Source organism: Marinoscillum sp. 108, assembly GCF_902506655.1.
Lineage (GTDB): Bacteria > Bacteroidota > Bacteroidia > Cytophagales > Cyclobacteriaceae > Marinoscillum > Marinoscillum luteum.
The window spans coordinates 1-57,671 of sequence record NZ_LR734815.1; the positions used below are offsets into that span (position 1 = coordinate 1).

Genomic DNA, 57,671 nt, shown 5'->3' on the forward strand with positions numbered 1-57,671 from the left:
TCCATTGGCTACATCTACTTCACCAATCACAAAACCGGTTACTACCTCACCAAAGTCTACGGTAACATTGTAAGGGGTCGTACTGTTGACTGCTGCTGGTTGTCCACTGATCACTACACCAGGGGCAACAAGATCTTCTGTGATTATTTGCTGCGCTGTAGTTGTACAACCATTATCAGGATCAGTGATAGTCACCGTATAAGTGCCTGGATCACTTACAGTGGCTGTTGCAGTCGCCGCTCCTGAATCGATCGTGCCATCACCTGTCGTCCACGCATAAGTCAAATTAGTGGTTCCACTGTTGTCTGTGGCACTCGCTGTAAGGTCAGCAGTGGTTGTCGTAGTGGATAATATAGTAGTAGTAGTGGTAATATCTGCGCCGCTAGGCGCTGAAGTATTGGCCAAATTAATTGGTCCGGCTACTACATTAGATTCACATCCCGTTGTTGGGTTAGTTATGCTCAAATTAGTATAAGCCCCATTATTCAAGCCGGAAATAGATATTCCTGAAGCTGTTGCAGTTATCGACCTGGTCGATTGGGCTACACCATTAAAAGAAAAGTCTACATCATAAGTACCGGATGTTACACCAGTCAAAACAATAGCCCCATTCGGGGAAACGCAATCCGTAGGTTGTGTATGCGTTCCTTCTGCAATTGTTGCTGTTGTCGGGTCACTTAAGGTCACATCAATGTTTTCGACTGAAGTTTTTGAATTAACCGTAATGGTAATGTCATTATAGGTTCCTGCAGACAGTCCACTTATGGTAGCATTTCCAGATCCATCGACCACCACACCACTAAAACTTGCAGTACCTACCCCATCGTGATAGTCTAGTGAGTAAGTTCCAGCCGCAACATCAGTAAAAGTCAAAGCGATTGACCCGTCTGTACCTCCACAAGTAGACGGATTGGAGGGTGTACTACTCGTAATAGATGGAGTAGGTATTACCGGATCGGTCAATACCACATCAATATCAGCTACCGAAGTACAACTGTTATGGGTGATCGAAATGTTGTTATAAGTACCTTCAGTCAATCCGGAAATAGTAGCAGATCCTGAAGTAATAGTCACACCAGTGAACGTCTGCGCACTTGGAGCTCCATCTTCATAGTCTAATGTATACGAACCATTCGGAACACCAGTAATTGTCAGGATTATTTGACCATCTGCTCCTCCAGGGGTTGTTGGATTGGATGAAGAGATAAGTGAAACGGTTGGTTTAGTCGGATTTGTTAAAATAACGTCTGGAAACTCCGCACTCAAACAGCCCAGATATGTTAGACTCAGGTTATTATAGGTGCCTGCCCCAGTATTAATTGTTGCCAAATTAGATGAAATGGCAACATTTGAAAAGCTTCCGCCATCGTAATCAATGGCATAATTTCCATTAGCCACTCCAGTAAATGTCAGATTTATAGAGCCGTTACCTCCGCACGCAGTTGGGTTGGTTTTTGTCGCTGCAATAGTATGTGTCGACGGATCCGAAAGCGTAACATCCGGATTTTCGTCTGTAGTACACCCAGTGGTCGCATCCGTAATATTTAAATTGAGATAGTTACCCGCAGATGCCGGTACTGATGCGGTATTAGAATTTACCACGACAGGAGAAAAACTCCCGCCATCATAATTGATCGCATAGGTGGTACCATCCGCGACTCCTGTAAAAGTGAAATTAATAGTGCCTGTCCCCCCACATGCCGATGGATTGGCGCTACCAGAAACAGCTATCGTCGGATTAGGGTCACTAATGGTGACTGGTCCGATACTATTGGATTTACATTCTGTTACCGTGGGTGTAATGGTGATATTTGTGTAAAGTCCGGCATCCAGCCCCGTTAGTAAAATCTCACCAGTAAAAATATCGCCATCTGCAGTTTTGGTGGTAAATACGCCATCATCTAGGTAATTGATATCGTACGTAACTACAGAACCTGTAATCGAACTAGTCAATACCATATTTCCTGTAGATGCACCACAAGTAGCTGGCATAGTCACTGAACCTAAGGTCAACACCGGTGAAGCTGCATTGGTCAGCACAACAGGACCTGCTATTACATTTCCACAGGTCAAGGTAATTGCTGTTCCCGTAATCGAAATATCAGAGTATTCCCCCGGGCCTAAACCACCAATAGCAATTTCTCCGGATCCATTTGCCGTAGGGGTAGTTGTCGCGGCGGCAATCCCATCTACCTTGTAATCCAAAGTGTAGGTTTGCCCATTGCTTAACCCTGAAAGCGTGATGATTCCATCAGGTGAAGGACAATTTGACGGTTGTTGAGTAATGACATGGGTTAAATTGATTTCTTCTGGAGATACTGCGATGGTTCCAACCGTCACCTTACAGGTACCAGCCCCAATTCTCGAAGCGATCAAACTAATAGAGGTCACACTTGCGTCAATGGCATAGGTGGTAAGGCTAAGGGCAGTACCATCGCCCAATGAAGCTGGGCCGACACCATTCTCATTCTGATCCTGCAATTCGTAAATGATCAAATTTTCGGTAGTACTTACCGAAAAATCAATTGTTTCTCCTGCACAAATAGTGGTGGCCGAGGTGGCTGCAAAGGTCATGGTGTTATCCGGTAATTGACAAAGTACCACTTCCCCCGCAGAATGGGCGCTTTCACAAAGTGAACCGGATTGGGACGTCACTGTAACTGTGGCCCCGGCATACAATACATCGTAACCTGTGACACTTGCAGCATTTAAATCAGTAATGGTCCATGCATTTGAACTCACCGTACCCGTAAATCCATCTACAATATCTCCATCCAGATATAGATAAATTGTAGCTCCATCAGCTAGAGAACTCGTCCCTGAAATGCTTGCATCTCCTCTTCTGATTTCATTCGGTGTGGCTGGGTTTGTGATCGCCAATGACGCATCCACCGTTTGACTTTGAATCTGAATTTCGGTGGAATAAGCACTCACTGTTTCCCCAGACCCTGTTGCTGTAGCTACTACATAATCACCCTCATTTATCGTAATACTACTTAATGTCCAGGATGAACCTGTAGTACTTGGTATGCTCCCTACGAGCGTATAACCACTTCCTGAAGTAGTACTGGAATAAACATCTATTTTTGTGCCAGCACCTGATGCTGTCACTCCCGAAATTTCTGAAATAGATCCACCCGAGGGTGCACAGTAATCCCCCACAAATGTTGGAACAGCTGATTGGACAGGGGCAGCTGTTACCACTACATCACCCGATTCGGCTGGGCATAAAGAGGTCTGAGTTGCGTAAACCGAAACTACCTGACCTGCAGTAAGTGTGGGTAATGCGAGAGAATAGGAGGTTGTTCCTGTAGTAGTAAAGGTAGTTCCCGTTGCAGCTCCATCAATATACAACTCGACTGTTGCGTTACTTGCTTTTGTACCAGTGATTGAAGTTGTTGTGGTGAGTATTGTCGTTTGTGTTATTGTAGGAGTTGTTGTCGCACCTACACCCTGACATACGTAAGCTCGGGTTGATGCACATCCACTTCCCTGAACAACTATATAGTAAACTCCATTGGGAACTGCAGAACCCTGATTAGCATCAACAGCTCCGGTATAGGTTCCGGACGCAGTTGTTACTACAGTAATAGGATTTTCATTAGCAGCCCATTTTGATCCTGCAATCAAACTTCCCGTTGCATCATCGTATAATGACACGGTAAATGATGTGTTGGCAGCATCAGTAAGGGAAAAATTAACCCCGCTTCCATTACCTGTAACAGATAATGTGTGTGCCGGATTGGCACAAGTAGCCCCGACAGTGGTGGGGTCGCAATTAGAATAAGAGGTTGATTTCTGTTTACTTGAAGTGGCCGCTGCCGCTGTGGCACTCACTTTCGCTGTGGCAGTAAATACTTCATTGGCTGCTGTTGCAGTTATCCCAGAGAGGGTCCAGATCCCCCCCGAGGCTAAAGTGGTTCCTTGCGAAAGACCACCTCTAAATACCTCTATCGTTGCTCCATCTACTTCGGCAGTGGTTCCCGAAATAGAAGTCACACCCACTCCGATTGGTCCGTCTATCAGTGGACAAGCTGCTCTTGGATTAATCTTTGTCCCGCCGCTTATGTCGTCCCCTGAGGTAGGAGGAAAAACATCTATTAAATCTTGAAATAAGTCATCAGTTACACCTAAATCGTCATCAATACCACCCAAATCCGCCATTTTGAATCCGGTAGAATTTTTAGGTGCGATGGTGGTCCCTCCCACCATCCGTACTGGTGTGGAGCTACTGAAAGGCAAGTCAGCATAAGGCACATAGAAATCATAGAAATAGTCTGTCCCGCAGATTTCCGATCCCGCTATGGCCTTTTGGGCAAAATCAGCATAAGGTCTATCCACAGTACCATCTCCAATTTCAGTACTTGTGAGCGTGTTATTATTAATGTCATAGATGCTCACTCCAAAATTAGTTCGCAAGGTGATTTCGTACTCAAACCCTGGATTACCCGAGACATAATGCGGATCAGATCCATTCCCAAAAAGCTGATCAGTATCCACCAGGATGGTATATCCTTTTGAATTTTCTGCTGTACCGCCTAATCTGAACCTAAAGAAGAGATTTGTACCATCTGAATAGGTGTAAATTGTTTCGTCATCTTCCGACCTGACCAAATCGACGAACCCGCAGCTAGGACCCGCAGAGTTGTCACTTGACGGCTCTCCCGCTCCTACTACCGGTAGTGGCACATAAGGAATTTCACTCTCTGTTTCATCATCGACCATGAAGCCCTGGTCTGTTTCAGAAACATATCCGTCCAGGTTTGGATCGAGAACGGATTTACCAGCATTAGCAGGTTTATAGATCAAGCCCTTGGTCTGAGCACTGGCCTGAAACATCACAAAAATGAGTAGCAAAAGGATAATTATTCTTTTCATAGTTGGTGTGTATCTCTGGTAAAGATGCTTTCTTTGAAGCGCTCTTACAGATGGTTTTCGCTGGAATGCCATTTTTTAGAGTTCGAATTATCAGAACGCACTGTAAAACTCTCGCAGCCTACAGAATCTTAATCTCTGTTCTGCGGTTTTCCTGATGTTCCTCGGCTGAACAGTTCACACCATTTACGCAACGATTGACCGGTTTGGATTCCCCATAACCTTTCGGAGTGATCCTTGTTTTGTCGATTCCCTGATTGATCAGGTACTGAGTAGCAGACTCTGCCCGCTTCTGAGAGAGTCGCAGATTATAAGCATCCGATCCTCGTGAGTCAGTGTGCGAACCGAGCTCGATTTTGAGGTGGGGATTGTCAGTCATGAAGCCTACCACTTTGTCCAGCTCCACCTCAGATTCCGCCCTCAAATCAGCACTGTTTACATCATAATAGATATGATCCAAGCGAATACTCTCCCCTACCACCACTTTCTTTAGACGCACCACATGTTCACCCTGCCCTTTGTAGTCACCAGATACCTGAAAGGTGTCACGCTTGGAGTAAAATCCATCTGCGGCAGCAAACAATTCATAAGTTTCTCCGGGTGTGACTTCATAAACATGCTCACTTTTCGAAGGCTGAAGCGTCTTATGAGCGTCAATCGATTTTAAGTAATACACAGCCTGGGCGATTTCCTGGCCCGACTCATCCAATATTTTGATCTCCAAATCAGGTACAAAAAGGAATAATTCTATTTTCTTGGTGCCTTTAAAATCAGGGTCGATATGAATCCTGAGGCTATCCTGAACCAGTAACCCACTTTTAACCGGAAAAGCTATTAACGTACCTGTATAGGTTGAATTGATAGAGAAGGTATTGGACATTCCGGTATTCACAGACTCAAAAACCCTACCCAGAGAGTCTAGAAATATAACATTTGATCCATCCACAGGCGCACCGCTGATAAGATCCTTAACCACTCCCGAAAGTGTATAAAACTGAGACTGAAATGAATAAATATCATCATTTCCCATACGATCCGATGAAAAATATCCACTACTTAATGTTTCATCGGTGATTAGTCCAAAATCATCCTGGCTACTGTTAATTGGTGCTCCCAGGTTTACCGGTTTCCCGGAATCACCCCAGGGATTGATAACAAACACATCCAATCCACCAAGCCCAGGCCAAAAATCGCTGGCAAAATAAAGTCTCTCCCCCTCAAGGAACGGGAACATTTCGTTTCCTTGTGTATTAATCCTTTCACCAAGATTGGCAGGCACTGACCAACCAGAATCCTGAGCTACAGAAAAGTATAAGTCAGTGCCACCATAACCTCCAGGTATGTCAGAAGCGAAAATGAGTGTGTTTCCGCTAGGATTTATCGTCGGGTGACCAAAAGAATAACTCGTGATATTGTGTTCGAAGGGTTGTATATCAAGCCAAGACTCATCCTCGGAACGAGTGGCAAAATAAAGCTGGAGTTTAGAAATCCCATCCTCCTGTCTGCCAAGCTTGTTCTTGATCACATGATTTCTGGTGAATACGATCTTTTGGTCATTATCATAGAGTTGACCGGGACCTTCATGATACGCACCGTTTAAGTCAGCAATGGGCTTAACATCATCCAAAGAATCACCAGGACTAAAGCTATAGAAATTCAGAAACTCAGTGGCGTCCCAGCTAAAATTGAAATCGATCCATCTATTCTTTTGCCTTGCCGATAAATAAGCTATACGATCACCATAATACATGGGACCAAAATCGCTCCTCTTGCTATTTATGTCTAAGCTGGTCACTTTATACAGCATACTGCTTGCAAAAAACTCGTCTAACCTGGCTAAAGACTCGGCTCTGAAATCCCGTGCCTTTCCCTCATTTAACTTTCTAAGTACCTCGGCTGTCTCTTCATATTTGGCATTTTTGCTGAGCTGCTGAGCCAGAGCATAGTAAATATCGTCTGATTGAGCACTGTCAGTCTCCACCAACTTCTTGAGCCAACGCTCTGCTTCCACAGAATTATTTAGCTTCAAATAACACCTGGCAATCTGGCTAATTATCTCTATCTGTGTGGAATCCTGTAAGAATGACTCCATGTATAAGTTCTTGGCATTGACATAGCTAAACTTGTCAAATTCCAAACCTGCTCTTCTGTTGACATTGAGAATAGGAAGATTCTGAGCCTGAGCAAAATCATTGAGAATAAATAAGACAAGAATAAATAATAATCTGCGGGTTCCCTGGTTGGATATTGAACTCATGGCTGAAAGATATGAGTTAATGCTATGATTAAAAACACTGCGAACCGGTTATTCATCGGACTGCTCCCTACCAATGGGCTTACATAGTAACAAACAGTGGTAGGCCATGAAAAGAGCGCACAGCCAATGATAACCGAGCCATCATTACCAAACGGCTGTCAGGAAGCGCGAAGAATTTTTTCCATTTTCTTACCCTTTGCCAACTCATCTACCAGCTTGTCTAAGTAGCGCACCTGCTGGGTAAGAGTATTCTCAATTTCCTCCACCCTATAGCCACAGATCACCCCTTTGATGAGGTGGGCGTTGGGGTTCAAAGTGGCCGTCTGAAAGAATGTTTCAAAGGTTACCTTTTCCTCAATGAGTGCGTTCAGCTTGGCTTCATCATAGCCAGTTAGCCATTCAATCACCTGATGCAATTCATCCTTGGTTCGACCCTTTTTCTCCACCTTGGTGATGTAATGAGGATAAACTGAAGCGAAGGTCATTTTTGCTATGCGTTCATCGTGATGTGCTGTACTACTCATAACATTATACTTTAAGTTGAATAAATGTATCCATCAACCAGCTTTACTCCCACTTCAGGTATTTCTGCCAGTGATGTTGTTCTTTGAATCCTAGTACCTCCCGGATTTTTCGATTGGAAAACAAGGCCTCATGCCCCACCAATTCCCGTGTAACCGGCACTCCAGGAAAAAACCTTTCTGCCAACTCTTTACTAGGAATAATGGCGCCATTGTGATCGTTTCCGGCATTGAAAACCTGATAACCCAGGCCGTCCTTTTTCAGACATAAATCCACAATCTGTCCCAGATCACGGGCATCAATATAGCAGAACGCATTCCTGCGCCGCACTTCGGGTTTTTTTAAATACGCAGGAAAAAGTTCAGCGTATTCGTGAGGTTCAATCACATTGCCGATGCGTAGGGCATAAATATCAAAGCCTGACCGGCGCTGGAAGGCACGGGCAGTCTTCTCATTGACCACCTTGGATAAGCCATAGCTATCCATGGGGTCCACATCATAGTCCTCATCCAGCGGTAGTGAATGAGGGTTAGTCTGACCGTCAGAAAAACAAACACCATAAGTCGTCTCTGACGAAGCAATCACAATCTTCTCTATACCAAGCTTTACAGCGGCTTCTATCACATGGTAAGTACCCATGGTGTTCACCCTGAAAGTTTCATTGTCTGGATGGATGAGAATACGCGGTACCGCAGCAAAATGTACCACAGCATCAAACTTAGGAACACCACCGCCCGGCTCCAGTTCATCCAGCCCGGCATACGAACTCATGGCGTTAAACATTTGCCCGGAATCTGTAATGTCAGCAATCAGATTGTCCACCCCGGGGTGGTCCAATGGCCTGAGGTCTACATTCAACACCCGGTGTCCCTGATCCAGTAAATATGGTATCACATGCTTTCCGGCTTTACCCGATCCTCCGGTGAAAAATATACGTTTCTTAGTCATGCATCTCCTGAATTAATAGAGAAGCAACTTACTCACCAGTAAAAATAAAGCCAAGGTTATCAGGAAATAAAGCGAAACATGGGTTCCGTCGGTTATGGGCACACCAAAGATATAATTGCGCATACTTCACAAACCGACAGGCCTTGGTAATGAGTCAGATAACGATCACTCAATCCCAATGATCAAAAATTCTGTTCTTCTATTCATCTGATGCTCCGCCTCAGAGCACTCTCTTCCAGTGCAATCAACCACGGGTCGGGTAGCGCCATACCCCTGAGGAATGAGTTGCTTATCAGCTACCCCTTGTGAGATCAGGTAATCAAATGCGGCATTCACACGCATCTGAGACAGATTGAGATTATACTCATCACCTGCGCGACTATCCGTGTGTGAACTCATCTCCACTACCACCCTAGGGTGGTCCAGTAAAAAGCCTTTGAGTTTGTCGAGTTCTGTCACAGCCTCTGGTCTCAGGCCATACTTATCCAGGTCGTAGTAGATTGGTTGAACCCTAAAATCCATACCCATATAGTCTTCATGCACATTGAGGCCTATATCCGCACCAGGCAAATTGGCCAGAGAATCATACATGCGTAGCAATGCATCTATGGCAATTGGAAACTTCATTTTCACAGATGGCTCCTGGTGCAGCCTGATGATGACATCAGCTTTATAATCAGAACCCACCAATACCTCTTCCGACAACAAATAGCCAAATTTCCCGGATTTCACCGCCCACACCACACCAGAAAGTATGGGCATTTCAAAAGCTCCATCCGAATCCGATCTGGTGTATATTTCGGTCTGGCTGACGGTATCCAGCAAGAAAACATCTGCCTGAACAATGGGCTGCCCTGTTCGGGCATCCAGTACAAAGCCTCTCCTTTCACCCTCACTTCTTGTAAATGAAAACTCATAGACGTCATCTCTATAGGCATCTATTCTGGCTGAGGTAAAATACCCATGACTGAAATCATCATTGGCCACCAGGCCAAAGTCATCACGTGAGCTATTGATAGGATACCCAACGTTGACAGCCTCACCCGTTGGTTCGTAATCTGAGCTAAGATCAATTGAAAAGATATCCAGGCCGCCAAGGCCGCCCATTCCATCTGAGGCAAAGAAGAGCCTTTGACCCACAAGGGTAGGAAACATCTCCCGCCCTTCAGAATTCACTGACAATCCAAGATTCTTAGGAGTCATCCACTTACCCTCTTCTTTATACGAAATATAGAGGTCAGTCTCGCCAGCTCCGCCGGGCATGTCTGAGGTAAAAATCATTATACTCCCTTCATCATTCAGTGCTGGATGCCCTACGGAGTAGCTGTCCGAATTGTGCTCATACGGGGTTATGCTTTCCCATTGTTGCTTCTGCTCGTTATAGGTCGAAAAGTAAATTTTGAGCCGAGTCACTCCCTCATCATCCCGCTTGATTCGCTTGCCACTGAAGTTGTTTCGGGTAAAGGCTATTCGGGTATCTCCATCGTAAAAATCAGCAGGTCCTTCGTGGTATTTGCTCTTCAGACTCTCATGAAAGTAGGTAACCTCACCTGTAGCATTATTTAAATAAAACAAGTCCAAAAATCGGGATTCATCCCAATTGAAATCTACTTTCACCCACTCCCTATCCAGCGTTCGGGAAGAAACAAACAGTAATCCTCCTCCATACATGACCGGGCTAAAATCAAGTCCCGGAGTATTGCAATCGAGTCTTCTGATGGTATAGTTGGCTGAGTCTGTAAAAAAAGACGAAAGATGCTGTAGGGCATCAAGCTTAAGGGGTGTGCGCGCATCATCACTGAGTGCATTCTTATAGTTTTCGTACCAATACTCGGCTTCCCGATAGTTGTTATTGCTCAAAAGAGCTTCAGCAAAATAGTAATGGTAAATAGGGTCGATGTGGGGCTGATCGGCTACAGTCCTCAAGTAGCGCTCCACGCTATCGGGCAGGTTCAAGTAGCGATAGCAGTCGGCTATTCGCAAGGTGAGGCGCAGGCTATCTTTGGTGTCTTTAAGTGTTTCCCGGTATAAATCCGCTGCTTTGGCATAAGAAAACTGCTCAAACGCCCTATCTGCTGCTCGCTCTGTACGAATGGTAATCGTCTGTCCGGTTACCAGGATCGACATCACGCAAATAAAGGATAATGTTAAGATTGGTTTCATGCTTCAACTTGATTTGTCGTTGAGAGTTCTTTTTTGGCCTCCACCGCCTGTGCTCTTAGTTTGAGGTAATGTGTTAATCTTATTTCGATAGGTAGCAAGCACAGCGCCAGCACGAGGTTGACTGCCACCTGGAAAATAGGGGTCTCTCCAGACACAGTAGTGAGATATGGCTCCAGTTCTGTATGCACATACTCAAATGCGATAAAGACACTTATGTAAACCATCAGTCGGATGGCAAACTGATTTTGTAGCCTTCCTGAAAGAAAATATGTGAGCCAGACGATCAAGGTAATTGCTGCAATCTGGAGGAGGTAAAACCACCACATTTCCCAGTAGGGGTAATTCACGTTGAAGGTAATAGCTGTGTATTCATCATCCCATAGGGCCTCATGATCAGACTCCCGCACCCGAAAAGTGTAAGTACCAGGATCCAGATTGGTATACGTAGCATAATTACTCTTCTCCACGGGTGACCAGCCTTTATCAAACCCAACGAGCATATACTGATAATAAATAGCCTCAGGATTTCGTAGGTTGATAGATACGAAATCAAAGGTAATGTGATTTTCATCGTAGGGAAAGGTCAAATCGGAGGGTAGGATATCGTCCAGCTTGGCCTTACCACTATAGTTAAGGAGATCAGTCGCGTTATAGAACAGACGAAGGTCTTTTATATGCGTATGTCGTTTGGCTATTTTAAAATTAAAATGGGGCAGGTTCACTTTTGTCACTCCGTAAGGATTCCCGAAAAAGATATTGCCATGTCTGTCTTTACAAACCGAATTGAGCTCAGCTTCGGTTTCTCCCAGTTCGCCGGGATGGTGAAAGGTTCTGATGAGGTCATACCCTGGTTGAATGAGACTAATACCAAGCCTATGCCCCACCCAAATCTGGCCGATATCATCTACCACCGCAGCGTTGCAGTAGTTGGAGAGTAATCCATCCTTTGCTGTAAACTGTTTAAAGTTCTCACCATCAAACCGATAAATTCCTGACCCCTCTGTGGTGATCCATATATTCCCATCGGCGGACTGTGTGATGGTATTGATATCAAATGCAGGAAAAATCTCATCTTTGGAAAGAAATTGCATTTCACCGCCTTTTGGCAAAAGCGCCAGCCCGGTGGCGTGGCTCCCAAACCATACGTTGCCCGCCTGATCCGGGAATATTGCAAAAATTTCATTGTGATAGAAACCTAATCGGGTATTATACAAATTGATAAGCTCTCCCGATGGCTTGATGTGGTAAACACCGTTTCCAGCTGCTGATATCCACAGATTACCATCGTTGTCCTTTACTATTTCCCTTATCAAATGATGCTCCATCACATCCTTGGGTGCCAAACCTATTCTTTCAATTGTTTTTTGTAAAAGGTTGACCTTGATGACCCCATCTCTGGTCCCGGCCCAAACCACTTCTCCATCCACCAAAATAGAGGTAAATGAATAGTCTTGCGTGTATTTGAGGGGCTCAAAGATCAGGCTATCCCGCATGGCTTTATGATACGCATGCACGAGCCCCTGCTCGGTGGCCAGGATCAGCTCATCCTCTCGATAGTTGGCAATGCTATGGATTCCCTGCACTGCGAGTGGCTTGTAAAGTTCATAGTGATGAAAGTAGGCCCTGTTTAGCTGTACCAGCCCCCTTCCGAATGTACCTACCCAGATCTCATTTTCATGGTCTACATACACCTCCCCTACCTGATTACTCTCAAATCCATTTTGCTTGTTAAAAAACGTGATGGCCGTTACTTCTATTCCATTGAGGTCTACTTCAACCAAACCGTGATTTTTAGTGCCCACCCAGAGGGTATTGAGGTCATCCTTGGCTATAGAACTCACTTGCACGTGAGCCGGAAACCCTTCCACAGGTTTGATGTCCCTGGACTCCAAAAAGTGTGAGTAGAGCCCATCATTGGTCCCCAACCACACCAAATTTTTCACATGATCATCCTGAAAAATAGAGTTGATTTGTAATCCCTTGGTACTTTCCAGAAATCCAAGCGAGGTTAATTGATCTCCTTCGACTTTAAGTTCTAAAAAACCCTCATTGGTAGCTACATAAATGAAGTCTTGGTAGACCATAAAATCATAGCTTATTAACTGATCAAAAATCGAGTGGCTGAAGTGGGTCACTGAATCCTCTTGTACCCGGATCAACCCTTTGTTTTGTGTAAGGCCCCAGATGGTTTTCTCTCCATGAGACCTAAGCCTGTTCACCTTATTGGGCAGATCCTCTTTGGACACAATCTTCCTGTACCTGCCGTGCTCCACAATACTAATCCCACCCTCATAATAGCCCATAAAGAGGTGACCATCTGACGAAACCACAGAAGCAGTCACCAAGTTGTTGATAGCGCTATCTTTAGCATTGAGATTGAGCATTTGTTTGCCGTCAAACCTGTACAGGCCGTCATCCCCACCAACCCACAAAAAACCATCCTCATCCTGGATGATGGTATAGATAAAAACACCATTGAAATCCCGATCAGCATTGTACACCAGCATCGAAAAATCTCTGGGTCCTGAATAGAGTGTGGTGAGTATCGTTACAAATCCTAAAACGAATAAAGTAAATTTTTTAGTTATCATCTTCTTCACTTTTATACCTCACGTCTACCTTGTATTTAAATTTGGGCGGCCCTCCTACAGGCACTGAAAAGAAGGCAATGGCTTCCTCATATTGATTGGTAATGTAGCACACCATGTCATTCCTTGAGGTTCTCCCTTTTACTATTTGTAAGTCTACGGTCGTGTTTTTTTCTTCATCGTCTATGAAGTGCATGCTCCTTCCCCACTTTTTATTGGCCGAAGCGACAGCCCGATGCCTGTTTTTAGAAATGGAATAAATCAGAACCGAACCTTCGTTATCAAAATCGAAATTATTCTGGGTAATGGAGACTACTCTCTTGTCTATGAATGGATAGAGATGCGCCACTGAACCTTTCGCCTCTGGAAGCCTAAAAGAATATTCATAAGTAAAGGCATTAGCGCCCTCCACTTCCTTGTTTTCATAAGGCTGTGTGCTCAAAAAATATTTATAAAGATTACCATCATCGCCGCTAATGCCCTCCGTCACTACCTTAAAGACCCTGCCACCAAGCTCCGGCGCATCCTCTCCTTCTAATGGATTAAACGGCCCAAAAGAATACCAGTCCTCGTCATACCTGGACTCATTTCCGAAAGTCTTGGTCGCCAGCATGCTCCCACTTTTATAATTTCCAACCGGATTAATCTGTTTGGCATCTTTGTCACTGTGGGTGCCTTGCCCCCCATAAACCGAGAATTTCGTCCGGCTATTCCACTCTCCATTCTTCTCATCGAGCTGGCCACCTACTTCAGGGTCATATACCCTGATGTACACTGGTTTTGTGAATGTTTCAGGTACAATAAAAAAGAATACTTGACTAAAGTCATCATCTCCCCATCCAGGGTTACTCTCCTGACCAAAAGTGACGAGATAGGTAATTTGCTCAAACTCACTGGGAACCATCTGACCATACCCCATGAGGCAAGATGTTGCCAGAAATAGATTCAATATCACTCTTAATATTTTTCTCATCTGATCACTGTTTTAGATAACTGGACAACCTCTCCACGATAGGTGAATATGGCAAGCAATCTGATTTGGATGGCTCCCTTAATAAAATCTCCTTCAATTTGGTCTCCCATGTAGTACTGACCATCTATATCCCAATAAAACCTGGCCGCTTCAATTTCGGAGGCAGCCCTGAGTTCCGCAGATAGCATTTGTGCTGACTCCTCCACGATATCCAACTCCACGGATGGTCTGATCTCCACGTCCACATAATACTCATCCCGAAAATGTGTCCCAGAATAAGGATCGGTCACTGAGAGTATGGCTTCATAATCGCCGATTTCATCGTAGCAATGCTCCGAAACGATGCCCAGTTTCCTTTGGCCATCACCAAAATCCCAGGAATAGATCAAATTCTTGTTTTCTGACTGCACCGAAGGCCCCAGGTCGAGAATCACACAATTTTGTAATGACAGATAAGACGGATAATCTCCTCCTTGCTGAACGGTATCAGCCACCGGACTCATCAATTGAAAAAATAGCAGCAGGGTCTTCATTTCTTGAGGTCTAATTTTGCTACAAGTTATCCTTAGAAAAGAAGCCCTCAGACATTACTCGTTGAGCTAGCTCATTTATCAGGTGAAGTCAAAAAAAATACCGATGGTGCCCCATCGGTATTCAAATCTATTGAAGTGTAATTTAGTATATCAAAGGTCAAATATCCCTGGCAGCCACAGGCTGAGCTCAGGAATGTAGGTCACCAGCATCAGCACCAGGATCATCACGGCAAATAGTGGAATCAGTGGCTTCAGCACCTTCTGCAAGCTGACTCCAGCCACACTGCATCCCACGAACAACACGGAGCCCACGGGTGGTGTGCACAATCCTATGCAGAGGTTGAGCACCATCACAATCCCAAAATGAATGGGGTCCATACCCAGGGCCGTCACTACTGGCAAGAAGATGGGAGTGAATATGAGTACGGCAGGTGTCATATCCATAAAAACACCAACGAAAAGTAAAATCAAATTGATAATCAGCAGGATTACTATCGGGTTGTCACTCAACGTTACCAGGAAATTACTCACCTCCTGAGGAATGTTCTCATAAGCCATCACCCACGACATCCCCATAGAAGTACCAATCAAAAGCATGATAATGGCAGTGGTTTTCACCGTATCCAGTAGTACTGAGGGAAGTTCTTTTACCTTTAATTCTTTATAGATGAGGGTCAGCACAATGGTGTACAGCACCGCAATGGCGGAAGCTTCTGTGGCTGTAAAAAAACCAGCGACGATACCTCCAATCACAATCACCAGCAAAAACAAACTAGGAACAGCATCCAGCAATTTTCTGGCCCCTACCTTAAATCCTACCCATTCGCCGGTTTTGTATTTTCTTTTGAAGGCAATGGCTCCGGAAACCATCATCAGTCCTACACCCAGGATGACACCAGGTACATAGCCAGCCAAAAACAAAGCTGCAATGCTCACCCCACCGCTGGCCAGAGAGTACACAATGAGGATATTACTTGGCGGGATCACCAAACCAATGGTAGCACTGGTGAGGTTCACTGCTGCTCCAAAACCTTTGTCGTAGCCTTCTTTTTCCATACGGGGTGTCATAAACCCCCCTATGGCTGAAGCGGCCGCCGCGGCTGACCCGGAAATGGCCCCAAAAAACATACAGGCGATGATGTTGACAAACGCCAAACCACCTGGAAGGCTGCCCACCAATACCTTAGCAAAATCCACCAGTCTTCTGGCTATCCCTCCCCTGTTCATCAGCTGTCCGGAAAGAATAAAAAAAGGAATGGCCAGTAGTGCGAAGCTATCAAGGCCGGTAGCCATACGCTGCGCAATAGTAGTGAGCGCCGGCATGGCGGGTATACTCACCATTAGCGTGAGTGCGGTAGACAGACCGATGCTCACGGCTATCGGCACACCTAAGGCCAACAACAATAAAAAGCTTGCTACAAGGAGTAATATCTCAGTTATTGCCATTGGACTCTGTGTATATAAGGTAATAAATGCTATAATAAATCATCAATGCTCCACTAAGTGGAACCGCCAGGTACACGTATCCCATAGGCAGCTGCAATGCGGAAGAAAGCTGCTCCAGCTCCAGCGTCACATAGACCAGATTGCTCCCGCCTATGATCATGACGAGCAGTGCAAAGAGTGCGACCGAAAAATGAATAAATCGCATCACCCAAATAAATCTGGCACCCTCGAGGGATTTTGGAAGTATATCTATGGCCATGTGTAGCCCCTGGCCAGTGGCATAGCCCGAGCCAATAAGCCCTACCCAGATCAGGAGGAATCCGGCCAGCTCGTCCGTAAACCCACTGGGAGCATTCAGTAAAAACCTGGAAGCTACCTGCCACAGTACGTTGAGCACCATCACAGCCATCAGGAGTACCAATATTTTCTCTAAAAACCTGTCAATCTTATTTTTCATCTGCCAATGCTCTAACCCTCATGATAAGTTCAAATTTTTCCACATCGTCTTTGTAAGCTTCATAGATCGGATTCACTACGGACGAAAAATCCTCCTTCTCGGGAATAATAATTTCCACTCCGGCAGCCTTCACCGCGGCCAGTGATTCCTTTACCGACTCAGCCCATACCACACGCTGGTAACTCACCGACTCAGTAGCGGCCTGCTTCAGCCATTTCTGTTCTTGCTCACTGAGTCTATTCCACCATACCATACTTACAAGCAGTACGTCCGGCACACTGGTGTGCTCATCGAGGGTATAGTATTTGCAAACTTCATAGTGCCTGCTGGAATAAAAACTGGGGGGATTGTTTTCGGCTCCATCCACCACTCCCTGCTGCAAGGCCGTATAGAGCTCACCAAAAGAAATGGGCGTGGGTGACCCACCCAGTTGATTCACCATGTTTACCGCAGTGTTACTTTTCATCACCCTTATTTTCAATCCTTTGAGGTCTTCTGGCGTGTATACTGGTCGGTCTTTAGTGTAAAAACTCCTGGAACCAGCATCGTAGTAGCATAGCCCACGAAACCTGTACTGCTCTCCCTGTCCCAATAGTTCTTCGCCTATCTCGCCATCCAACACCCGATACATGTGCTCCTCACTTTCGAAAATATAGGGCAAACCAAGCACCCTGAAATTAGGAGCAAAATTCTCCAAAACAGCAGCTGACACCTTGGTCATAGCCAGACTTCCTATCTGCAGAAGTTCCAGTGTCTCACGCTCATTGCCCAGCTGACCAGACGGGTAAATGGTCATTTTCATCTTTCCTCCGGAGATTTCTTCCAGCCGCTCGGCCATAAAGACCATGCCCGTATGCACCGGGTGACTCACCGCCAGACTATGTCCGAGTTTAAGCTCTCGGGTCTCAGAAGAAGTGGCGCAGGCAGACACCAGTGCTGCGCAGATTAGAATCAGTAAGTACCTCATTAAGCTCTTATTTCTTTTACTAGGGAGACGGCCACTTTTGTCATATTTTATATTATCTAATAATCTTACCGGAAGTATTCCCTTCCATCAAATCAACCACATTTTCACGAGAGACCATATTCACATCTCCCTCCACGGTGTGCTTAAGCGCACAAGCTGCTGTAGCAAATTTTAATGCCTGAAAATCATCCTGATACGAAAGCAATCCATAGATCAGGCCTGCTGCAAAAGCATCGCCCGTACCTACCCTGTCCACGATATGCGTCACATCCAGGGTATCAGTCTTCAGATACCGCTTCCCGTTCCAGACTTTCCCCTGAATACTATTGTGAGAAGCACTGATCGTCTCCCGTTTTTTATCAAAAATCTTTTTTACCCGGGGGCATTTGTCCATCAACGCCTGGGCTGCCGACTGAAACTTCCCGTCTTTCTCAGCTTCCACATCGATCCCGAAAATTTCAGCTATGTCCTGCCGACTGGCCAACACTATGTCACATCCGGCCACTAGTTCCGGCATTACTTCCTGCTGGGTCTTGCCGTAGTTCCAAAGATTTTTTCTTGAATGAATATCTGCGGAGACCATGATTCCCATTTCATTAGCCGTTTTGATCGCTTCTGCACAGCAAGCCAATGCTCCTTCTGAGATGGCCGGTGTGATCCCCGTCCAGTGAAACCAGTCGGCATCCTTGAATACCGCCTTCCAATCAATCATCTCCGATTGGATTTTGGCAAATGCCGAGCCATCGCGCTCATACACCACCTGACTAGATCGATGAACAGCTCCCTTCTCCAGAAAGTACTTGCCCATCAACTCACCTCCATAAAGCACCCATGAGGTGTCCAACCAGTGCTGCCTCAGAAACTGTGTCGCAGACCTGCCAATGATATTATCTGGAAACCTCGTAACATGAGCGGCTTGCATGCCCAGATAAGCCAATGACATAGCTACATTAGCTTCACCACCTCCGTATGCCAGCTCCAGATTTGTCGCCTGGGAAAATTTGGCAAAACCCGGTGGAGATAAGCGCATCATCACTTCTCCAAATGTGATTACTCTGCCTTGTTTCATATGTCTTGCTGTCCTTTCATTTAATTTAATGATTCGACGCTTACCGCTCAAATATCATTTCGCAGGATACTCCCACCCTTTGTTTATTTTCAAACCCCAAAGGCTAGAAATTAAAATAATTTTTAGCATTGTGATAACAGATATTCTGAACCTGAGCACCCAGCCATTCCATATCGCCAGGCAACTCCCCATTCTCCACATCCTTTCCGATCATATTGCAGAGTATCCGTCTGAAATACTCATGCCTCGGAAAGGAAAGAAAGCTCCGACTGTCCGTAAGCATGCCCACAAATCGACTGAGCAGACCCATGTTGGACAGGGCATTGATCTGCCTCTCCATCCCATCTTTCTGATCCAGAAACCACCAGCCAGAACCATACTGCAGCTTACCTGCAACGGAACCATCATTGAAGTTTCCAATCATAGTGGCCATGGCTTCATTGTCCGCCGGATTGAGGTTATACAGTATTGTTTTCGCCAGTTGATCGGTATTATCCAATCTATCCAGAAAACGACTAATGGCTTTGACCTGTGAAAAATCACCAATGGAGTCAAATCCGGTATCGGGCCCCAGGGTCCGCATCATCCGGGTGTTGTTATTGCGAATGGCTCCTAAATGAAACTGCTGAGTCCATCCTTTGGCATGGTACATCTTACTCAATTCTACCAGAAGCGCCATTTTAAACTGCTGAACCTGATAACCGGAGAGGGTATCGCCCTTGAGTATCAACTCGAAAAGTTCAGACGGATCTGCCGCCCCCAACTCATAGAGCTGCTCCAACCCGTGATCAGACAAACGCCCCCCCACTTCATGAAAAAAATCAATTCGCTGTTGTGAGGCTTTTAACAAATCTTCAAATGAAGCAATCCCAAATCCAACCAGTTCTTCCAGTTTTCTCAGATAACTTTTGTAAGCCTTTGGGTTCTCCACCGCATAGAGGTTGTCCGGTCTGAAAGTGGGCAACACCTTAATCGGGAACCCCTCCTGCTGAAGTTGCAAATGATATTCCAGATTTGAAATGGGATCATCAGTGGTACAGACAACTGTTACGTTCATCTTAGCCATGAGGCTCCGCACCGAAAATTCCGGAGTATTGAGTTTGGAAGATGCCTCCTGATAAATCTGCTTGCCTGAAGCTGGCTTCAGAATGTCTTTAATGCCAAAATAGCGCTGGAGCTCCAGGTGTGTCCAGTGATACAAAGGATTTCTGAGGGTATCGGGCACTGTGGCCGCCCACTGCTCAAATTTCTCTTCAGGAGATTTGTTTCCGGTCACAAAGGACTCATCCACACCGTTGGTACGCATGGCGCGCCATTTGTAATGATCCCCTTCCAGCCAGGCCTCAGTGATATTATTGAATATCCGGTCTTCCGCTATGTCTTTTGGAGACAGGTGACAGTGGTAATCGATAATGGGCATTTGCGCCGCATAGTCGTGATAGAGGGTCTGCGCCGTTTTGGTTTCTAATAAAAAATCCTCACCAAGAAATTCTTTCATCTCCAAATTTTAGTGTTCAGTGTTTAGTAAAAGAAGCCGGTGAAGAACTCGTATGAAGTATGAAGAAGTAATACAATTTTATTCCTTCACCGGGCTTCTTTTAAATCTTGATTATCGGCCCATCCAGCCACCATCTACGGTGACGATGGACCCATTCATATAGTTAGACGCATCGCTGGCCAAAAAGACCGCCGGCCCCTTAAAATCTTCAGGATCTCCCCATCTGGCCTGAGGAATTCTGCTCAAAATAGAATCGCTCCGGTCTGCATCCGACCTAAGTGCCTTGGTATTGTCTGTAGCAATATAACCAGGAGCGATGGCATTCACGTTGATTCCTTTCGAAGCCCACTCGTTTGAAAGGGCCATATTCAGCTGGCCAATTGCACCTTTACTGGCTGCATATCCGGGCACCGTGATCCCTCCCTGAAAGGTAAGGAGTGATGCAATAAAGATAATTTTCCCTTTACCCTTGGCTATCATGTGTTTACCTACCTCACGGGAGATCACAAACTGGGAATTCAGATTCACCTCGATCACTTCATCCCAATACTCGTCTGGGTGTTCTGCTGCGGGCTTTCTCATGATGGTGCCTGCATTGTTCACCAGTATGTCTATCTCACTATTCTCATCCATCAACTTTCTTAAAAAAGCGTGGACAGACTCCCGATCTGAAAAATCACTCTGATAGGCTTTGAAGGACCTACCACGGGCCTGAATAGCCTTCTCTACTTCACTACCTGAAAGCTCCAATGAGGCCGAAACACCAATAATGTCCGCTCCTGCTTCTGCCAATCCCTCTGCGATGGCCTTACCAATGCCCCGCTTGCAACCGGTCACCAGGGCCGTCTTTCCGGCCAAACTAAATGAGTCTAATACCATTATCGTATTGCTTTAACGTCCTGACCATCCATGTCCGTGAAAGCTTTGTTTTCACCAGCCATGGCCCAGATAAAAGAATAATTGGAAGTACCCGCCCCGGAGTGAATAGACCACTCTGGCGAAATGACCGCCTGCTTATTGTGAATGGCGATGTGGCGTGTCTCCTGAGGGTCTCCCATGAAGTGCATGACCAACTGATCATCAGCCAGGTCGAAATAATAATAAACCTCCATGCGTCGAAGGTGCGTGTGTGGTGGGAAAGTGTTCCAAATACTTCCTGTCTTCAAGGCAGTGAAGCCCATCACCAGCTGGCAACTCTGAATGCCCCCCTCGTGTATAAACTGGTAAATAGTCCGCTCATTGCAATTTTCCTTCGTTCCCAGATTGACCTCATTCGCATCAGCCAGACCTGCTTTCACAGTTGGGTACTCATGATGTGCGGGGCATGAATTCACAAAGAATTCTGCCGGGGTAGCAGCATTGCTGCTTGCAAAAGTGATTTCTTTTTTGCCCTTTCCTACATAAAGACATTCCTTGTTGGCCAGGGTGAAAGACTCTCCGTCTACAACCACCACACCTTCTCCTCCGGTATTGATGATCCCCAATTCACGACGCTCCAGGAAGTAGGCAGCTTTGGTAAGGTCCTCGTATACGGGCAGCTTGATGGCCTCCTTAAGGGGCATCACACCGATAGTGACCATACGATCATACATAGAATAAACCGCAGTGATCTCACCGGGCTGCATCACCTCAGGAATCAAAAACTCTTGTCTGATGTCTTCAGTCGTGTAGTTAAGAAAGTCATTGGGATTGGTAGAAAAGCGTATTTGATTCATCCGATAATAAGATTTTAATAAATGCAAAATTGATCTCAGGCGCCTGTGGCACCGTCTTTCATGTGACATGAGGCTCGACCCTCGATTTTAATACTGTGTAATTTATACACAGTTTAATGAATTCACAATAAGTCAACACTTTTTATAGCTTATTTTATCATTATCAAAGAATATCTCCTTAAATATCTATTTCTTGATTCGATAGAGTTCCGGCCCACCCTTCACTCCTATCTTCTTTTCATTGGTAGGAATCACCAACCCTGACTGAAGAATCTTCTTTCGGAAATTTCTCCGATCAAGCGTTTCGTCCAGGATGCTTTCATAAAGATCCTGCAGTTCTTTCAATGTAAACTTGTCTGGAAGCAATTCTCCAAAGATGAGATTTTGATCAAGGCTGCCCCTCAGTTTATGCAGCGCATCTACGGCCAGTTGATCATGATCAAAGCCCAGTTTTGGAAGTTTTGAAAGTGAATACCATTGTACATCAGACACATAATTCTTAGCGATTACCGGATGGTTTTCTGGTTTGATCAGGGCATAAAAGCACACAGTGAGCACACGCTTCACCGGGTGCCTGTCCACACTACTATACGCCTTCACCTGCTCCTGATGTACATCGTGGATTCCTGTGAGGTTGAAAAGTACATTATTCACGGACTCTTCCAGGGTATGGCCCTCATCCATAATACCCCCCGGGAGCATCCACTGATCTTTAAATGGATCAATCGCCCGCTTGACCAAAAGCAGCCTGAGTTCATTGTCCTGAAAGCCAAAAACGGCACAGTCTACTGTGATGGTGCACTCGTACGAGCTAGAGGATACGGTAGTAATGGTTAGTGATTCCAGTGTCTTGTGATTCAGTTAGTGATCGATCAAAATTAAGAAAAAAGATTTCCCACATCCTAATTATACATAATTGACCTGTCTGATGCTTTAAAATCATTCAATGCCACCCATATGAGCAGTTTAATAAAACCCGGCTCCCTTGGAGCCGGGTATGTGACCAACCAAAATGGCTGATCTGCCTTAGTATCCTTAAATATTGGCCTCTTACTTGTGCTCAAAAGCTCCAAGGTCCGGTGCTGAACCGGAATAGTCCAAACCTACATCTACCCCTTTATCTATTAGATCACTATCAGATTGGAGGTACAGGTATTGCACATCGGGCAGGCTACCATCTGCCTTTCTAGGAGCAGACAGTGCATCCAGATCAATACTTACAAAATCTATCGCAGAAGCCTCCAGACCATCCTGCCAACTGTTATTGGTAATATCAGTGGCTGTGGCTTGGTAACTATCCCCACTACCGCCCGCAAATGACAAACTGTTTTTGATGGTGAGCGATGATGCAATGTTGGAGCTCCCAAAATTGATATTTCGCCCGTTGCTGTGAGCTGAGCAGTTATACATGATCACTGTACCCCTATTGCTATTGTGATCAAATCCATCTACAATATTGCCGGCGGCAATACAATTGGTATATAGGGCATTGTGTTTCAGAAGCTTATCATCACTACCCCCCGTTTTAAAACCATTACCATCGCCACCACCAATGGTTCCATCTTTTAGCATCCCATTTTTGAATGCCCAGCAATTCACGTAGGTGGTCGTAATGTTATCCGCTCCGCGCAGGTATCCATCCCATCCATCATCGAGGTTTTGCCAGGCTCTGCACCCAATAAATTTGTTGCCATCTCCTGCATCCAGCTTGCAGGCAAAACCATCAGCATTTTCGATGGAGGAATCTGCATTATAAAACGAATCACAATTCAATACGGTGTTGTGGCTTGCACCATTACCAATCTGAAGACCGGTGTCTGCATTTTCAGAAAAAGTACAAAACTCTACCAGGTTGTAATTTCCGCTGATAAACATCCCATTGTCTCCCGCACCAAAAACATCAATACCCTTTACATACCAGTAGTCACCGGATAGTTGTAAGCCACGGTTACCGGAGTTTTCGGCCATCGATGAGAAATCAAATTTTGGTCGTTCTGTATCCTGAGGATGGGCAATGAGTGAAATCAAATTACCCTCAGCCCCATCACGGCTTAGGTTAATCTTGGTGGAGAAAGTGTAAGTGCCTCCTCGGATATAGATTTTATCCCCAGGATTTGCATTGACAATCGCATTGAGAATGTCCTCAGCTGTACCCACGATGGTTCCGTCGGTACCTTCAAGCACCCCTGAGATAGAAACATTTTTCTCACCCACTATTCCTGATGCATCTGTGGCCGATGCTCGCACAGTGACAGATCCATTTTTAAGGGGGGTCAAATCACCTGATGCTGAGATGTTTGCCAGGGTTTCGTCCGAAACAGACCATACCACTGTTTGATTGTTAGCATTGATCGGTAAAACTTCAGCACTAAAGGCTTGGGATCTGCCATCAGTAATATTATTTCCTGTTATCGAGATATGCTCCACCAATACCACCGGAGCCATTATACCGGACACATTAAATGACTTCTGAGTGGTTACTCCAGAGCCGTCCTTTGCAGACGCTGTGACGGTAACCACCCCATTGGATACAGCTGTCAAAAGGCCATTTTCACTGATAGTGGCCACCGACTCATTTGATACTTTCCATTCAACCATTTGATTGGATGCATTGACGGGAAGAATAACAGCCGTAAGCTGACTGGTTTCCCCGTCTTCTATAAAATCGCCTTTGATGGAAATGTGGCTAACAAGTATCTGAAGCGGTTCCTCATTTTCCTTGCAGGACACAAAAATGACTAACAAACCAAGTAACAGACCAACTATGAATCCCGAATCAACCACTATGCCTCTTTCTATATCCATTTAAGCTTAATTATCCTGCTCTAAAATTGTATCATTTAAAAATTTGATCACCTCCACCACAGTGGCTTCAAACCACGGTGACAGCAACCAAAAGGAATGAGGTGCATCTTCGAATACCCGAACTGCTGTATAGGTGCCGACTTCTTCCAAAACCTGCATGTATTCCTGTCTTCCAGCAAGAAATCTTGGGTATTTACTTGCCAAAAATAAGGTAGGTGGTGTAGAGGCTGAGACATGTGTCAGTGCCGAAGCTTCCTGCCATAACTCAGGCACTTCCTCATAAGTACCTCCAAGCCATTGTGCAGCCATAGATCCTTCCTGTGAATCAGGATGTTTAAAAGCCAAAACTCCATCTATATCAACTATCGCCTGAACGTCGGTCGTAGTTCCCAGGAGGGCCGCCAACTGTCCACCAGCAGAACATCCCAGTACAACCATGCGGTTGGTATGCATACCCATTGTTCTCGATCGATCTCGCATCCATTGCAGCGCATCCTTCAAATCGCCAATAGCCGCGGGATAGAGTGCCTCCATCGACAGGCGATATTCGGGCACCATCACCAAATAGCCCGCTTCTGCCAGTCGCTCAGCCATGGGAGTCATTAAGCCGGGCGATCCTGCTCTCCATCCTCCTCCATGAATCATCAAAATAGCGGCGGAAACCCTCTTCTCTTTAGGGATGAAAAGATTCGCCACCAAACTTCGGTACCCCAGATCTTTGTATGCCACATCAAAAGTGGACGTCACCGATTCCGGATCATTAGGTTCAACACCCTGAACATCCAAATTGGGATAATGTCTGAGTACTTTGGCAACTGTATTTGCTACGGTATAGCTTGTATCCCGGGGGACCTGTCCGACTACAACCCATCCTGCGATCAAAAGAAGGATTAATAGACTAGTTCTGAACCAACTCATTCAAATAGACCTCAATGTTTGTATAATGCTCCATCAACCCAATCTCAGCAGAATCATCTTTTTTCATATTCAGATGCCTTCTTTTTTCCCATTTGTCAGGCATACCATCCCGGTCAGTGTCCTTTGGAGCTTTTTCTGATTGCAGTACCGGCCAGCCCCCAACCTGAGTTTGTGAGTCAATAATTCCGTTATTCCCGAAAGTCGCTTTTCCTTCACGCACTTCTTCAACAATCCTTTGATCAACAGCATCCCGCCTATAACTAGCTCCGGCAGATTTCAGCACCCATTCAAAAGACGCTTTTGCTGATTGAGTAGTTACTGATGCCACTTCCAAAGGGTTTTCCAACCTGATCTGGCTCACCACGGCGTCCCCTCCATTCACTCCAGCCCAGTTGTTGTCAGAAACATGAGGATTTCCAATAAGCTCATTCCCTTCCAGATAAAAATGTCCATAAGGCTCATACGGATCCAAAATTTTATCCACTTTGGATTCGGTAGCCGGGCCCGGTTTGTAGGTGTTGTTGATCAAATTATAATTTCCTTCTTCACCGCCATAACTGTTGTTTGATTTCCAGTTATAGATGACATTGTTACGAAAATCAGCGATTTCATGCTCGGGTTTCTTGTGATAACGAGCTCCCTGAAAACGCGGATTTCGACTGTTGTGATGTGCTAACAAATTGTGATGAAAACTGGCCTTTTTGCCTCCCCATATCCCACCATATCCATGGGTTCCTTTTTGATGCACAGAATTATTCAGGCTCTCAGAAATGATGCAATACTGTACAGTTACCAGCTCATTATCATAGATGGAGGCACTTTCATCTGTGCTCCAACTGAAGCTGCAGTGATCAATCATTAAGTTTCGATTGTCCATAGCACTCATGCCGTCATCCTGTACATTTCGTTCGTCTCCTAACCGGGAACGGATGTACCTGATAATTACATTGTCTCCTTTAACTTTCAGAGGATAATTTTTTAGTGTAATGCCATCACCGGGTGCTGATTGACCAGCGATAGTTACATTGCCATGGTTGATGTCGAGTGGCGATTCCAACTCAATATTCCCTGAAACGGCAAACAAAACAATTCTTGGATAATCCTCACGTAATGCTTCCCTTAAGCTTCCAGGACCAGAATCGTTAAGGTTTGTAACAACCAATACCTGACCACCACGTCCCCCTGAAGCATACCTACCGAACCCCTCCGCACCCGGAAAAGCAAGATCCTGAGATCGACAGATCATGTGAACCCCAAAAAACAAAATGAAAAACAATGTACTATATCTCATATCCACTCTACTATCCAAACCTAGGGTTTTGATTCAATAAATTAGAAGCTTAACTGATAGCGGTAATAGCAGGAACACCACTAGGATGTTCCTGCTACTTTCTGTATCTCCGCAGACTCTTATTCTTTCCAGAATTTCTTGGTCACCTTCTTACCTTCATTGGTAAGTTCAATCACATACATGCCCTGTGACAGGTTAGTAAGGTCTAGTTCCACCCCTTCATTGTTTTGCAAGAGTTTATATGAATTTACTCTTACCCCACCCAAGGTGTAAAGTGATAGTTGCTGGTTATTTTGTAGCACCTTACCTCTTATGAAAATTCTATCCGTAGCTGGATTGGGCCACATTTTGAATAGATCATCATCGAAAGTGGCACCTAAAACCACTCCTGCTGCTGTACTTCCTGACAATGAAAAGGAAACGGCATCAACTCCCACACTGCTATGCACAAGACTGCCACTATGGCTACCTTCCGTAGGTGCATTGAGCCTTATGTAAATGGTGGTGCTGGCAACATTTCCATCCAGAGGGGCAAGTGAAAGTGAACTCAACCATAGCTCTCCGTTGAATGAAATCTCAAAACCTTGTGGCACTGAAATTTCGAGTTTGCTAGCAAGATTAGTGGCAGAGACCGTATAACTCTGAGGGTCTGATGGTTGATTCAGATTTTGAGAAAAAGCAACAAACTCCCCTGAAGCAATAATCCCAGGATCAGGAATCGTCTCTCCCGTTACAGCAAGTAGTACATCAGTCGCTCCGGTAGATGAATGAACAATATTTCCATTGTATTGGCCCGTTTCAGTTCCGTTCAGCCTCACATAGACGCTGGTGGAGTTAATAACTCCCTCGCTATCCGGGGCAATACTAACCATCCCACTCCAGGTGGTATTGTCGAGGGATACCTCGTAACTATCCGGGGCTGTAATAGTCAGGTCTGCAACCAAGTAGACGGCAGTGACGGAATAAGATTGCGATTCGGAAACCGAGCTAACACTTTCTTTGAATGGCTCAAGCGCCCCGCTCACACTGATTTCAGGCACTATTGTCATTCCAGTTAGTGAAACAGCCTTTGTGGTACTACCACTCACCAAAGTAACAGCTCCATTAAACGCGCCGAGCTCCGTAGAATTTAACCTAACATAGATGGTGGTCTCGGCAACTGTACCTTCGATATTGCTCAACACCAAAGGATCTGTGGTAAATGCATCCGTCTCACTCAGTGAAAGTTCATACCCACTTGATGCCGTAATGGTCAAATCCGTGCTAAGATCACTACCCGATACACTAAAAGACTTAGCGGCAGTTGGTGTTCCCAAATGTTGGACGAATTCAGAAAGGGCAGCAGGAGCAGTAATCACCGGTGTAGGCCCCTCATCGTCACCTGTAAACTGCGCTGGCAGTCGTGATTGGGAAGGTGAGTAAGCCCCGGTCACATCATGAAGGACATAATCCACATAAGCCGAGTAAGTCGGACTACCATTTCCATCTCCAAACCGGTAGTAATTAGAGCCTGTTGTGGTAGTGGTAGTGGCAGTGAGTACTGGATAAGGATTTTCATTTAGGTAGATTTTAACAATACCTTCTGTACCACTACTCGCATCTATAGTCATGCGATATACATTCCATTGAGATACGTTTAGCTCCTCAGAGAGGTCCACAGAAGCTCCAGAACGCTGTAAGCTGAGTTCTCCGTTAGATCGGATATTTAGCTGATCCCGAAATCCATTGATGTGCATATCTATGTCCGTGAGACGATCTGCGGTTAGATCCTTTGCTTTCACTCTCATCACGACGGTAGCCGCTGTTGGGACAGGGTCAAAATCAGAAGTTTTGTACATTCCCGAGGCGTCTGCTCCATCTAATGTCAGTAAATTATTTCCAACGCTTACCGGATCAGCTTCTATGGCCCAGATGGTACCCGAGCCGTTGCTGGCACTCCAGGCTGGGTCAGCTGCGTCTGGCAGTTCGTTAGCGTTATAAATAGACCATTCACCCACAGGTGGCTTTGTTACCTCATTGGGCAATCTGGTTTGTTCGGGAGAGAATGCCCCTGTAACATCATAGCTTACATAGTCCACATATGCCGAGTAAGTTGGGCTACCATTGCCATCTCCGAAGCGGAAATAATTAGAGCTAGTAGTGGTAGTGGTAGTGGCAGTAAGCACCGGATAAGGGTTCTCATTCAAGTAGATCTTTACAATCCCTTCAGTACCACTACTCGCATTGATTGTCATCCGGTATACATTCCACTTATTCACGTTTAAAACTCCGGACAAATCTACGGAAGCGCCGGATCGCTGGAGACTCAACTCTCCAGAAGATCTGATATTCAATTGATCTCTAAATCCATTGATGTGCATGTCGATATCGGTCAAACGATCCGCAGACGGATCTTTGGCTTTGACACGCATCACCACTGTCACACCAGTAGGTGTCGGGTCAAAATCTGAGGTCTTGAACATCCCCGAAGCATCCGCTCCATCCAGCGCCAGTAGATTATTACCTACCCTTACCGGATCTGATTCGATGGCCCAGGTAGTTCCTGATCCATTGCTGGCACTCCAAGCAGGATCGGCCGCATCTGGCAATTGATCCGCATGATAAATGGTCCACGCCCCCACGGGAGGTTTGGTCAAATCATTGGGTAAGCGAGTTTGTGCTGGTGAAAATGCTCCTGTAACATCATAGCTCACATAATCCACATAGGCCGAGTATGTTGGACTACCATTTCCATCTCCAAAGCGAAAGTAATTTGAACCTGTAGTGGTAGTTGTAGTGGCTGAAAGAACCGGAAAGGGGTTTTCATTTAAGTAAATCTTCACAACCCCTTCAGTACCACTCGAGGCATCTATGGTCATTCGGTAGACATTCCACTGGGAGGTATTTAACAGACCCGATAAATCTACAGAAGCACCTGAACGCTGTAAGCTCAGCTCACCAGAGGATCGGATGTTTAATTGGTCCCTAAAACCATTGATGTGCATATCAATATCCGTCAATCGATCAGCGGTGAGGTCCTTGCCTTTGACCCGCATGACCACCGTCACGGCAGTAGGCACCGGATCAAAATCTGCAGTTTTGTACATTCCTGAAGCATCGGCTCCATCCAACGCCAACAAATTGTTGCCTACCCGAATCGGATCAGACTCTATCGACCAGGTGGTACCTGATCCATTGCTGGCACTCCAGGCCGGGTCAGCGGCATCTGGCAGCTCATCAGCATTGTAAATTGTCCATTCACCAACCGCAGGTTGGTTGGGGTCATCCTGAGACCATGCTCCTGTAACTGACAGGGTACACAGCATTAGGATTGATAATATATTGGATAACAGTTTCATAATATCATTGAATTTTATGTCCATTAGTGAATATCACTGTTCATATTGTTTGATTGAAGGGAAGTATTAGCCCTTTCATTCTTATTGTCTCCAGCGAGATGGTCCTACTTCTTCATCAATCAGGTTCTGATTGGTAATAGTAAAATCTCCATTTGCCGGATCTACAAAACCAGGGTTAGCTTCTGTCGCATCTACTTCACCCGGATCAGTATATTCACCTTCCCACAAACCAATGGTATTGAAGTAGTAATTGTCTCTGTAATTCAATGACACTTCCTCACTGATATCTCCCGCCTGAGACCAGTTTCCATAAATAGCTCCCCCACTACCCTCAATACCTGTTTCTACGAAGAGGCATTTGCTTACTTCCAACGAGGTACCACCGCCGGACATTCTAAAGAACCCTCGGTTGTTACTATTGTCGGCGATACAAGCCCTGTAGAAAGTACAATTCCTAAATGCCACGTCAGCAGCGACTTGCATTCTCAGGAGTGTTCGTATTCCATTGGCGACGGTAGAATTCTCTAACGTAAGAGATCCCACAGCTCCACCCCTAAAGTCGAAACCATCGCCTCCTCCACCGGGAATATCATGGATGTAGGTATCAGAAATGATAATGTCTCCGTAGGTTCCTCCGCTGTTGCTATAGAGGATATTGTTGCTATAGCCACTGATTTCGCAGCCCTGAACAGTAAGGGTACCGAGATTGCACTCTGAGGCAGAAGCATTGAACATTTGACCATAGTCATCTTGTCCTTGTATATTGAGATACCTCAGGGTGATGGAGCTCACTGGAGTACCACAAGAAAACTGCCCAATAATCACTGGCATGTCGTACCATTTCTGCCCTTCGATAACTATGGACTTTGTAATTTCCTTTCCACCAAGGTTATAGGTGCCTGCCGCTAATATGAGTACCGCCCCCTCTTCTGAGGCATTAATAACGCTACTTAGGTCATCATTGGCAGTAACATTGGCCTCTTTCAGGGTAGAAAAAGTCACTGTTCCTCTTCTTTTGGTGCCGTTGTACAAGGTCACGGTATAATCCGTTGCTCCTGAAAGCCCATCGATTCTCGCTTCTCCTGCTGCTACCTGAGCTGCTGAAATCTGCACCAATGTATTGCCTGGCACTATTAACAGATGAGTTACTTCACTCCCTGGCTGCCAAACTACTGTGGCGTAAGTGTCCTGTACATTTTCGCCTGGCAATGGTAGGAAAATCTGCTCCGCATCTGTCCGTGCGGTGACAATAGCCCAGTTAGACTCTTCCAGCCCTTCAGTCACAGCTCTCACTCTGGCCGAGTAGCGGGTCTCACCTGAGAGAGATTCTGTATAGGTGATGGTTCCGGCTGTGGGTATATCGTCTACTATAGCAGTGCTGATGGGATCACCAGAAAACCGAAGGCTATCCTGAAAGAACTCTATAACATATTGGTCAACATCAGGATTTGCGGTCCAGCTAAGCTCTATATCTACCTGGTTACGCACCCGGGCTTCAAGTCCCACCGGGGCAAAGGCCCTCGATTTTGTGAGTTCTGTAATGACCGGATCTATGTCATCCTTGCAAGCCATAGGCACCAATGAAAGTGCGCATAGCAAGATTCCTGTGAATTTTTTAATTCTGGTATACATATTCATCCTTTTTTAATTCAGTAAATCGTTGGTCAACTGTCCATTGCTACCATCTATAAAGACTTGCCAGATCGGCCAAAACTGGTTCTCATCGGGGTTTCCAACATAGATGGTTTCAATTTTTTCATCATCCAATTCATCCACTACCGCCCAATCAATATTATCACTATACTCACCTGACTTATTGTCTGTTTCACCCCTCTCCAATCCGTAGAATTCCAGGGTTTCGTTATTTTCTGCAAGCCTGTAATACAAGGTGGAGGGCACATTAGCATATTCACCTGACTGACTTCTCAGGTCGTACATCTTTTGTTTCGCCTCGTCAAGTTTTGTCTTTAGCAGATTCCATCTAATGAGGGCCTGCTTGCGTTGCATTTCGCCGCACAGTTCGAGTTTGTGCTCTTCTACGATCGCATCGAAAACAGCTGATCCAGATAAGCCGCCCAGATAAGCATCTACTTGAGTAGGCCAGTCCGCCTGATCGAAAGCGCGCTGACGAATTTCTTTCAAATACGGTTTGGCGGCATCAGGCCCCTCCAGCTCATAAGCTGCTTCAGCAGCCATGAGTAAAATTTCGGCATAGCGCATGTACATAAAGTTGGTTCCGTCATCGTTGGAAGCGGTCACACGAGTGTTTTTCCATTCGTATCGGTATTTACCAAACATCCACTGGTCCAGGCCGGTAGGCTCTTGCTGAGCAATGTCCTCTGAAGGGCTCACGTCTTTCCATTGGTATGGCACACAAGTGACATCTCTACGTGAGTCATTAGGAGCATAATCATAAAACACGAACGGCAACGGACCACCCTGACCACCTCTGGCCTGACCTGTGTACTTATCCTTACTCAAATGCCTTACGGCAAAAGTGAATAACCACCTTCCTCTCCCTGAGGCAAATGGGATTTCCCAAAGTGATTCCCCTCCGGCTGTTACATCATCTTGGTTGAACTTTCTCCACAAATCCTCAAACGAAGTTTCAAGACGTGCTGTGCCACTTGCTATCACATCTCTGCATTCCTGCAACGCGATTCCATACATGGTTGCGCGATCCAATTCCGGATCAGTACTGAGGCGCACACCGTCCGCATACTGCGAGTACCCACCGGCAGCTAAAGCCAGTCTTGCTCTTAGTCCTTTGACAAAAGCTTTATTTACCCGCTCAACAGAAGCAGTGCTTGATGTTTCGTTTGGCCATGGAACGATTGTAGCGGCCTCCTCCAGATCTGCTAATAGCTGCTTGTAAATAACGTCCCGACTAGATCTCGGTAAGTACAGGGTTTCCGTAGTGATTGGTTCAAATCTTGCTGGCACGTCCCCCCAGGATTTGACCAGGTCCGCGTAATAAACAGCTCGCAAGGTAAGGGCCTCTCCTAGTAAGTAGGCCATATTTTCATCATTCTCTACATCCCCGTAGTTACGCAGCCCACGAATACAAATATTTGCTCGTTCTATACCCGAATACATCATGGCCCAGGCATTGTTAGTCGTATTCATTTGGTCATTATTGGGCTTCGCATTGTATTTCACCAAGTCGTAGTTGTCATCAGGATTATTGGAGTTGTTGTTCCACTCCACATCTGTGTTCATCCCATAATTCGGAAGAAAGCGACCTCTGTATGAGTTAGTCTGCCCAAAGGGTTCCTTAATGCCATCTACGGCACCCTTAGCCAGGGTATAAACCGAAAATATCTTCGATTCATCCAGAGTAGATTTGGCCGGTGCTTCCAGGTAATCCTCACAAGACGTAGTGGTACCCAAAATCAGCACACCGGCAAGAGCTATGTTTAATATCTTTTTCATTTTCAATGTCATTTGGATTAAAACGTAAGATTCATGCCAACAGTAAACTGCCTGCTACGTGGATAAGCTGAATAGTCCACACCCGGTGTGAGTGGGGTTTTTCGTCTGGTGGATACCTCAGGATCAAATCCCGTATAGTCTGTCAGGATAAACAGGTTGTAACCCGTGATATAGAATCTAAGGTTTTCAATACGGGCTCTTTCAATAATCGCCTTAGGTAAAGTATAACCTAAAGTGAGCGTATTGAGCCTTAGAAAGGATCCATCTTCAACTGCCCAGTCACTAAAGATGTACCGATCCATGTATGGACTCCACATGGTGGTGTTGGCATTCACTGCCGCCAGTTGTGCCGGATCAGTGATCAGTTCGCCGGTATTCCAATCTATATTAGTCCATCTCTCTCCCTCTTCCTGAACGGAGATCAGGTTTCGATACTGATTGTTTTCATTGGCTGAAGTGAACTCCACTTTATTGGCATTATAGATGTCATTTCCATAGCTCCAGTTGAAGGCGGCCGTGAGGTCAAATCCATAAGCGTAGGCGTTGAGCACAAAACCACCTGTATGTTTGGGATTAGCATTGCCTATAAACCTTCGATCATCGATGGTAATGGTGTCATTTCCATCAAGATCCATCAATTTCATCATACCCGGACGTGGCGTTAATATACCATCTGAAGTCACCACACCTTCCTTGAGTACCCACTGTCCGGAGTTCTCATCATATTCTTCGAAATCATCCACTTCGTACCGACCATCAGATACATACCCGTACATCCTGCCAATTGGATCTCCTACTTGGGCCAGGTAGTCGTTGGCAATCTGAGTAGAGGCCCATCCAGTGGTTACTTCCGTGCCCACCAACTCGTCCATCACACCAAGTGATTTGATGTTATTTCTATTGAAAGCAATGTTGAAGTTGAAATTCAGACCATAGTCTTTTTTATCCAATGCGATACCATTAAGGCTTAGCTCGACCCCTTTGTTCTCCGTTTCACCCATATTTCGATACTGATATTCATAGCCTGTGCCTGCTACAGGGAAACGAATCAGTAAGTCGCGGGTGTTATTTTGATAAGCCTCTATTGTACCGGTTACCCGGCCTTCAAGCAAACCGAAATCCAATCCGATATTTTTAGTTTCCGTGGTCTCCCATTTCAAATCAGGATTGGCCATGATGGTAGAAGCCGCCCAGTAACTATTTACGTCGTTGATGTAAGTGGTATTTCTGGATTCAAATGTCTGTACGGTCTGGCCTCTTGGTATATTGTTATTCCCGGCCAACCCATAACTGGCACGAAGTTTCAATAGGTACACCCATTTGGTCAGCCCGCTCATAAAGCTCTCTTCGGTAATCTTCCACCCGCCAGATAATGATGGGAAATACCCCCAAACATTGTCTCCTTTGAATCGGCTGGATCCATCAGCTCTGTATACCGCACTGATTAGGTAGCGATTCTTATAGTCATAATTAGCCCTTCCAAAGAATGATAACAGTTTATCGTCCGGACTAAAATTATTATCTGCGTAGATAGACTGTCCTTGTGTCGTCAGCTTGAAAGCTTCATCTGCACTAAATAATACTGGATAACCCTGAATTTCATATTCCAACTCATTGGTCTGGGTAAATAGCATTTCATGCCCCCCCATCACTTTTAGGTTATGTAACTCCCCCTTGAGGACATCATAAGTCACCGTATTGGTATTCCTGAGTCTTACCTCTTTCCTATCGCTAAAGAGTGCTGACGGCTGATTTGGGTATGCAGGAGAGCGGTCTCTTGCTTTGTAAGTAGTCACCCCATAAAAACGATTGTCCTGGTAATTGTAGTTATCCACCGTAAAAGAAGTGCTTAGCTGCAATGGATCAATTATTTTCCAGGCAAAGCTCCCTGCGATGTTGTAATTATTCCGTTTTTGCAATCGGTCATTGTCATTCGTGGAAACAATCGGATTTACCAGATCTCCTGAAGTTTGCTCATTGGTATCATCTGATAGACTCACACCCGATATCGGAATAGGTGCATAAGCTACTGCGTGTTTCAATCTGGAGTCAGCAGAAGATACCTCGTTCTGTTCATTAGCTCCGCCTCCGTTGATTTCTGTATCAGAATAACGCAATGAAAAATTCAGATCAATCTTATCATTCGGAGCGTTTTTGAATTTTAAGGTAATGTTGTTTCTCACATAGTCAGAACCAATCATAATGGCCTTATCATCATATCTTGCGAAGTTGGCAGAGTAGTTGAATTTTTGCCCGCCACCGCGGATGCTCAGATCATTACTAAACGTGGTTCCTGTACGGCCATATATCTGCCTTTGCCAGTCATTGGCTGCTTGTCCTTCATATTGATCAAGGTCACCAAACAACCCGAAGTAGTCCTCATAAGATGAGTAATCACCTTCCTCACTGGCATCCAGCACCGCATATTCATACTGCCATCTGGCATAATCTTCCGGATCAAGCACATCCAGGGTTTTGGCAATCTTCTTCACTGCGTAAAAAGAATTGTAATTCACCGTGACTTTTCCCTCAGTACCACTCTTAGTAGTAATAATTACCACTCCGTTTGCTCCCCGAGAACCATAAATGGCCGTTGATGAAGCATCTTTTAGTACGTCGATGGACTTGATATCTGATGGGGATAAATCCGATATAGTGCTTACAGGAAAGCCATCCACAATAAACAGCGGCGAGCTGCTCTGGGTCAGTGAAGCCCCACCTCTCACCCTTATTCTGACTTCTGCGTCGGGTGAGCCCTCAGTGGTAGATATTTGCACTCCGGCTAAACGACCAGTCAATGACTCTGCTACACTTGCCACAGGTACCTTCTTCAAAGCATCTCCTGTTACAGAAACCACTGACCCAGTCAGGTTTGACTTTTTCTGAGTACCATAACCTACCACTACCACCTCATCCAATGCCTGTACATCAACATCCATGGACACGTTGATAATACTCTTCCCAGCAACTGGTATTATTTGGTTAGCGTAACCAATAAAACTAAAGGTCAAAGTTGCATCCTCAGCAACAGTAACCTTGTAGTTTCCTTCAATGTCGGTGATCGTTCCCTCTGAAGTTCCCTGAACTACAACGCTCACTCCTGGCAGGCCCTCTCCTGTTTCTCGATCAGTAATCTTACCTGTTACGGTCAGATCTTGGGCTGTTGCGCTAGTCATAGATACCAGTACCAATACTGGCAAGAAAAGTATCTGTATCCATGACTTGCGAATAGTGATTTTAGTACACATAATTCATCATATTATAGGTTAGTGGATTTATTAAAAGGTAATGTGATTAAAATCTGAACTCACATTTTGTGTAATCGATTGCACTCTGTGATCAAAAAAAATATTCCCCCATGAGCCTGAAAGCCCAAAATGTAATGTTGACCCGTAGAATTTATTCATAATCTTCATTCTTTTTGGTTGAAAAAGTTCCCCTAAACAAATGAATTATTCTGATAAATCCGAATTTAACAATTATTAATTATTCAATATTTACGGAATTAACCATTCCTACAAATCAATTATCTCCTCATTTGGCCTATTTATTTTAACGATTTCACAATAACATAGGCAAAGCATTGAACATTAACATACAATTAACTCTAATCATTGTGAGTATCTATTCTTACAATAAGTAGATCAACCCATATCCATGTATGTCCATTATTTTTTTCACCTCAATCCGCCCCGATTCAAATAACATTTCGCCTCACCAATCCCTTTCATTACCGCTCATTTTGTGCTATCCTTTGCACACCATTTGATCTGATCATCATTCACTTGTTCAAATTTTTGAAAATGAGAAAACTCTACCTATTCACCCTCATCATCGCCATATCATTCAATGGATTGGCTCAGTATGCCACTGAAATAGTGGTAGACAAATCTGGACAAGGAGATTTCACTTCCATTCAGGAAGCCATCTATTCGACTAAAGCTTTCCCAGAACAGGACATTACCATTTATATCAAGAATGGAGTCTATCGAGAAAAAGTGACCATTTTCTCCTGGAATAACAGACTCACCCTGAAAGGAGAAAGCACGGATAGTACGAGGATCGTTTGGGCTGACCATTTTGCCTCCATAAACCTTGGACGAAACAGCACTTTTCACACATTTACTCTCAAAGTAGAGGCCAACGATGTTCGATTGCAAAACCTAACCATTATTAACAGCTCTGGCCCGATAGGCCAGGCAATAGCACTGTATCTGGAAGGAGATAGAATTCAGTTGATCAATTGTAGTATCCAGGGGCATCAGGACACGGTCTATACATCCGGAGAAGGTTTCAGACAATACTTTAAGGATTGTTACATTTCAGGAACTACCGATTTCATCTTTGGGGGAGCCACTGTCATCTTCGAAAACTGCACCATTGTATCCAGATCAAACTCGTACATCACCGCAGCCTCTACCCCTAAATCTTCTCAATTTGGTATGGTGTTTTTGAAATGCAGAATTACTAAAATGGATGAATCAGTGAACAAGGTTTACCTGGGAAGGCCTTGGAGGAGTTATGCCAAAACTGCATTCATTGAATGCTATATGGAGAATCATATCCTCCCCGTTGGTTGGCACAACTGGGGTTCCACCGAAAAAGAAACCACAGTAAGCTATGCTGAGTATGCCTCTAAGGGCCCCGGAGCTCACATGAATGAACGAGCAATGTGGGCAACAAGCCTAACCCCCACAACTGCTGCCAATTACCAACTTGAAGTTATTTTCAATGGATGGATTCCTTAATTAATCAACAGCTAGCACCTGAAGAGGTTGATTGAGGCGAAGTACCTCTTGCCTTAATAACGCCATGAAGCTATCCATTGATTGGATAGGATTGGTACCTTTTTCCCATACTGCCATAAAGTGATAAGTAACCTCCTCTGATGGATTAAACAAAACTACGTGACTTCCTGCTCCATCAACTACCTCACTAATGGAAGGTGTTTCCACAATCACTGCAAGCCCCAGCTTGTCATCATTCAAGCTAAACTTGCCATATGTCGCAAAAATGTGATAATTATCAACCACTTCATTGACATACTCCTCCCCAACATTCTTAACCAGCCCAGTACAGAAACCCTCTATTGGATTGGTAAACCTAATTGAGTGAGTGGTCAATGCTGATGCTGCCTGAATGCTAATGGCAGACATCAAATCGGTGCGATTACCCCCATCGGCCCATCCATAATAGTTAGTACTAATTGCTGACTCCAGTAGACCATTCTTCACAATCTGACAGGTTACTGAATCAACCACCCTAAATCGATGAAGGGTGTCATTTCTGAATTTCCCGATTGAGCCCAGGCCTAAAGTTTTCCCCACCTTCAGCAAGTCCATCCCCCAGTCACTCAATTCGTGATAAGAGTCAAAACCATCCAGACCTACACTTTGCAAAACTGGCTCCGGTTTCAACTTTCCAAACACATCCATCCCATTTCTCCAATCCAGATAAAAGCGGTAGGCCATTTGATCCGATTCCCAGCCCGGCCCTTCATACCTCACAAAATAGGTGTGATCAGTGTGCTGATCAGGTACCCTTAAAAAATCAAGGTTCACAAATGATCCGCCAATATATTCTTTCTCCGTCCACGCTCCTCCCTGCTTGACAGATAACTCCGCCTGAGTCATTTTGGTGAAATTGGCTGAGCCATCTGAGGTCACTACCTCCAAATTTGCAGTCTCTCCAGGCTCAAGCTCAAGTAGCACCAGAGCTTTCTCAATAATGCCATCTTCATTTTCATCAATAAATTCTGTCGGTACCGTCCTTCCGTTAAGCTGTCCTTGCAATGGTTTTTCTCCATCCACATTCAACGCCACTTCAATCACCTCCTTACGAGCTAAATCCGATGGGTTACGAATAGCAATAGAAGCCATCGGGGCATCACTGGTACAAGAAAACAGACATGAAAGGCCAAAAAACAGGATAGGAATGAATTTCATTTTGTGAAAATAATAAGGATTAAAGGTCACCGATCCATCGGTACAAATGGGAAATCTATGTGAATTCGCTCAAACGCGCAATCGTTTACACATTTTTAGTGAATTGATGGTCTCAAATTTGTTGTTTCACCAAAAAAATGGTTATTATGAATCTTTAAATTGATTAGCTTCAGGAAATTGTGAAGTATGGTTTTATATCTGTAACCAGAAATTCATTACGGCAAACAGAGCCACAATTAGTGACTACATTCGCACTGTCTGTACAAATAACAAAAGCTTGAAAGGAAAAAAGACCACCATTCATGAGATTGCAAAAGAGCTGAATACCACCGCATCTACGGTATCCCGAGCTTTGAATAATAACCCGCGCATAAGTGAAGAAACCAAGAAGAAGGTTTTTGCAATGGCTGAAAAGCTGGGCTACGAACCCAACACCATGGCGGCCTCACTGCGCAAAGGACGATCGCAAATCATCGGAATCATCGTACCTTATGCGGACAGGATATTCTTCTCATCGGTCATACGGGGCATAGAAGAGGAAGTGAAAAAGTCCGGTTATAATGTAATCATTTGTCAATCTTACGAGAAAATAGACAATGAAATAGATGACGTCAATGCCCTCCTATCCGCTCAGGTAGCAGGTATTATTATCTCCTTATCCCGAGAGACGAGTACCTATGACCATTTGAAAAAAGTCATTCAAAAAAACAAAACACTGGTACTTTTCGACCGTACAACGGACGCGCTTAACACCTCATGTGTAGCCATTGATGATTATCAGGGTGCCTATTCCTCTGTCAGTCACCTGATCGAAAATGGCTACAAAAAAATAGCATTCTTTTCTGGAAACAAGAAGGTGAGTATTTTTAGAGAACGTTTCAGGGGCTATTTGGCAGCATTGAAAGACCATAATTTACCGGTAGTGGATGACTACATTATTGAAGTACCCAGTGATGTAGAGCAAGGCAAACTGGTGACAGAGAAACTCATGTCCCTCCCCGTAAAGCCAGATGCCATTTTTTCTTCTTCTGATTTTTCGGCGCTGGGAGCCACCAAATGGCTACTGCAAAACAATTACCGCATACCGGAGGATATCGGGATCGTGGGATTTGGTAATGACCCATTCACCCAGTACCTGGAGCCGACGATCTCCTCCGTAGACCAAAAAGGTAAGGAAATGGGCAAAACGGCGGCTCAGGTTTTTCTTGAACAAGTGGAGGGGCGAAACTCGATCCATCGCAAGGTGCTCTTAAGCCCGGAGCTTATCATACGGGAATCCTCAACCAAACGATCCATTAACAAAATGGTAATTTAATCTCGGTATTTGGATTACAGGATGAAAATTTTATAACTTGTGCAATCGTTTACGCAGATTTACCAATTCTGTGAGAAACATCAAACAAGATCTGGAACAATGAAAAAATTGAGCACTACAGAACGAATCACACAGCATCCCATTAAGGTTATTCAATTTGGAGAAGGGAATTTTCTTAGGGCTTTTGTAGAATGGATGATTGAGTTACTCAATGAAAAGTCTGATTTCGACGGTAGTGTGGCTATTGTTCAGCCCCTCCAAAATGGCCTCATACACCTACTCAAGGAGCAGGGTGGACTTTATCACCATGTAAGGCAAGGTATTGAAAATGGAGAGACAATAGATGAAGTAAAGCTGATCCAGTGTGTATCCGAGGTTATCAATCCTTTCGAGGAGCAGGCTGCGTATTTCGCTCTGGCAGAGATTCCTTCTGTGCAGCTCATTTTCTCTAATACCACGGAGGCAGGTATCGTACACGAAGCTACGGACCGGCCTGAAGCAGGTCAGATGGCCAATACATTCCCAGGTAAGCTCACACAGTTATTGAAACACCGCTATGACCATTTTCAAGGAGATAAAGGCAAAGGTGTGGCCATGATCCCTTGTGAGCTAATTGAGCAAAATGGAACCAAACTTAAAAAATGTATAGCCCAATATATTGATCTCTGGAATTTAGGTGAGGGTTTTAAGACGTGGGTGAACGAAACCTGTGCATTCGCCAACACACTTGTGGACAGAATTGTACCCGGGTATCCAAAAGATGAGATTGAAGTCATCACGGAGCGCATTGGCATCAAGGATCAGTTGGTGGTCAAATCCGAGTCCTTCCACCTGTTTGTCATTGAAGCTCCTGAGTTTGTGCAGGAACTCTTCCCTGCCCATCGCCTGGGACTGAATGTGAAGTATGTGAAAGATATCACCCCCTACCGGACACAAAAGGTGCGCATCCTGAATGGAGCCCATACTTCTATGGTACCTATAGGTTTGCTATATGGGCTGGAGACAGTCAGTGAAACCATTGATGATACTGAAACTGGTAAACTGATACGCGAAATTATTTTTGATGAAATTGTAGCTACCATTCAAATCCCGGGAGAAGATCCCAAGGAATTTGCAGATCAGGTGATCTCGAGGTTTAGAAATCCTTTTATCAGACATGAACTGATCTCTATTTCTTTAAACTCCATCGCCAAATTCAAGGTGCGGGTGCTCCCGACCATTCTTGACTACCTAAGGATCAAAGGTCACCTGCCAAACAAGCTCATCTTCGCTCTGGCGTGCCTGATTCATTTGTACCTGCGAGACACTGATCGGCTCAAGGACGACGAAACGTATTTGAATTTTTTCGAGTCTCTCAAATCAGATGAGCCAGAAACACTGGTGAATAAGGTATTGGCCAATTCATCCCTCTGGGATCAGGACCTTACAGCAGTAGACGGCCTTTCAGATTTATTGACCACCCATTTTAAAGCCATTGCTTCAGAGCAAATGAAAGAGGTACTTCTTAATATGTAATGATGATACGAGCAATAACCATCCACGAAAAAGACGACCTGGCTGTAGCACTGACCGACCTGCCTAAAGGAGCTGAGGTGACAGTCAATGGCAAGGCTATCACACTGCAACACACCATCAATGCCAAGCATAAATTTGCCATGAAAGACTTTCATGCAGGTGATGAAGTACACATGTATAATGTGACAGTGGGCAAAGCAAAAGAAACCATCAAAACCGGTGAGGCGGTGACCACTTCCAATCTTGCTCACCAGTCAGAATCTTTCAGTGCCGAAGACAAGAGCGCAAACGCCTTTCAGTGGACCTCACCAGATGTCTCTCCATGGAAGGACGCCACCTTTATGGGCTATCATCGCAAAGATGGTCAGGTAGGAACAGCCAACTATTGGTTAGTATTCCCATTGGTCTTCTGTGAAAACAGAAACATTGAAACCATCAAAAAAGCATTTGATAAAGCCTTGGGTTTGGAAAAACAAGACCCTTATGTGGCCCTGGTTGAAAATATGGTTGACCGCTTCAGGAAAAATGAGCTAAGCGATGCTTCCGTCTTGGACTTCAAACTGGACACGACTACTCACATCTCCAAAGCACGAGTGTTTGAAAACATAGATGGCATTCGATTTCTGACTCATCAGGGTGGATGTGGCGGTACCCGTCAGGATGCTGAGACCCTCTGCCGACTGTTATCTGGCTATGTAAACAACCCTAATGTAGCCGGAGCTACGGTACTGAGTCTTGGGTGTCAGAATGCTCAGGTGCAAATGTTCACCGATGCCTTGCACAGTATCAACCCGACCATCGATAAGCCGATCATTATACATGATCAGCAGGATACAGGAAAAGAACAAGAGTTGATCAAAAACTCCATCACTGAAACCTTTATGGCCCTCATAGAGGCAAATAAGCAAACACGTGAACCCGCTCCCCTCAGTAAACTGACCATCGGTCTGGAATGCGGCGGATCAGACGGATTCTCAGGTATCTCTGCTAATCCGGCCATCGGCTATACCTCGGATCTGGTGGTGGCACTGGGAGGTAAAGCCATCCTTTCGGAATTTCCCGAACTGTGCGGGGTGGAGCGGGAGCTCATCAACAGAATGGACACTCAGGAATTGGCAGTCAAGTTTGTGGACATCATGCGCCGTTACGAAAAATCTGCGGTAGAAGCAGGATCTGGCTTTGACATGAACCCCTCTCCGGGCAACATCAAGGATGGGCTGATAACCGATGCAATGAAATCAGCCGGAGCCGCCAAAAAAGGAGGTACGTCCCCTATTACGGATATATTGGACTACACAGAATACGCACATAAACCGGGACTAAATCTCCTATGCACCCCAGGAAATGATGTGGAATCCACCACAGGATTGGCCGGTTCAGGTGCCAATATCATTCTTTTCACTACTGGCCTTGGCACGCCTACAGGCAATCCCATTTCTCCGGTACTGAAGCTTTCATCCAACTCCAAACTGGCAGCTAAAATGCCCGACATCATAGACATAGATACAGGAAAGGTGATCACCGGAGAAAAAACCATTGAAGAAATGGGCAGTGAAATCCTGAATTACATTATAGAGGTGGCCAGTGGCCACAAAACAGCTAAATCCATGGACCTGGAGCAGTATGACTTCATTCCATGGAAAAGAGGCGTTTCCCTCTGATTTTATCTATCAAAAGAATAACCCACACCATGAAGAACATACTTTACCTAATTGGAATAGTCCTGCTGGCGAGCTGTACCCCGCCCAAAGAAACTGCAGAGAACCAAACTGAAACTCCTCTATATGTGCGAATGGCAGACTCTGAGATGAAACGCACGCCGGATCCAAGGCTTCTGGACTTCAGGGATAAACCAAAATGGGAATATACCAATGGACTGGTATGCCTTTCTTTCTTCAAAGTTTGGGCACGGACGGGAGAAGATAGGTTTTTGGATTACGGCAAGTACTACATGGACTCTATGATCACGGACGAAGGGAAAATTCTCACATACAAACTCAGTGATTATAACATCGACAGAATCAACCCGGGAAGGTTCCTGATAGAGCTCAATCAGCTCACTCCAAAGCCTGAATACAAAGTAGCCATTGAAACACTGCGTGAGCAGATGCGTGAGCATCCACGCACCTCAGAGGGAGGATTCTGGCACAAAAAGCGCTACCCTTCTCAGATGTGGCTGGACGGACTCTATATGGGTAGCCCGTTTCTGGCACAGTATGCCATGTTATATGATGAACCTGCATTATTCGATGATGTCGCCAACCAGTTTAAGCTGATAGACAAACACGCCTACAGTAAAGAAACGGGACTTTACTACCACGGCTGGGATGAAAGCAGGGAACAAAAGTGGGCGGATCCTGAAACAGGTTTGTCTCCAGAGTTTTGGGGACGGGCCCTTGGCTGGTTTTCGATGGCTGTGGTGGATGTACTGGACTATTTTCCGGAGGATCACCCAAAGCGAGACAGCCTATTGATGATTGTCAACAAAATAGCCCTGGGAATTCAAAAACATCAGGATCCAGCCTCCGGAGTGTGGTGGCAGGTGCTGGACAAAGCAGGAAAAGAAGGAAACTATCTGGAAGCCTCGTGCTCCAGCATGTTTACCTACTTTCTGGCCAAGTCTATTCAAAAGGGATACCTGGATAGCAGCTATGCACCTATGACCAAAAAGGCTTATGCTGGTCTGATAAAGGAGTTCATCAAAGAAAATGAAGATGGCACGATCAGCCTCACCAATGTTTGTGGTGTGGCGGGATTAGGTGGAGACCCCTACCGAGAGGGAACTTATGAGTACTATGTAGGTGAGATCAGACGAGACAACGACCCGAAGGGTGTTGGGCCCTTCATCATGGCGTCACTCTGGATGGAAAAATTTCAGTAGCTAATCTTTAGAATCCAGATGGGTGAGATTTTTCCTACTCCTCATCCGGGTTCCAATCTCTCATTACGTTTTTGAGTGAATATTTCTCAGCCTCCAGATCGGTAAGGATATGTGCCCACTGAGCTCGCTTGTCGGGCTGATACCCTACTCCCCGGTTTGCATATTCGGCATAATAGGCCGTTTTCTTCTTTTCTTCCGACCTCCAGGGATCCCACCCCTCAGGATGCACCACCTCTCCCAATTCGCAATTCATAAAAACAGTTTGAGCATAAGGTCGCCAGGGTCTGCCCAGAAATACCGTACCCGCCTCCGCCAATCCTGTTATTTTACAGTTGTTGAACACAAATCCAAATGGGGTTTCTTGTTCAGTGGATGCTGCCGTGATGTAGCCATTGCGCTTGCAAAAAATCTCGCACCCTTCAAAAAAGGCAGTAGACCACCCGAATATAAAGTCCACAGTCCCCTCGATGTAACAATTTTTATAATACTGCCGGCTATCCTTTCCATGTGGGTAAAGGCTGTCTTGATTACCAAGAAAACGGCAATTTTCAAACTTTACCCGATCACCATCTACTCGCACCGCTACGGCCTGACTACCCTCACCAAAAGAATTCTCGAAAGTCAGATTCTTGGCTTCAAAGCCATCCCCGTAAATAAAGAATGAAGCGGATCCGGAGGTTCCGATTTCTTCTCCAAACATATTCTTCCTACTGGCATAATCGTCAAAAGTCAAAATGGTTTCGACTGCACTTTCACCAATCAATGACACGTTAGTCTTGGACGTAGGTAAGATCAATTTCTCTTTATAAACCCCAGATTTAACATATATGATCGTTCGGTTTTTGCGCAGGTGAGGTACCGCATCTATAGCGGCTTGTACAGTCTGAAAATCACCGGCCCCATCCTTGGCCACCACAAAATCATAACTTTGAGCTGACAACCCCAACGAGGAGACAATCAATCCCATCCATAAGATATTTTTCATTTTTTCAGAGTTTTCATCGCTTCAAAAACCAACCCGGCCACCACCTTCGCACCCTCGGGTTGAAAATGCGTGTTGTCACTTTGACCGTTAGGATAAGCCTCATACACTCCAGAATCCAGATTCATAAAATAGTTTTGGGTAACATATTCCCTTCCTACTTTAAAGAAAGCATTCATACTCAGCTGGTTCAGGTCTATGAACAAACTATTCATTTCCCTGGCCACTTCCAGAGCTGCATCAGGATATTCACCATGCACATTCTGAAGACGATTGTTCTCCCATGGGTAATTGCGAGCCACAGGTGTCAATACGATCGGAGTGGCCCCTTTTTGTTTGCTTTGCGCTATGAATAGCCTTAGAAATTCCTTGTAACCTTCAATGTCTACATAACGCTCAGTCTTCTTTTCGGCAGCATCATTATGTCCAAACTGCATGATCACCAAATCACCGGGCTTCAGCGACTCATAAACACTGCGCCACCTCCCCTCCTGAAAAAAAGTGCGTGTACTACGCCCCCCTCTGGCCCGATCATCCACCACCACGGAGTCCGCAGAGAAGAGATCTGCAAAAACAGAAAGATCCGTGGAAAAGTAAGGCTGAAATACCTGCCCCCAACCCGTAATAGGGTATCTGGTTTTGTAATAGTCTTTTCCCTCCTCGTAGTTATCGGCATAATCGGCCATTGTAGAGTCACCAATCAGGTAAATGGTGACAATACGTTCCTCCTCCTGGGCACAGCCCAAAAGCAAAACAATCGCCAAAACAAATGTCCTTTTTCTTAAATACCTCAAGATCTTATCTGGTTCCTGCCACTATATGATTCTTAAGCTCAAGGTTCAGTTCTCTGATCCCATCCAACACCAATTGAGCCATTTTTCTCGCTCCCAGTTCGTTGAAATGTGTGTCATCTGATTTCCCTTGAGGATAGTTGGGGTGTTCACCCGCATCCAGATGATGGTAAAGCCACTTCGATTCCGTTTCTCCCAAGTTCCTCACCAGCTCCATGGACAGAGTAGTCATGTCAATCAGAGGCACATCATTGGATTGGGCTACCTCCCGCACCAGCTGCGCATAATGCTCATGGGTATCAACAAGTTCTCCATTTTCAAATGACCTTCTGCTCACGGGGGTGAGCAATACAGGCAATGCTCCTTTTTTTCGGGTGTCGATGACATATCCCCTTAAATTGGCCTGAAACTCTTCAGGGGTGGTGTAACGCCCCACTTTGGAAGGCACTTCATCATTGTGACCAAACTGGATAAAGACATAATCACCACTATTCAGCATTTTGAGCACCGCCTCCCATCGACCTTCGTCCATAAACGATTTAGTACTCCTGCCATTTTTAGCTCGGTTGTCAACCTTAATAGACTCATCGAAGAAATGGACAAAAGGCATCCCCCATCCCGTTTCAGGGTAAGCATTGACCTCCTTTTCTGCGCAAGTTGAGTCCCCAATCAAATAAATTACTGTTTGCTGCTCCTGCAGAAGTCCAAAGCTCATCAGAAGGCCTGCAAAAAGCGGAATAGCCCATTTCCAAATAACTCTGATCATTTCAATTTCACTGCCTTTTTATCTACTTCCTTACCGATGACCACCTCTGTTTTGCAATCGCTGTAGTCAGACTCTACCAGAGACACTTTGTCAGTCTTAGCCCCTAAAACCTGTACCAGACCTACGCCTGAGGTCTTCCCTTCGAAACCGAAAATGGAAATATTCCTGGTATTGTAAATGGTCAGAGGATACCCTTTTTCAGTCACCACAGTGACATCCTTAAAAGTAACACCGTCAGCATCTACCATTGAAATTCCATTTTTAGCTTCTATGTATACATTTTCGAGGTTGATGTTTTTGAGATTCATCTCAGGCAGTCCCTGAAAATATCCAGCAGTACCCGAGCCTACAGCAGTCACATTTTTGATGTAAATATCTTTGAAAGATGGAGTTTCCTCCGTGATAGGCACCAGCTCCTCGTCCACTACGGCCGCCTCCTGATCTTCCTCCAGTACCGGCGATTGCCCCCCATAAAAGAGGTTAAATCTGATGGGTTCCGTGGGAATGTTAATCATATCAATGTCCGATATGAAAATGTTCTCTACCACTCCACCACGTCCTCGGGTACTTTTAAACCTCAGACCAACATCAGTACCCATGAATGTACATTTGGACACATGGATATTTTTCACCCCTCCAGACATTTCGCTGCCCACTACAAACCCACCATGCCCATGGTAAACAATGTTGTTCTTAATGATCACATTTTCGGTGGGTATACCGCGTTTACGTCCGTCTTCATCTTTACCAGACTTAATACAAATAGCATCATCACCTACATCAAAGGTGTTGTTATAAATCAATACATTTTTACAGGATTCTAAATCCAGTCCATCACCATTTTGAGAGTACCAGGGATTACGCACATTCAAATTGCGCAAAATGACATTCTCGCACATCAGTGGATGGATGTTCCAGGCAGGAGAGTTTTGAAATGTTGGACCATCCAGCATCACATTTTTGGAAGTCTGTATACTGATCATTACCGGGCGTAGAAAATCCTTAAAAGCCTCAAAATCAGCTACTGAAGAAGTCTCTGGAACATTGAAAAATCCCGCTGTGGCATCCGCACCTACTTTATAACTGGCAGACGGGTACCAGTTTTTCCCATCATCACTCAGTACCCCACCACTCTTCACCAGTTGCTTCCAATGGCTATCCGTTACTTTGCTCTTCTTCACACCACGCCAGGCATCCCCATTACCGTCTATTGTGCCATTACCCGTAATAGAGACATTGACCAGATCCTTACCATTGATAGGGGACAAACAGCGATAAGTCTCCAACCCTTCAAAACTGACAGCCACCAGAGGATAATCATCCTTATCCCTGGTAAACAGGAGCAGCGCACCATCTTCCAGATGTAAATCCAGGTTACTCCGGAGGGTGATGGGGCCTGTAAGCCATATGCCTCGTGGAACATTGACATGACCACCGCCTTTAGCCACCACCGCATCTATTGCCTTAGCAAACGCTTCGGTGTTCTTGGTAAGGCCATCTCCAACACCACCAAAGTCCGAAACGCTAACAGAATAGTCTGGAATGACCGGTGGATTTACCTGTGGCATCTCAAATTCTACATTTTCATAAATGGAAGTTTGATTTTGTTGAGCCAATAGAATATTGGCAGATAAAAGTGCTAAAAGGAATAGTTTCTTTTTCATTGTGCAATCGATTGTACATTTCGAAGTTAATAAAATCCCTGTCTTATGGAAGGATTAGAAATGTAAATTCTTAAAAAAACATTGTATTCCGATAAGTGCCGAACACCGAAAACTCGCACCTCTAAAGCAGAACGCTTAGATGAAATTCCTTTGAGTCCTGATTTGATCCATCATAAAATATCTGTGTTCATGGGAACTCCAGATGATATATCTATTTGTTCAACCCGCACTCAATACCTCAATTTTTCGCCTGAATTTCTCTGGATAGATCGGAATGGCCCCACTTTCGGATACCACAAAGCCACCAACCATGTTGCCAATGCGCGCTGATTTTCTCGCATCACGGGTACGGAGATAGGCATTGAGAAAGGCCGCACAAAATGCATCCCCTGCACCCACACTATCCTTCACAAGCATCATTTTAGCACTTACCTTGTAATGTTCGCTACGGGTGCGGATCACACAACCTTGCCCTCCACCAGTGATAATCAGCAAATCGATGTTTGGATAATCCACAAGAAGCCGAACCGTGAAATCGTCCTGACTCATCTCCGCCTCATAGAGCAATGAGCTCAACACCCTCACCTCTTCATCATTCATCTTGGCTATCGTACAGTAGCCAAATGAAGACTCAATCACCTCTTTGGTATAGGCATCCCTGCGCAAATTCACATCATAAAATATGGTATTGAACGATCCTCTGGCCATGATGAAATCCATCGCTGCTTTGGATTCGGGGTTTCGCTGGGCGAGCGTACCGAAGTAAAACGCCCCATATTCACTCAGTTTGGCTGTATCTATACCGGACTGCTCGATGTAGTCATAGGCGACATCATTTCTGATGCGGTAGGTGGGCTGACCCTCCTCTAAAAACACCATCACCCGCCCGGTGAGGTGGCTATTTCGCTGCACAAAATCCTGACCCACGCCGAGTTTGATCATCTCCTCCACGGCCTGATCGCCAAGTTTATCTGTACCAACAGCTGTGACAATAGACGCCTCTCTGCCACACTGCACCATATGTGCTGCGAAATTGACCGGCGCTCCGCCAAAGTGTTTATATCCTTCAATGAAATCCCATAATACTTCTCCAAAGGCCAATACTTTCGTGTTTTCCATCTGCTGATTAAAGTTAATATTCGCCCTCCCGTGGGAGGGCGAAATGTTCTATTAAGGTGTTGTAACTTCAATATTTGTAAAGGTCACGTCGCTGTGATCTGCGAAGATGCCCCAGTTGGTACCAGGCGCCCGATAAATTCGCGAAGAAAGCGCCACTTCATCATTGATATACACGACCACCATTGAGTTTTCAATAACGATTCTCACCGAATAATCAACGCCTGGACTCATCGCAAAGGGCACATCATTGTCCGGAACCGTGCTGGTATCAAGGTTCGACCTGTTGGTCTTGTCAAAACTGAACCTATTCTCCTGAGGGACAAACCTAAGACTGAACAGGTCATTCCAACCATCGCAGGCACCCACCATAAATCCAAAATCACGAGCTGACGAGACATAATTAACCGTGGCACTGATCTCATAGCGCTCAGCCATCACAGGATCAAAAATGACATTAGCCATGTCATAATCTGCCGGGCTATAAAGCCTATAACTATGCAATCCTACCTGTGTATTGGTCACATCTCCCCACTGGCTATTTTTAACTATGGTATAGGCGGTGGTTTCCAGGTGGTTTTCCACTGTATGTGGTATGGTCACTGCCAAATCCCCATTGGCCTTCTGATATATCTTATGCACCACCAGATTACCACCCCAGCCTGGGGCTCCTCCATCTGTGTGTCCAATATTGACATGCGTCCAGCCCATCAGGTAGCGATCATAACCATCTGATACAGACTTTGCAGCATAAATTCCTTTTCCTTCAAACCGCTCAATTCCAGTGGGCTTGCTCCATGGTCCATTTGCCGACGAAGACTTGCGATAGTAGACATACTTGGTGTCGATATCCGAAAACAGCAAATAGTAAGTGCTGTTGATTTTAAACACCTCAGCGCATTCCATCATGAAATAATTGTCAGCTCCCCCGTCATAGAACACTCCGTCATACGTCCAATTCAGGAGATTTCCGGATGTATACTTAGCCAACACACCCTTCCAGGTTCCGTTTACATCCTTTCTGGCACTAATCAGCATTACGTATTCATTGTTTTGAGTATCCTCATATACGAAGGGATCTCTAAAATTATCCTGTTCATCAAAACCCAGCCCGCTAGGTGGGTATATGGTGCTAAAGTTCGCCTTCTTAGTAAATTGTTGATTTGGCCAGTTAGACGTAGCCAGCATCACTCCCTCCTTCTTACTCACACAGCTGGAAGGATAATTAGGATTGTGACCAGTGTAAAAAGCATAATACTTTCCACCTTTTTTGATGACACTCCCGGTTCCCACAGCGAAATCCTGATCACATCCCTGATCACTACTAGCCAGCAGTGCGTCAGTGCATGTTTCATCATACTCATAAAAATTAGTGGTCGTAAAGCCATACCAGGGATGACGTTCATTGGATGGATCATCCCAGATATCCTTCAGGTAATACACAAATATTTCGCCAGTACCTGGTTCGAAATAAGGCATTACATCTCCGATTCTGTATCCATCAGAGGTCATCGGAAAGATTTGATAATCTTCCTCTTCCGCCTGAGCAGTACAGTTTAATGAAGCTGATGTAACAGTCTCTGACTCACTCTCAGGTCCTCCGACTTTAGTTATATGAAGCTTATCACAGCCACTTACAACAGCCATCAGGGCCAAACTCATCATTTTAAGGGTTTTGTATCTCATTGGTTTATTGTTTGGTTACTCTTTTGCATACACCTGCTCAACCAATCAACTTACTCAAATAGGCTCCTTCACCTCGATCTTTCTGTACTCAAATCTTGCCTCAATTTCAGCCTCTGATGTCACCATTTGCACTTGCTGTAATGGCGATCTGGTAAAAAATAAATCAGTCATATTTACTTCTCCATCATTGGCAAATACCTCGATAGATGACCGATCCAGGAAAATCGATAAGTTCCTGATCCCGTCCAATGATGCCTTGTGCTGCCTGGAGAACATTGTGGCCAGCGATACATTGCCACACCTAGACCTATCCACGATAAGTTCGGTATGGGATACACTCAAAAACAATGAGTCTTTATCCTCAGAGCTAAAAACCAATTCAAACTTCCCTTCCATCGATTCGATTTGTAGATCCAGTCGGTACGCGTCATTTGTTCGCATTCCCTTTTCCAACTCCGTCAAATCTCCACTTGTGTTGAGCACACCAACTTGATCCAACTCCCTGATAGGCACCATGGTCAATACATGATCATTCTCTTTTCTCCTCAGGCTTACTTCTCGTGGGATCGTCATCATATTTCTTCTGTTCACAAGGCTTACCTTGTTGGCATATGCCCAATTACTCATCCAACCAATGAACAGTTTTCGACCATCAGAATCCGGAATATTGCTCCATAATACCCCGGCATAGTTATCCGCTCCATAATCAATCCATTTGACCTCCTTCTGATTAGTGGAAAATTCCCGACCATCAAACTCTCCAACAAAATATTGTGTACCAGAGCCCCCCTGATATCCACCAGGGTTGATGCTCACCAGCATCACCCACTTCCAGTTGCCTTGATCATCCTGAATCCTGAAGAGATCAGGACACTCCCAAACCCCACCATGAGCACCTTCGTCCTTCCCAAAATCGCTCTCGTGCGTCCAGTCCAACAAGTTTTTAGAGGAATAAATGCTCACGTGATCCTTTACAGCCAAGATCATCACCCACTTTTCAAACTCTTCCATCCAGGTCACTTTTGGATCACGAAAATCTTTAATCCCGGGGTTACTTAACACTGGATTTCCTGCATATTTTGTCCAGGTGCGGCCACTATCGAGACTATAGGCCACTGCCTGATTCTGAAAAGTAATCGATCCCTCGAACTCCTCTTGCTGGTTGCTATAGGTGAAAATGGAAACCATAGCAGGGTTTAACTCAGAGCCAAATCCCGTGGTATTATCATAATCCACTACTGCACTGCCTGAAAAAATGAACCCAAGCGAATCGGGATAAAGCGCAATAGGCAAGTGCTCCCAATGAATCATATCTTGGGACACGGCATGTCCCCAATGCATAGGCCCCCAAACATTGCTATCAGGAAAATGCTGATAGAAGAGGTGATATTCTCCCGCGTAGTAGACCATGCCATTGGGGTCATTCATCCAATTGGATGGTGGCGTAAAGTGATACACAGATTGATAGCGGTCTTCTGCCGTTTGCTCGGGGTTCATGGCTTTCTGTTTAAACTGACAGGACTCCATCAGACAAAACAGCACGATAAATGCGTTAAGATATTTCATAGGTATTGTGTTTTGATTCATGATACCATTCGCTTTTAGGCAAAAGGTTGAAATCGTTTATTTCAGTAGAATGACGTACTCATCACCGACGAATAATGATTCTGTCGGAATAGTGCCTCCCATCACTTATGTACTTCACCAGATAAAGACCCGGACTCAAAGTATCTGGTATCAGCACTTGATTGGTACCAGTCGATTGTGTAAAAACGACCCTACCACCCAAATCACAAATCGATGCATTTTGAATATTATTCTTACCAAATGTTATATACTGTCCTGCACTTACCGGGTTTGGGTAAACCATTGAATGACCACTGTCTACCTTAAGTGGGTCTTCCTGCACCTCTGGTCTCTGAACCTGATCAGGCGTCACCCCCCAGATAGAGGCAATATCCCAGGCTTCTAAGGACAATAACTCAGTTGGCCCAGTTTCACTAAAAAGGGACAATCCTGTACTTAAAACATTGGTGAATGCCAGTGAGCTTATGGAAGTCTGATAATCATTAGCAAACACTTCTACCGATGCCTGATCAATGAAAATATGTAAATCAAGCACACTATCCTTAGGGAAATGAATAGGTGCCACTGACTTGCGCTTATAGGCAAAACTAAACGGCGTGCCTGATCGATCAAGCTCCAATGTGGATGCCGCTGCATCATAAGTAATTTTAACACCTTTATTATCATCCGATTGGGCGAGGGTTACCCCAAAAACCTGATCTCTGTAACTGACTTTAAAGGATAGTTTCAGCTCATATACGTTCCACTCTGGTTGAAACACCGTGACCGGCACAACTCCATCCACCTGCTGATTTGTTATTGAATATTCGTTACTACGGAGTCCTTTCAGCTCCTCAATGGGCTGCTGAATCAGCTGAAACCCAAATTCATTTTTTACAAGACTCAATGCTCGTGGAATGGATTGATTTCCTTTCCATGGCCGAGTGGGCACATCCCGGGCATACGTCCAGTTGCCCATCCATGCCAGCCATACCTTGCGATCATCATCAAAGTCATAGTTTCTAAACGTCTTCCCGGCATAAAAATCATATCCCCAGTCAGCCCAGTTAGCATTTTCTGTTCTGGTATCATACAGCTCATCAGAAAATACAATGTGATCGATCAACACATGTCCCCATCCGCCTGTGGCCTCATCTACTATCTCAATATGCCCGGTCTTCCCGATAAATTCACTCACGGACACACCCCGCCATTGCATGATTTCAGTATTGCTGGAACTTGCTATCGACTGTACGACTTCTCCATCTACAACTAACCTGAAGCCCAATTCATTAGCTGAAGCGCCACCGCCTATTTGAAAATTGATAAACGGTCTACTAATTTCAAATTCTGGGGAAATGAGCTTCCCTGTAGACCCATCACCATTCAAAAAACTATTCACCAGACTGCTGCCTGTATATCCCATCACTTCCTGCTGATCAGTGAAGGTACCTGTAGCAGGATTACCTCCAAAAGATTCACCCTCCACAGTCCAGTCACCATATCCAGCTTCAAAATCCTCAAACACCTCTCCGCCAACATGACTACCAGTGAAGAAATTCTCCTCCGGGTCGATACTAAAAGTGGTGCCATCAAAATCTCCTACCCAAAACTGCATTCGGTTGGGCCCCATACCACATGTCATCACCCATTTAATGTTTTGGGGATCACCATTGAGTGGTAGCTCAAACAGATCTGGCACTTCCCATATTTCCTTACGAGCGCCATACCCTTCAAAAGTACTTTCGTAATCCCATGATTTGAGATCATCAGAAGTGTAGATCCGGATACCCCGATCTACAGGTTTCGTGATGACCATAATCCATTTATTTGTTTGCTCATGCCAAAACACTTGTGGATCCCTGAAATCTGGCTCATTACTTTCAATGACTGGATTGCCATCATAGTACTCAAATGATCCATGGTTGAGACTGGTAGAAATAGCCTGATGCTGGTAACCTGTGGCATCTTCGTGCAAGGTGTAAACAGCGATCATAGCAGTATCTTCCGCTGAATTGAATCCAGCAGTGTTCTCTATATCCATCACTACAGACCCAGACCAGTTTCCGAAACCAGAAGGTGTACCATGAAGTGCATTACTATTGATTTCTTCCCAATGAACCATGTCTTCAGAACGGAGGTGCCCCCACCAAAACAGGTGGTACTTGCCTCCAAATTTCATAGGCCCATTTGGGTCACCCATGAAACCATTGCGAGGAGATGCGTGATACTGAGGCCGATACATTTCCGTATACATATCCTGCGCACAGAGCTTGCCTACCACACTCATCAACATCAACAAACGTATAAATATCCTTGTCATAATTGGGATTTAAATGAAACAAGTGGCCGTGCCAGGCGGCACGGCCACTCTCAAAAATGTTTATTCTTCCAGGGCCTTATCAGCCAGATACAGCAAGCTGTTTTTTGTGAGAGAAGGAATATTATCATTGTTGCTAACATCACCTACATACCAGTCGTATGTACCGCCCAAAATGGCAATCACGGTTCCCTTATTACCACTTGCAGTCCATTCCACCATTTGAGGCTCATTTTGACCACAATTTTCTACCAAAATGGATGCTCCTGTCATTTCTTCAAAGGCCGCGCGACGATCATCCAATGGATCAGTATCACCATTTGGCGCCCAAGGCCCAAAGTTGAGGTTGTATTGGTTAGATCTGTTTTTCTTCTGAGTGCCCGACTCCAGGGTGATAAAAAATGGCGCAGCGCATCCTTCATCAGTGCTCGTCACAATGCCGTTAAACAAAGGGCTAGAGGTTTCTCCTGCCCATCTTACTCCCCAGGCTCCGTCAGTAGCGCCTTCATCCACTGCCAACCCTCCAAAGGAATTGTTGGGAGCAAGGTCAGCGGAAGCCACTGCACCAATTTCGTCTACCATTGCTCCAGCGAAGTTGCCCAAAAACAGGTTACCCCCTGCTTCGTAATAGGCCTTGATAGCAGCTACAAAATCGGCGGACAAAGTCTCACAAGGCGTATCAAACCCAATCCCTGATTCCATCAGCAGGCAGTGATTTGAATTGTTTGGAAACTGAGCGACTTCACCGCCCCACCAGCCTCCGTCAAACTGAATCCATACGGCATGATACCCACTAAGGTCGGCACCACCTGCCACATCTTCAATGGAGTGATAGGCCACCTCGGTAGTGGAAGAAGGCATACTCTCTGCAAACCACGTAGCTGCCTCCTGATCATCATTGAGATCAAAGTCAGAGCCATCCAGGGCATCCCAGGAAGCTGCAGTATTCTCTGCCGCCACACCTACGAAAGCAATCTTCCTCAAATCCGCCTGTGAAATAGAAACCGTATACGCTACGGAAATGCTACCGGACTTGTCAGTGACAGTATAAACCACAGGTTCAGTAAAATCAACCGCCGTGCCAGACTCGGGACTTACACTCGCCCCCTCAGACACGGATACTACCGGAGTGACCGCTGTAATATCTGCTGCCGCCGGCAACTCCAGCGTAACCGTTTTATCTGCTTCATCAATAGATCCACTAATATCGTCTACCACGAAACTGATCATAAATGCATCACCAGGGGTGACTTCCTCATCCTTACATGAGATTACCATCATAGTAGCTGCTGCCAAGAGCAAAGCCACCAAAAACTTCATATTTGTCTT

At 45.2% G+C, this 57,671-nt stretch carries 38 protein-coding genes (1 of these 38 running past the window's edge); 5 read left to right on the forward strand and 33 right to left on the reverse strand.

What is annotated here, in order from left to right:
* The 23 genes from GV030_RS16550 to GV030_RS16660 form a co-directional block, all read right to left on the reverse strand.
* Positions 1 to 4,878, reverse strand: a 4,878-nt coding sequence (locus GV030_RS16550; protein WP_159584370.1) for a PKD domain-containing protein, incomplete at its 3' end; no start/stop codon positions are given.
* Between the two features lie 118 nt (positions 4,879 to 4,996).
* The gene (locus tag GV030_RS16555) at positions 4,997 to 7,132 is read right to left on the reverse strand and encodes an OmpA family protein (RefSeq protein WP_159584372.1); all 2,136 of its coding nucleotides are present in this window, start codon (positions 7,130 to 7,132) and stop codon (positions 4,997 to 4,999) included.
* Between the two features lie 158 nt (positions 7,133 to 7,290).
* Positions 7,291 to 7,656 carry a DUF2200 domain-containing protein gene (locus tag GV030_RS16560; protein WP_159584374.1) on the reverse strand — a complete coding sequence of 122 codons (366 nt, stop codon included), beginning with the start codon at positions 7,654 to 7,656 and terminating at the stop codon, positions 7,291 to 7,293.
* Between the two features lie 43 nt (positions 7,657 to 7,699).
* The gene (locus GV030_RS16565) at positions 7,700 to 8,602 is read right to left on the reverse strand and encodes an NAD(P)-dependent oxidoreductase (RefSeq protein WP_159584376.1); all 903 of its coding nucleotides are present in this window, start codon (positions 8,600 to 8,602) and stop codon (positions 7,700 to 7,702) included.
* A 165-nt stretch (positions 8,603 to 8,767) separates the two neighbouring features.
* Positions 8,768 to 10,765, reverse strand: a complete 1,998-nt coding sequence (locus tag GV030_RS16570; protein WP_159584378.1) for an OmpA family protein — start codon at positions 10,763 to 10,765, stop codon at positions 8,768 to 8,770.
* Positions 10,762 to 13,356 (reverse strand): two-component regulator propeller domain-containing protein, encoded by a 2,595-nt coding sequence (locus GV030_RS16575; RefSeq protein ID WP_159584380.1) that lies wholly within the window; start codon positions 13,354 to 13,356, stop codon positions 10,762 to 10,764. Before GV030_RS16575 ends, GV030_RS16570 begins: the two co-directional genes overlap by 4 nt.
* Positions 13,346 to 14,326 carry a hypothetical protein gene (locus GV030_RS16580; protein WP_159584382.1) on the reverse strand — a complete coding sequence of 327 codons (981 nt, stop codon included), beginning with the start codon at positions 14,324 to 14,326 and terminating at the stop codon, positions 13,346 to 13,348. The genes GV030_RS16575 and GV030_RS16580 overlap by 11 nt, the downstream gene beginning before the upstream one ends.
* Positions 14,323 to 14,859, reverse strand: a complete 537-nt coding sequence (locus GV030_RS16585) for a PKD domain-containing protein (protein ID WP_159584384.1) — start codon at positions 14,857 to 14,859, stop codon at positions 14,323 to 14,325. Before GV030_RS16585 ends, GV030_RS16580 begins: the two co-directional genes overlap by 4 nt.
* Before the next feature lie 150 nt (positions 14,860 to 15,009).
* Positions 15,010 to 16,305 carry a TRAP transporter large permease gene (locus GV030_RS16590; protein WP_159584386.1) on the reverse strand — a complete coding sequence of 432 codons (1,296 nt, stop codon included), beginning with the start codon at positions 16,303 to 16,305 and terminating at the stop codon, positions 15,010 to 15,012.
* On the reverse strand, positions 16,292 to 16,762 hold the full coding sequence (locus tag GV030_RS16595; RefSeq protein ID WP_159584388.1) for a TRAP transporter small permease: 471 nt from the start codon (positions 16,760 to 16,762) through the stop codon (positions 16,292 to 16,294). The genes GV030_RS16590 and GV030_RS16595 overlap by 14 nt, the downstream gene beginning before the upstream one ends.
* Positions 16,752 to 17,729 (reverse strand): TRAP transporter substrate-binding protein, encoded by a 978-nt coding sequence (locus tag GV030_RS16600; protein ID WP_159584390.1) that lies wholly within the window; start codon positions 17,727 to 17,729, stop codon positions 16,752 to 16,754. The genes GV030_RS16595 and GV030_RS16600 overlap by 11 nt, the downstream gene beginning before the upstream one ends.
* 52 nt (positions 17,730 to 17,781) lie before the next feature.
* Complete coding sequence (locus tag GV030_RS16605; RefSeq protein ID WP_159584392.1) at positions 17,782 to 18,798, reverse strand: sugar kinase; 1,017 nt, start codon at positions 18,796 to 18,798, stop codon at positions 17,782 to 17,784.
* A 103-nt stretch (positions 18,799 to 18,901) separates the two neighbouring features.
* Positions 18,902 to 20,296, reverse strand: a complete 1,395-nt coding sequence (uxaC, locus tag GV030_RS16610; RefSeq protein WP_159584395.1) for a glucuronate isomerase — start codon at positions 20,294 to 20,296, stop codon at positions 18,902 to 18,904.
* A 111-nt stretch (positions 20,297 to 20,407) separates the two neighbouring features.
* On the reverse strand, positions 20,408 to 21,175 hold the full coding sequence (locus tag GV030_RS16615) for an SDR family NAD(P)-dependent oxidoreductase (protein ID WP_159584397.1): 768 nt from the start codon (positions 21,173 to 21,175) through the stop codon (positions 20,408 to 20,410).
* Entirely contained in the window at positions 21,175 to 22,011 is an 837-nt protein-coding gene (gene kduI / locus GV030_RS16620) for a 5-dehydro-4-deoxy-D-glucuronate isomerase (RefSeq protein ID WP_159584399.1), read from the reverse strand. Before kduI ends, GV030_RS16615 begins: the two co-directional genes overlap by 1 nt.
* A gap of 186 nt (positions 22,012 to 22,197) precedes the next feature.
* Positions 22,198 to 22,872 carry an NUDIX domain-containing protein gene (locus GV030_RS16625; protein ID WP_370519078.1) on the reverse strand — a complete coding sequence of 225 codons (675 nt, stop codon included), beginning with the start codon at positions 22,870 to 22,872 and terminating at the stop codon, positions 22,198 to 22,200.
* Between the two features lie 189 nt (positions 22,873 to 23,061).
* Positions 23,062 to 24,816, reverse strand: coding sequence for an Ig-like domain-containing protein (locus GV030_RS16630; protein ID WP_159584403.1), 1,755 nt, complete (start codon positions 24,814 to 24,816; stop codon positions 23,062 to 23,064).
* 6 nt (positions 24,817 to 24,822) lie between these two features.
* The gene (locus GV030_RS16635; RefSeq protein WP_159584405.1) at positions 24,823 to 25,734 is read right to left on the reverse strand and encodes an alpha/beta hydrolase; all 912 of its coding nucleotides are present in this window, start codon (positions 25,732 to 25,734) and stop codon (positions 24,823 to 24,825) included.
* Positions 25,715 to 27,025 (reverse strand): polysaccharide lyase family 1 protein, encoded by a 1,311-nt coding sequence (locus GV030_RS16640; protein ID WP_255465511.1) that lies wholly within the window; start codon positions 27,023 to 27,025, stop codon positions 25,715 to 25,717. The genes GV030_RS16635 and GV030_RS16640 overlap by 20 nt, the downstream gene beginning before the upstream one ends.
* Positions 27,026 to 27,144: 119 nt before the next feature.
* Positions 27,145 to 30,363 (reverse strand): T9SS type A sorting domain-containing protein, encoded by a 3,219-nt coding sequence (locus GV030_RS16645; protein WP_159584407.1) that lies wholly within the window; start codon positions 30,361 to 30,363, stop codon positions 27,145 to 27,147.
* Between the two features lie 81 nt (positions 30,364 to 30,444).
* Positions 30,445 to 31,995 carry a DUF5123 domain-containing protein gene (locus GV030_RS16650; RefSeq protein ID WP_159584409.1) on the reverse strand — a complete coding sequence of 517 codons (1,551 nt, stop codon included), beginning with the start codon at positions 31,993 to 31,995 and terminating at the stop codon, positions 30,445 to 30,447.
* 12 nt (positions 31,996 to 32,007) lie between these two features.
* Complete coding sequence (locus GV030_RS16655) at positions 32,008 to 33,795, reverse strand: RagB/SusD family nutrient uptake outer membrane protein (protein ID WP_159584411.1); 1,788 nt, start codon at positions 33,793 to 33,795, stop codon at positions 32,008 to 32,010.
* 17 nt (positions 33,796 to 33,812) lie between these two features.
* Positions 33,813 to 37,043 (reverse strand): TonB-dependent receptor, encoded by a 3,231-nt coding sequence (locus GV030_RS16660; RefSeq protein WP_159584413.1) that lies wholly within the window; start codon positions 37,041 to 37,043, stop codon positions 33,813 to 33,815.
* A 555-nt stretch (positions 37,044 to 37,598) separates the two neighbouring features.
* On the opposite strand from GV030_RS16660, the gene GV030_RS16665 reads away from it, so the two are divergent.
* Positions 37,599 to 38,543 (forward strand): pectinesterase family protein, encoded by a 945-nt coding sequence (locus GV030_RS16665; protein WP_159584415.1) that lies wholly within the window; start codon positions 37,599 to 37,601, stop codon positions 38,541 to 38,543.
* On the opposite strand, the gene GV030_RS16670 is transcribed toward GV030_RS16665, so the two are convergent.
* Positions 38,544 to 39,740, reverse strand: a complete 1,197-nt coding sequence (locus GV030_RS16670) for a DUF4861 family protein (RefSeq protein ID WP_159584417.1) — start codon at positions 39,738 to 39,740, stop codon at positions 38,544 to 38,546.
* 277 nt (positions 39,741 to 40,017) lie between these two features.
* On the opposite strand from GV030_RS16670, the gene GV030_RS16675 reads away from it, so the two are divergent.
* The 4 genes from GV030_RS16675 to GV030_RS16690 all read left to right on the forward strand — a co-directional run bounded on the left by GV030_RS16675 (position 40,018) and on the right by GV030_RS16690 (position 45,451).
* Positions 40,018 to 41,055, forward strand: a complete 1,038-nt coding sequence (locus GV030_RS16675) for a LacI family DNA-binding transcriptional regulator (RefSeq protein WP_159584419.1) — start codon at positions 40,018 to 40,020, stop codon at positions 41,053 to 41,055.
* 99 nt (positions 41,056 to 41,154) lie between these two features.
* Positions 41,155 to 42,570 (forward strand): tagaturonate reductase, encoded by a 1,416-nt coding sequence (locus GV030_RS16680; RefSeq protein ID WP_159584422.1) that lies wholly within the window; start codon positions 41,155 to 41,157, stop codon positions 42,568 to 42,570.
* Entirely contained in the window at positions 42,570 to 44,231 is a 1,662-nt protein-coding gene (locus GV030_RS16685; protein ID WP_159584424.1) for a UxaA family hydrolase, read from the forward strand. Before GV030_RS16680 ends, GV030_RS16685 begins: the two co-directional genes overlap by 1 nt.
* Positions 44,232 to 44,260: 29 nt before the next feature.
* A complete protein-coding gene (locus GV030_RS16690) occupies positions 44,261 to 45,451 on the forward strand; it encodes a glycoside hydrolase family 105 protein (RefSeq protein WP_159584426.1) in 1,191 nt (396 codons plus the stop codon).
* A gap of 34 nt (positions 45,452 to 45,485) precedes the next feature.
* On the opposite strand, the gene GV030_RS16695 is transcribed toward GV030_RS16690, so the two are convergent.
* From GV030_RS16695 to GV030_RS16735, 9 genes are all read right to left on the reverse strand, one after another.
* Positions 45,486 to 46,436, reverse strand: coding sequence for a pectinesterase family protein (locus GV030_RS16695; protein ID WP_159584428.1), 951 nt, complete (start codon positions 46,434 to 46,436; stop codon positions 45,486 to 45,488).
* A complete protein-coding gene (locus GV030_RS16700) occupies positions 46,433 to 47,197 on the reverse strand; it encodes a rhamnogalacturonan acetylesterase (protein WP_255465514.1) in 765 nt (254 codons plus the stop codon). The genes GV030_RS16695 and GV030_RS16700 overlap by 4 nt, the downstream gene beginning before the upstream one ends.
* 34 nt (positions 47,198 to 47,231) lie before the next feature.
* On the reverse strand, positions 47,232 to 47,990 hold the full coding sequence (locus tag GV030_RS16705; RefSeq protein WP_159584432.1) for a rhamnogalacturonan acetylesterase: 759 nt from the start codon (positions 47,988 to 47,990) through the stop codon (positions 47,232 to 47,234).
* Positions 47,987 to 49,654 (reverse strand): glycoside hydrolase family 28 protein, encoded by a 1,668-nt coding sequence (locus tag GV030_RS16710; RefSeq protein WP_159584434.1) that lies wholly within the window; start codon positions 49,652 to 49,654, stop codon positions 47,987 to 47,989. The genes GV030_RS16705 and GV030_RS16710 overlap by 4 nt, the downstream gene beginning before the upstream one ends.
* Positions 49,655 to 49,873: 219 nt before the next feature.
* On the reverse strand, positions 49,874 to 50,818 hold the full coding sequence (locus GV030_RS16715; protein ID WP_370519079.1) for a PfkB family carbohydrate kinase: 945 nt from the start codon (positions 50,816 to 50,818) through the stop codon (positions 49,874 to 49,876).
* A gap of 6 nt (positions 50,819 to 50,824) precedes the next feature.
* Entirely contained in the window at positions 50,825 to 52,456 is a 1,632-nt protein-coding gene (locus GV030_RS16720) for a glycoside hydrolase family 32 protein (RefSeq protein ID WP_159584438.1), read from the reverse strand.
* Positions 52,457 to 52,510: 54 nt separating this feature from the next.
* Positions 52,511 to 54,022, reverse strand: coding sequence for a glycoside hydrolase family 32 protein (locus GV030_RS16725; RefSeq protein WP_159584440.1), 1,512 nt, complete (start codon positions 54,020 to 54,022; stop codon positions 52,511 to 52,513).
* 82 nt (positions 54,023 to 54,104) lie between these two features.
* Positions 54,105 to 56,345 (reverse strand): GH32 C-terminal domain-containing protein, encoded by a 2,241-nt coding sequence (locus GV030_RS16730; RefSeq protein ID WP_159584443.1) that lies wholly within the window; start codon positions 56,343 to 56,345, stop codon positions 54,105 to 54,107.
* Between the two features lie 60 nt (positions 56,346 to 56,405).
* On the reverse strand, positions 56,406 to 57,671 hold the 3' portion of the coding sequence (locus GV030_RS16735) for a DUF4960 domain-containing protein (protein WP_159584445.1). Its footprint extends 6 nt past the window's final position; the window shows 1,266 of its 1,272 coding nt (coding positions 7-1,272); its start codon lies off the right edge, out of view — the gene reads right to left on this strand; it ends in the stop codon at positions 56,406 to 56,408.

Bases quoted from the DNA above. Each gene is read 5' to 3' on its own strand.
- GV030_RS16565 (WP_159584376.1), bottom strand. From the start codon at position 8,602: ATGACTAAGAAACGTATATTTTTCACCGGAGGATCGGGTAAAGCCGGA.
- GV030_RS16645 (WP_159584407.1), bottom strand. From the start codon at position 30,363: ATGAAACTGTTATCCAATATATTATCAATCCTAATGCTGTGTACCCTG.
- GV030_RS16605 (WP_159584392.1), bottom strand. From the start codon at position 18,798: ATGAAACAAGGCAGAGTAATCACATTTGGAGAAGTGATGATGCGCTTA.
- GV030_RS16655 (WP_159584411.1), bottom strand. From the start codon at position 33,795: ATGAAAAAGATATTAAACATAGCTCTTGCCGGTGTGCTGATTTTGGGT.
- GV030_RS16615 (WP_159584397.1), bottom strand. From the start codon at position 21,175: ATGGTATTAGACTCATTTAGTTTGGCCGGAAAGACGGCCCTGGTGACC.
- GV030_RS16650 (WP_159584409.1), bottom strand. From the start codon at position 31,995: ATGTATACCAGAATTAAAAAATTCACAGGAATCTTGCTATGCGCACTT.
- GV030_RS16660 (WP_159584413.1), bottom strand. From the start codon at position 37,043: ATGTGTACTAAAATCACTATTCGCAAGTCATGGATACAGATACTTTTC.
- uxaC (WP_159584395.1), bottom strand. From the start codon at position 20,296: ATGAAAGAATTTCTTGGTGAGGATTTTTTATTAGAAACCAAAACGGCG.
- GV030_RS16725 (WP_159584440.1), bottom strand. From the start codon at position 54,022: ATGAAATATCTTAACGCATTTATCGTGCTGTTTTGTCTGATGGAGTCC.
- GV030_RS16575 (WP_159584380.1), bottom strand. From the start codon at position 13,356: ATGATAACTAAAAAATTTACTTTATTCGTTTTAGGATTTGTAACGATA.
- GV030_RS16570 (WP_159584378.1), bottom strand. From the start codon at position 10,765: ATGAAACCAATCTTAACATTATCCTTTATTTGCGTGATGTCGATCCTG.
- GV030_RS16555 (WP_159584372.1), bottom strand. From the start codon at position 7,132: ATGAGTTCAATATCCAACCAGGGAACCCGCAGATTATTATTTATTCTT.
- GV030_RS16680 (WP_159584422.1), top strand. From the start codon at position 41,155: ATGAAAAAATTGAGCACTACAGAACGAATCACACAGCATCCCATTAAG.
- GV030_RS16585 (WP_159584384.1), bottom strand. From the start codon at position 14,859: ATGAAGACCCTGCTGCTATTTTTTCAATTGATGAGTCCGGTGGCTGAT.
- GV030_RS16670 (WP_159584417.1), bottom strand. From the start codon at position 39,740: ATGAAATTCATTCCTATCCTGTTTTTTGGCCTTTCATGTCTGTTTTCT.
- GV030_RS16730 (WP_159584443.1), bottom strand. From the start codon at position 56,345: ATGACAAGGATATTTATACGTTTGTTGATGTTGATGAGTGTGGTAGGC.
- GV030_RS16600 (WP_159584390.1), bottom strand. From the start codon at position 17,729: ATGAGGTACTTACTGATTCTAATCTGCGCAGCACTGGTGTCTGCCTGC.
- GV030_RS16640 (WP_255465511.1), bottom strand. From the start codon at position 27,025: ATGAGATATAGTACATTGTTTTTCATTTTGTTTTTTGGGGTTCACATG.
- GV030_RS16685 (WP_159584424.1), top strand. From the start codon at position 42,570: ATGATGATACGAGCAATAACCATCCACGAAAAAGACGACCTGGCTGTA.
- GV030_RS16705 (WP_159584432.1), bottom strand. From the start codon at position 47,990: ATGATCAGAGTTATTTGGAAATGGGCTATTCCGCTTTTTGCAGGCCTT.
- GV030_RS16595 (WP_159584388.1), bottom strand. From the start codon at position 16,762: ATGAAAAATAAGATTGACAGGTTTTTAGAGAAAATATTGGTACTCCTG.
- GV030_RS16665 (WP_159584415.1), top strand. From the start codon at position 37,599: ATGAGAAAACTCTACCTATTCACCCTCATCATCGCCATATCATTCAAT.
- GV030_RS16635 (WP_159584405.1), bottom strand. From the start codon at position 25,734: ATGAGTTGGTTCAGAACTAGTCTATTAATCCTTCTTTTGATCGCAGGA.
- GV030_RS16580 (WP_159584382.1), bottom strand. From the start codon at position 14,326: ATGAGAAAAATATTAAGAGTGATATTGAATCTATTTCTGGCAACATCT.
- kduI (WP_159584399.1), bottom strand. From the start codon at position 22,011: ATGAATCAAATACGCTTTTCTACCAATCCCAATGACTTTCTTAACTAC.
- GV030_RS16720 (WP_159584438.1), bottom strand. From the start codon at position 52,456: ATGAGATACAAAACCCTTAAAATGATGAGTTTGGCCCTGATGGCTGTT.
- GV030_RS16630 (WP_159584403.1), bottom strand. From the start codon at position 24,816: ATGGATATAGAAAGAGGCATAGTGGTTGATTCGGGATTCATAGTTGGT.
- GV030_RS16695 (WP_159584428.1), bottom strand. From the start codon at position 46,436: ATGAAAAATATCTTATGGATGGGATTGATTGTCTCCTCGTTGGGGTTG.
- GV030_RS16560 (WP_159584374.1), bottom strand. From the start codon at position 7,656: ATGAGTAGTACAGCACATCACGATGAACGCATAGCAAAAATGACCTTC.
- GV030_RS16690 (WP_159584426.1), top strand. From the start codon at position 44,261: ATGAAGAACATACTTTACCTAATTGGAATAGTCCTGCTGGCGAGCTGT.
- GV030_RS16710 (WP_159584434.1), bottom strand. From the start codon at position 49,654: ATGAAAAAGAAACTATTCCTTTTAGCACTTTTATCTGCCAATATTCTA.
- GV030_RS16590 (WP_159584386.1), bottom strand. From the start codon at position 16,305: ATGGCAATAACTGAGATATTACTCCTTGTAGCAAGCTTTTTATTGTTG.